General features: G+C 69.4%; 53 protein-coding genes and 1 tRNA gene (1 of these 54 cut by a window edge). 26 read left to right on the top strand and 28 right to left on the bottom strand.

Annotation, left to right across the window (positions count from 1 at the left end; translation table 11 throughout):
- The 4 genes from IE331_RS00270 to IE331_RS00255 all read right to left on the bottom strand — a co-directional run.
- Positions 1-719: the 5' portion of a LolA-like protein gene (locus IE331_RS00270; protein ID WP_192139383.1), read on the bottom strand. Its footprint begins 376 nt before the window's first position; the window shows 719 of its 1,095 coding nt (coding positions 1-719); the start codon lies at positions 717-719; its stop codon lies off the left edge, out of view.
- A gap of 172 nt (positions 720-891) precedes the next feature.
- Positions 892-2,040 (bottom strand): App1 family protein, encoded by a 1,149-nt coding sequence (locus IE331_RS16860; protein ID WP_192139381.1) that lies wholly within the window; start codon positions 2,038-2,040, stop codon positions 892-894.
- Positions 2,041-2,073: 33 nt separating this feature from the next.
- On the bottom strand, positions 2,074-2,523 hold the full coding sequence (locus IE331_RS00260; RefSeq protein ID WP_192139379.1) for a hypothetical protein: 450 nt from the start codon (positions 2,521-2,523) through the stop codon (positions 2,074-2,076).
- Positions 2,524-2,719: 196 nt separating this feature from the next.
- Positions 2,720-3,202 (bottom strand): MarR family transcriptional regulator, encoded by a 483-nt coding sequence (locus IE331_RS00255; protein WP_192139377.1) that lies wholly within the window; start codon positions 3,200-3,202, stop codon positions 2,720-2,722.
- 87 nt (positions 3,203-3,289) lie between these two features.
- On the opposite strand from IE331_RS00255, the gene IE331_RS00250 reads away from it, so the two are divergent.
- Positions 3,290-3,667, top strand: a complete 378-nt coding sequence (locus IE331_RS00250) for a DoxX family protein (protein ID WP_192139375.1) — start codon at positions 3,290-3,292, stop codon at positions 3,665-3,667.
- Between the two features lie 57 nt (positions 3,668-3,724).
- Here IE331_RS00250 and IE331_RS00245 read toward each other — a convergent pair whose 3' ends face one another.
- From IE331_RS00245 to IE331_RS00235, 3 genes are all read right to left on the bottom strand, one after another.
- Positions 3,725-4,117, bottom strand: coding sequence for a hypothetical protein (locus IE331_RS00245; RefSeq protein WP_192139373.1), 393 nt, complete (start codon positions 4,115-4,117; stop codon positions 3,725-3,727).
- 291 nt (positions 4,118-4,408) lie between these two features.
- A complete protein-coding gene (locus IE331_RS17075) occupies positions 4,409-4,615 on the bottom strand; it encodes a ribbon-helix-helix protein, CopG family (protein ID WP_201930806.1) in 207 nt (68 codons plus the stop codon).
- Between the two features lie 2 nt (positions 4,616-4,617).
- A complete protein-coding gene (locus IE331_RS00235) occupies positions 4,618-5,265 on the bottom strand; it encodes a TetR/AcrR family transcriptional regulator (protein ID WP_192139371.1) in 648 nt (215 codons plus the stop codon).
- A gap of 99 nt (positions 5,266-5,364) precedes the next feature.
- Here IE331_RS00235 and IE331_RS00230 point away from each other — a divergent pair, with 99 nt between their 5' ends.
- Both IE331_RS00230 and IE331_RS00225 read left to right on the top strand, forming a co-directional pair.
- The gene (locus tag IE331_RS00230) at positions 5,365-6,849 is read left to right on the top strand and encodes an aldehyde dehydrogenase (protein ID WP_318646746.1); all 1,485 of its coding nucleotides are present in this window, start codon (positions 5,365-5,367) and stop codon (positions 6,847-6,849) included.
- Positions 6,850-6,907: 58 nt separating this feature from the next.
- Positions 6,908-8,980 carry an oxidoreductase gene (locus tag IE331_RS00225; RefSeq protein WP_192139367.1) on the top strand — a complete coding sequence of 691 codons (2,073 nt, stop codon included), beginning with the start codon at positions 6,908-6,910 and terminating at the stop codon, positions 8,978-8,980.
- A 265-nt stretch (positions 8,981-9,245) separates the two neighbouring features.
- On the opposite strand, the gene IE331_RS00220 is transcribed toward IE331_RS00225, so the two are convergent.
- The gene (locus tag IE331_RS00220; RefSeq protein ID WP_192139365.1) at positions 9,246-12,158 is read right to left on the bottom strand and encodes a hypothetical protein; all 2,913 of its coding nucleotides are present in this window, start codon (positions 12,156-12,158) and stop codon (positions 9,246-9,248) included.
- Between the two features lie 32 nt (positions 12,159-12,190).
- On the opposite strand from IE331_RS00220, the gene IE331_RS00215 reads away from it, so the two are divergent.
- Entirely contained in the window at positions 12,191-13,078 is an 888-nt protein-coding gene (locus tag IE331_RS00215; RefSeq protein ID WP_192139363.1) for a hypothetical protein, read from the top strand.
- 410 nt (positions 13,079-13,488) lie between these two features.
- Here the strand turns inward: IE331_RS00215 and IE331_RS17070 are convergent, their stop codons facing one another.
- From IE331_RS17070 to IE331_RS00200, 3 genes are all read right to left on the bottom strand, one after another.
- Complete coding sequence (locus tag IE331_RS17070; protein ID WP_192139361.1) at positions 13,489-14,097, bottom strand: RES family NAD+ phosphorylase; 609 nt, start codon at positions 14,095-14,097, stop codon at positions 13,489-13,491.
- A gap of 3 nt (positions 14,098-14,100) precedes the next feature.
- Positions 14,101-14,781, bottom strand: coding sequence for a hypothetical protein (locus tag IE331_RS00205; RefSeq protein WP_192139359.1), 681 nt, complete (start codon positions 14,779-14,781; stop codon positions 14,101-14,103).
- Positions 14,782-14,910: 129 nt separating this feature from the next.
- Positions 14,911-16,170, bottom strand: a complete 1,260-nt coding sequence (locus IE331_RS00200) for a flavin-containing monooxygenase (protein ID WP_192139357.1) — start codon at positions 16,168-16,170, stop codon at positions 14,911-14,913.
- 168 nt (positions 16,171-16,338) lie between these two features.
- On the opposite strand from IE331_RS00200, the gene IE331_RS00195 reads away from it, so the two are divergent.
- The 5 genes from IE331_RS00195 to IE331_RS00175 are packed head-to-tail and all read left to right on the top strand — an operon-like array spanning position 16,339 to position 20,918.
- A complete protein-coding gene (locus IE331_RS00195; RefSeq protein ID WP_192139355.1) occupies positions 16,339-16,776 on the top strand; it encodes a RidA family protein in 438 nt (145 codons plus the stop codon).
- Positions 16,773-17,441, top strand: a complete 669-nt coding sequence (locus IE331_RS00190) for a DUF1028 domain-containing protein (RefSeq protein WP_192139353.1) — start codon at positions 16,773-16,775, stop codon at positions 17,439-17,441. Before IE331_RS00195 ends, IE331_RS00190 begins: the two co-directional genes overlap by 4 nt.
- Positions 17,442-17,446: 5 nt before the next feature.
- Positions 17,447-18,580: a M20 family metallopeptidase gene (locus tag IE331_RS00185; protein WP_192139351.1), complete on the top strand. Its 1,134-nt coding sequence runs from the start codon at positions 17,447-17,449 to the stop codon at positions 18,578-18,580.
- Positions 18,577-19,983 carry an aspartate ammonia-lyase gene (locus IE331_RS00180; protein WP_192139349.1) on the top strand — a complete coding sequence of 469 codons (1,407 nt, stop codon included), beginning with the start codon at positions 18,577-18,579 and terminating at the stop codon, positions 19,981-19,983. Before IE331_RS00185 ends, IE331_RS00180 begins: the two co-directional genes overlap by 4 nt.
- A 17-nt stretch (positions 19,984-20,000) precedes the next feature.
- On the top strand, positions 20,001-20,918 hold the full coding sequence (locus IE331_RS00175; RefSeq protein ID WP_192139347.1) for a LysR family transcriptional regulator: 918 nt from the start codon (positions 20,001-20,003) through the stop codon (positions 20,916-20,918).
- A gap of 19 nt (positions 20,919-20,937) precedes the next feature.
- Here IE331_RS00175 and IE331_RS00170 read toward each other — a convergent pair whose 3' ends face one another.
- The 6 genes from IE331_RS00170 to IE331_RS00145 all read right to left on the bottom strand — a co-directional run bounded on the left by IE331_RS00170 (position 20,938) and on the right by IE331_RS00145 (position 26,525).
- Positions 20,938-22,356, bottom strand: a complete 1,419-nt coding sequence (locus IE331_RS00170; protein ID WP_192139345.1) for a purine-cytosine permease family protein — start codon at positions 22,354-22,356, stop codon at positions 20,938-20,940.
- A 196-nt stretch (positions 22,357-22,552) separates the two neighbouring features.
- Complete coding sequence (locus IE331_RS00165; protein WP_201930804.1) at positions 22,553-23,050, bottom strand: nuclear transport factor 2 family protein; 498 nt, start codon at positions 23,048-23,050, stop codon at positions 22,553-22,555.
- The gene (locus tag IE331_RS00160) at positions 23,050-23,700 is read right to left on the bottom strand and encodes a CoA transferase subunit B (protein ID WP_192139343.1); all 651 of its coding nucleotides are present in this window, start codon (positions 23,698-23,700) and stop codon (positions 23,050-23,052) included. The genes IE331_RS00165 and IE331_RS00160 overlap by 1 nt, the downstream gene beginning before the upstream one ends.
- Before the next feature lies 1 nt (position 23,701).
- Positions 23,702-24,508, bottom strand: coding sequence for a CoA transferase subunit A (locus tag IE331_RS00155; protein ID WP_192139341.1), 807 nt, complete (start codon positions 24,506-24,508; stop codon positions 23,702-23,704).
- Positions 24,505-25,311 (bottom strand): 3-oxoadipate enol-lactonase, encoded by an 807-nt coding sequence (gene pcaD, locus IE331_RS00150; RefSeq protein WP_192139339.1) that lies wholly within the window; start codon positions 25,309-25,311, stop codon positions 24,505-24,507. The genes IE331_RS00155 and pcaD overlap by 4 nt, the downstream gene beginning before the upstream one ends.
- Positions 25,308-26,525 carry an acetyl-CoA C-acetyltransferase gene (locus IE331_RS00145; RefSeq protein ID WP_192139337.1) on the bottom strand — a complete coding sequence of 406 codons (1,218 nt, stop codon included), beginning with the start codon at positions 26,523-26,525 and terminating at the stop codon, positions 25,308-25,310. The genes pcaD and IE331_RS00145 overlap by 4 nt, the downstream gene beginning before the upstream one ends.
- A 191-nt stretch (positions 26,526-26,716) precedes the next feature.
- Here IE331_RS00145 and IE331_RS00140 point away from each other — a divergent pair, with 191 nt between their 5' ends.
- Positions 26,717-27,601 carry a LysR substrate-binding domain-containing protein gene (locus IE331_RS00140; protein WP_192139335.1) on the top strand — a complete coding sequence of 295 codons (885 nt, stop codon included), beginning with the start codon at positions 26,717-26,719 and terminating at the stop codon, positions 27,599-27,601.
- Between the two features lie 31 nt (positions 27,602-27,632).
- Here the strand turns inward: IE331_RS00140 and IE331_RS00135 are convergent, their stop codons facing one another.
- A complete protein-coding gene (locus IE331_RS00135; protein WP_192139333.1) occupies positions 27,633-28,475 on the bottom strand; it encodes an IclR family transcriptional regulator domain-containing protein in 843 nt (280 codons plus the stop codon).
- A 142-nt stretch (positions 28,476-28,617) separates the two neighbouring features.
- On the opposite strand from IE331_RS00135, the gene IE331_RS00130 reads away from it, so the two are divergent.
- The 6 genes from IE331_RS00130 to catC all read left to right on the top strand — a co-directional run bounded on the left by IE331_RS00130 (position 28,618) and on the right by catC (position 33,877).
- Positions 28,618-29,184, top strand: a complete 567-nt coding sequence (locus tag IE331_RS00130; RefSeq protein ID WP_192139331.1) for a flavin reductase family protein — start codon at positions 28,618-28,620, stop codon at positions 29,182-29,184.
- A 49-nt stretch (positions 29,185-29,233) separates the two neighbouring features.
- Positions 29,234-30,814 carry a 4-hydroxyphenylacetate 3-hydroxylase family protein gene (locus tag IE331_RS00125; RefSeq protein WP_192139329.1) on the top strand — a complete coding sequence of 527 codons (1,581 nt, stop codon included), beginning with the start codon at positions 29,234-29,236 and terminating at the stop codon, positions 30,812-30,814.
- An 11-nt stretch (positions 30,815-30,825) separates the two neighbouring features.
- Positions 30,826-31,680 carry a catechol 1,2-dioxygenase gene (catA, locus tag IE331_RS00120; RefSeq protein WP_192139325.1) on the top strand — a complete coding sequence of 285 codons (855 nt, stop codon included), beginning with the start codon at positions 30,826-30,828 and terminating at the stop codon, positions 31,678-31,680.
- 98 nt (positions 31,681-31,778) lie between these two features.
- The gene (locus IE331_RS00115; protein ID WP_192139323.1) at positions 31,779-32,405 is read left to right on the top strand and encodes an adenylyltransferase/cytidyltransferase family protein; all 627 of its coding nucleotides are present in this window, start codon (positions 31,779-31,781) and stop codon (positions 32,403-32,405) included.
- Positions 32,402-33,556 carry a muconate/chloromuconate family cycloisomerase gene (locus IE331_RS00110; protein WP_192139320.1) on the top strand — a complete coding sequence of 385 codons (1,155 nt, stop codon included), beginning with the start codon at positions 32,402-32,404 and terminating at the stop codon, positions 33,554-33,556. Before IE331_RS00115 ends, IE331_RS00110 begins: the two co-directional genes overlap by 4 nt.
- A gap of 42 nt (positions 33,557-33,598) precedes the next feature.
- On the top strand, positions 33,599-33,877 hold the full coding sequence (catC, locus tag IE331_RS00105) for a muconolactone Delta-isomerase (protein WP_192139317.1): 279 nt from the start codon (positions 33,599-33,601) through the stop codon (positions 33,875-33,877).
- Between the two features lie 332 nt (positions 33,878-34,209).
- Here catC and IE331_RS00100 read toward each other — a convergent pair.
- Positions 34,210-34,296, bottom strand: a tRNA-Leu gene (locus IE331_RS00100).
- Positions 34,297-34,472: 176 nt separating this feature from the next.
- Between IE331_RS00100 and IE331_RS00095 the strand changes: the two genes are divergently transcribed.
- Genes IE331_RS00095 through pknB form a run of 6 tightly spaced genes read left to right on the top strand, consistent with a single transcriptional unit; the run spans position 34,473 to position 41,660 of the window.
- A complete protein-coding gene (locus IE331_RS00095) occupies positions 34,473-35,189 on the top strand; it encodes an FhaA domain-containing protein (protein WP_192139315.1) in 717 nt (238 codons plus the stop codon).
- Positions 35,186-35,668 (top strand): FHA domain-containing protein FhaB/FipA, encoded by a 483-nt coding sequence (locus tag IE331_RS00090; protein ID WP_192139313.1) that lies wholly within the window; start codon positions 35,186-35,188, stop codon positions 35,666-35,668. The genes IE331_RS00095 and IE331_RS00090 overlap by 4 nt, the downstream gene beginning before the upstream one ends.
- A 5-nt stretch (positions 35,669-35,673) precedes the next feature.
- Positions 35,674-37,014 carry a PP2C family protein-serine/threonine phosphatase gene (locus IE331_RS00085; RefSeq protein WP_192139310.1) on the top strand — a complete coding sequence of 447 codons (1,341 nt, stop codon included), beginning with the start codon at positions 35,674-35,676 and terminating at the stop codon, positions 37,012-37,014.
- Positions 37,011-38,393 (top strand): FtsW/RodA/SpoVE family cell cycle protein, encoded by a 1,383-nt coding sequence (locus IE331_RS00080; RefSeq protein ID WP_192139308.1) that lies wholly within the window; start codon positions 37,011-37,013, stop codon positions 38,391-38,393. Before IE331_RS00085 ends, IE331_RS00080 begins: the two co-directional genes overlap by 4 nt.
- Positions 38,390-39,850: a peptidoglycan D,D-transpeptidase FtsI family protein gene (locus IE331_RS00075; protein ID WP_192139306.1), complete on the top strand. Its 1,461-nt coding sequence runs from the start codon at positions 38,390-38,392 to the stop codon at positions 39,848-39,850. The genes IE331_RS00080 and IE331_RS00075 overlap by 4 nt, the downstream gene beginning before the upstream one ends.
- 52 nt (positions 39,851-39,902) lie before the next feature.
- Positions 39,903-41,660: a Stk1 family PASTA domain-containing Ser/Thr kinase gene (pknB, locus tag IE331_RS00070; protein ID WP_192139304.1), complete on the top strand. Its 1,758-nt coding sequence runs from the start codon at positions 39,903-39,905 to the stop codon at positions 41,658-41,660.
- Between the two features lie 4 nt (positions 41,661-41,664).
- On the opposite strand, the gene IE331_RS00065 is transcribed toward pknB, so the two are convergent.
- On the bottom strand, positions 41,665-42,414 hold the full coding sequence (locus IE331_RS00065; protein ID WP_192139302.1) for a DUF881 domain-containing protein: 750 nt from the start codon (positions 42,412-42,414) through the stop codon (positions 41,665-41,667).
- 67 nt (positions 42,415-42,481) lie between these two features.
- Between IE331_RS00065 and IE331_RS00060 the strand changes: the two genes are divergently transcribed.
- Entirely contained in the window at positions 42,482-42,946 is a 465-nt protein-coding gene (locus IE331_RS00060) for a cell division protein CrgA (RefSeq protein WP_201930801.1), read from the top strand.
- A gap of 165 nt (positions 42,947-43,111) precedes the next feature.
- On the opposite strand, the gene IE331_RS00055 is transcribed toward IE331_RS00060, so the two are convergent.
- A complete protein-coding gene (locus IE331_RS00055; protein ID WP_192139300.1) occupies positions 43,112-43,945 on the bottom strand; it encodes a rhomboid family protein in 834 nt (277 codons plus the stop codon).
- Positions 43,946-44,055: 110 nt separating this feature from the next.
- The gene (locus IE331_RS00050; RefSeq protein WP_192139298.1) at positions 44,056-44,571 is read right to left on the bottom strand and encodes a peptidylprolyl isomerase; all 516 of its coding nucleotides are present in this window, start codon (positions 44,569-44,571) and stop codon (positions 44,056-44,058) included.
- A 130-nt stretch (positions 44,572-44,701) separates the two neighbouring features.
- On the opposite strand from IE331_RS00050, the gene IE331_RS00045 reads away from it, so the two are divergent.
- Positions 44,702-45,412 carry a hypothetical protein gene (locus IE331_RS00045; protein ID WP_192139296.1) on the top strand — a complete coding sequence of 237 codons (711 nt, stop codon included), beginning with the start codon at positions 44,702-44,704 and terminating at the stop codon, positions 45,410-45,412.
- 38 nt (positions 45,413-45,450) lie between these two features.
- On the opposite strand, the gene IE331_RS00040 is transcribed toward IE331_RS00045, so the two are convergent.
- From IE331_RS00040 to IE331_RS00020, 5 genes are all read right to left on the bottom strand, one after another.
- Positions 45,451-45,849, bottom strand: a complete 399-nt coding sequence (locus tag IE331_RS00040; RefSeq protein WP_201930799.1) for a DUF3817 domain-containing protein — start codon at positions 45,847-45,849, stop codon at positions 45,451-45,453.
- On the bottom strand, positions 45,846-46,619 hold the full coding sequence (locus tag IE331_RS00035) for an SURF1 family protein (protein ID WP_192139294.1): 774 nt from the start codon (positions 46,617-46,619) through the stop codon (positions 45,846-45,848). Before IE331_RS00035 ends, IE331_RS00040 begins: the two co-directional genes overlap by 4 nt.
- 31 nt (positions 46,620-46,650) lie before the next feature.
- On the bottom strand, positions 46,651-47,667 hold the full coding sequence (locus IE331_RS00030; protein ID WP_192139292.1) for a hypothetical protein: 1,017 nt from the start codon (positions 47,665-47,667) through the stop codon (positions 46,651-46,653).
- A gap of 106 nt (positions 47,668-47,773) precedes the next feature.
- Positions 47,774-50,671 carry a DUF3427 domain-containing protein gene (locus IE331_RS00025; RefSeq protein ID WP_192139290.1) on the bottom strand — a complete coding sequence of 966 codons (2,898 nt, stop codon included), beginning with the start codon at positions 50,669-50,671 and terminating at the stop codon, positions 47,774-47,776.
- Positions 50,668-51,060, bottom strand: a complete 393-nt coding sequence (locus IE331_RS00020; protein WP_192139288.1) for a (deoxy)nucleoside triphosphate pyrophosphohydrolase — start codon at positions 51,058-51,060, stop codon at positions 50,668-50,670. The genes IE331_RS00025 and IE331_RS00020 overlap by 4 nt, the downstream gene beginning before the upstream one ends.
- A 367-nt stretch (positions 51,061-51,427) precedes the next feature.
- On the opposite strand from IE331_RS00020, the gene IE331_RS00015 reads away from it, so the two are divergent.
- The gene (locus IE331_RS00015; RefSeq protein WP_192139286.1) at positions 51,428-54,289 is read left to right on the top strand and encodes an McrB family protein; all 2,862 of its coding nucleotides are present in this window, start codon (positions 51,428-51,430) and stop codon (positions 54,287-54,289) included.
- On the top strand, positions 54,273-55,457 hold the full coding sequence (locus IE331_RS00010; RefSeq protein ID WP_192139284.1) for an McrC family protein: 1,185 nt from the start codon (positions 54,273-54,275) through the stop codon (positions 55,455-55,457). Before IE331_RS00015 ends, IE331_RS00010 begins: the two co-directional genes overlap by 17 nt.
- Here the strand turns inward: IE331_RS00010 and IE331_RS00005 are convergent.
- On the bottom strand, positions 55,442-55,735 hold the full coding sequence (locus IE331_RS00005; RefSeq protein WP_192139281.1) for a hypothetical protein: 294 nt from the start codon (positions 55,733-55,735) through the stop codon (positions 55,442-55,444). The genes IE331_RS00010 and IE331_RS00005 overlap by 16 nt on opposite strands.
- Positions 55,736-56,404: the final 669 nt, after the last annotated feature.

Genomic DNA, 56,404 nt, shown 5'->3' with positions numbered 1-56,404 from the left:
GAGCGCTCCACGTCGGCGGTGAGCCGGGGCTCGACGTCGGCCGCGGCCGGGGTGGCCACGGTGATCTCGACGAAGCCGGTGCTGAAGTCCGGGGCGCTCGACCCCCGGGCGGAGACCTCGACCCGCAGGGGCAGGCCGGATTCGGGGTCCGCCCACAGGTCCACCCGCCCGATGCTGGAGCGCTCCCGGGCCCCCTCCAGCCGCAGCCCGGGAGCCGCGATCCCGGCGACGCGCCGGGCCGGGAGCCGGGTCACGTCCGCGCCGGTCACCCCGGTGAGCAGGCGCCGGGCCACCTCCGGGGGGAGCAGGTCGGCGCTGCGCGGTAGGCGGATGTCGGGGTCCCGGGTGGTGGTGGCCTCGGCGTCCTCGTAGTCGTACTCCGTGGTCAGCCCGGCGGTGTGGACCAGGTCGACCTCGCCGGCGGTGCGCATCACCGCCACCCGCCAGGCCTCCCGGTCGCGCCACCACACCCGCAGCCGGTTCCGCTCGCCGAGCAGCGCGCCGACGCCGTCGAACCGGTCGGCCGAGGGGATCTGCAGGGCGCCGGCGGTCTCGACGTACCCGCTGAAGGACCGGTCGCCGGACTCCGAGACCAGGGCGAGCAGCTCCGGGGCGGTCAGGTCGCTGTCACCGGCCGGCAGGGCACGCAGCAGGACCGGCGAGCCGACGACCACAACCGTCACGAGTGCCACGACGCACCAGCGACGGACAGAGGTCATACGGGTCGACGGTAGCGCTCGGTGCCCAGCCGGCCCGGCTTCCGCGATCCAGGGTCCGCGACCCAGGCTCTACGTTCTGCAGGTCGACACGCGGTGCGGACCAGAACGTAGAGCCTGACGTCCGACCAGGTGGCGACGGGCCCTCGGCTCGGCCGGCGGTGGCGCCGGCGGGTCAGCCGCGGAGCGCGGTCGCCCGCTCGACCGTGTGGACGTCGCCGTCGGTGACCAGCCCCAGCTCGGCGGCGTGCCGGGCCACCGCGAGCGAGTCCGCGGCCACCACGAACGGCACCGCACCGTCCCAGTCGTCGAGGACCGCCTCGACCCGGCCGTCGCCCGGGTCGAGGCGCACCTCCCGGATGTAGACCGCCCGGACCCGGCCCGGGTGGGTCCGCACCACCTCGGCGTAGATCTCGGGGTCGTGCTGGCCGGAGTCACCGATCAGCACGAACGGCAGGTCGGGGTGCGTCTCGAGGACCTCCCGGATCCGGCCCAGCTTGTGCGCGGTGTGCGAGCGCTGGGCGCTGCGGCCGAGCAGGTCCCGCAGCAGGAGCGGTCCGAGCGGGAAGTCGCGGTGGGCGAGGAACGCGGTGAGGAAGCCGTGCAGGTTCCACGGGCTGGAGGAGACGTAGAAGAACGGGTTGGCGTCGGGGTGGCCGGGCTGGGCGGCCAGCGAGCGGTAGAGCTCCGGGGACCCGAGGAACGGGGTCCGGGTCAGGTAGGAGCCGGTGAACGTCTGCAGCACCATCTGCGCCGCGCGCTGGGCTCCGGTGTGCAGGATCGTGTCGTCGACGTCCGAGATGACCCCGAAGGCGGCCACGGGGCCGGGCACCCGCACCTGCAGCGGGGCGGCGTGCTCGCCGGTCAGCCCGCGGTACGGCGCCGCCAGCGCGACCTCGCCGGTGAGCCACGAGCCGCCGTCGGCCGGTGTGGAGGCGTCCAGGTCGAAGGCCAGGTCGAAGTAGCCGTCGCCGTCGGACTCGGTCTCGACCTCGTGGCCGGCCAGCCGGACCCGCAGCCGGACCCCGGGGAGCGGCCTGGCGAGGAACCGGCTGAGCGTCCGCCGGACGGCCGCGCCGGTGCCCTCCCCGACCACCGCCTCGGGAGGCTCGTCGTTGTCGAGCACCCGGCCGCGGACCACGACCCGCCCCGCGCCGCCGTGCCCGAGGTAGGTCTCGATCCGGAAGTGCTCGGGTGGCTCGTCGGCGACCCGGGCGTCCCGGGCGGCGGCGATCCTTCGCTCCACCTGCTCGGTCACCGACTTCGCCCGCCGCTGCAGCCACTCGAGCGGGCTCTCGTCCCCGCCGATAACCGGGATCCTCACCCGCCCGACTCTATGTCGCCCACCCCGCCCCGGTCAGTGGGCGATCCAGTCGGCGATCACGGCGGTCCGGCGCTGCACGGCCAGGGGCGCCCGTCCGTCCGCGGCGCTGGGCGAGTAGCCGGCCAGCATCCGCAGCACCTGCTGTCCCTCCTCCAGCTCGAGCACCGGCGCCCAGACCGCGCCGTACCCCCTCCGGTCGACGACCGCGGCGCTCACCCCGGTGACCGCGGCTCGGGGGATGGTGAGGGTCCGCACCTGCGTCCTCACCCGCACAGAGGCCGGCCCCAGGACGACGACACTGCGCAGCGCGCGTACGGCGATCGCCAGCATCGGCGCCGCGACCAGCACCCCGAGCGTCGTCCGCACGGGGGCCCCGGACTCGAAGAGGAACACGAACCAGACGACGGCGAAGAGCGTCAGCACGACCGCCAGCGGCAGGTTGTTGGACCGGGCCCGAAGCCGGATCTCCTCGCCCTCGTCCACGGCCGACAGTCTCCCCCACCCGGGTCTCGGGTCGAGGTGGCGACTGCCGGTTGAGCCGCGCGCCCTGGCGAGCGTGTCGAGACCCACCCCCGCCGGTTGAGCCGCGAGCCCTGGCGAGCGTGTCGAAACCCCTTGTGCAGAACCGGTTCTCGGCTCGACTCGTCGGTCGGCTCCCCGCATCGGCCCCGCGGTCCGGTCAGCCGCAGCCCCGCTCCGGATCCACCCGCTGCATGAACACCTCGCCGACCTCGCGCAGGGTGCCCAGCTGGTCGGGCGTGAGTGCGTCGATCACCAGCTCGCGGACGCGTCCTGAGTGACCGGGTGCCGCCGCGACGAGCTTCGCGTAGCCGGCGTCGGTGAGCTCGGCGCGGGTCCGGCGTCCGGGGCCGCCGAGACGCTCGCGACGCAGGAGGCCTTGCGCCTCCAGGCGCTTGGCGGCGTGGGAGAGGCGGGACAGGGAGGCCGAGGCAGCCGCCGCGAGCTCGCTCATCTGCAGGCTCCGGTCCTCCTGCTCCGACAGCATCGCCAGGACCATGTACTCGAAGAAGCTCAGTCCCTCGTCGCGCTGGAGCTGGGCGTCGAGCGCCGCCGGGAGCTTGACCGCGAGCGCCGCCACCGCCAGCCAGGCGGCGCGCTCCTCCGGTGTCAGCCACCGGGGGTCGTCGGAGTCCCTGAGCATGGACGGAGCCTACCGCCGGTGAACTTGACACATCAAGTTCACTGATGACACGCTTGTTGAACAGTCAAGTTCGACACAGGAGATCTCATGAACCTCACCCTCTGGATCGTCGCCTCCGTCCTCGCGGTCGTCTTCGCGATGGCCGGCCTGACGAAGCTCACCCTGCCGAGGGAGAAGCTCCCCGAGAGCATGGCCGCGGTCAAGGAGCTCTCGCCCGGGACGATCAAGTTCATCGGAGCCGTGGAGCTCCTCGGCGCGCTCGGCCTGATCCTCCCGGCCGTCTTCGACGTCGCCGTGTTCCTGACCCCGCTGGCGGCGGCGGGCCTCGCGGTCACCATGCTGCTCGCCGCCCTCACGCACGCGCGCCGAGGGGAGTCGCAGCTGATCGTGGTCAACGTGGTGCTGCTCGCCCTGGCCGCCTCCGTCGCGGTGATGCGCTTCGGACCGCAGCCCTTGTCAGCCTGACCTGGTGTCGCCAGGAGACGGCGGTGTCGGATCGGTGTGGTCTTGTCCCATTGGCGTTCACTCGGCGAGCTGCACATGAAGCCCCGCGCCGTCGGGCAAGTCCGGAAGGTCGTGGACGATGGCGAGCTCCCACCGGAACTCGCCATCGGAGAACGTGAAGCGGCACTGACTCATGTCGATGCAGCCGGGCGCCGTCTCGTCGACCGTGGGCGAGCCGAGGTCGGCGAAGACCTTCTCGACCGTCGCCACGGTGACCTGACCCGCAATGTCCCACTCCCGCTCGAGGTGCGGGCATGGTGCCGGACCGCCGCAGAAGAGCGACTCCTCGACCACAAGCTCGCGACGCTCGACCCAGTCGGCGGGCGGGGTCAGCCGGTCGCCGGCCTCCACGACTCCGCCGTCACCACGCGTGCACGAGGCCAGACCGAGCATCACGATGGCGGTCGCCACGGCACGTGTCGCTGCTTGCCTCATGCACGAGCCCCCCGTCGCGAGACAGCCGAGCGCCGCCTCGGAAGATCACGATGGCCGACCTGAGCGCTGCACGCGGGCGGAATTCGGGAACGGTCGTGCCATGTCTAGCGTGGTGAAAACCCCAACGACGAACGTGTGCGGATCCGAGCCTTAGTTCGCGGTGTGGCCGGTCCCCTTCATCGAGTGGCTCTACCCAGAGCGGCCAGCCGGCCGCCTGGACCGCGTCCTCTGGCAGTACACCGTGCTTGAGCGCGCTGTCGTGGACCCTCACGCCGCCAAACCAGCCAGCGCCCTTCTGATCGCCTCGGATCGTGAGATGTTCTCGCGCTCTGCGAGGGCGTCGACCGCAGCGAGTTCTTCGAAGGTCGGAGGCAGTAGCGGACGAGATCGACCTGGCGGGACGTTGACCGCCGTTCGTCGATTCCGCGGTCGTGCAGGGCATCTCCGAAAAGGATTCCTTGCCTCGCAGAGCAACGTCAGGTCCGGTTGACGCTGTCACCTTCGGGGCGCGCGAACTCCTCGAGGGTGATGAGGACGCCCGTGGCGGAGTGCGCGTAGCTGGACAGCTGATGCTCGGCGCGCGCCACGCTCATCGATGCGTTGTGGGCGAGCAGGTGCAGCCCGAGGGCGTCCTCGAGCGCCACGAAGTTGCGCGCGATGACGTCGGGCTCGTCGGTCAACTGGAACTCGCCGACCGCACGGCCGACCTCCAGGACGGAGGTGTAGAGCGACACCTCGCGGTCGAAGAGCAGGGTCATCAAGGTGGCGTGCATCGGGCTGCGGCTCGCGCTGACCGAGATCTCGTCCAGCACCTGGCTGAGCACGAGGTCCTTGCCCCGCGGGAGGCCTGAGTACATCAGGCGGGCGAGCTTCGTGGTGGGGCCGTGGTCGCCCGCGACGTCCTGCTGCCGCGACCAGTAGTAGCGGTCGGTCGCAGCCTGGTGCGCGGCCTCGATCAGTGTCTCCAGGTCGGGGTAGTAGTAGGCGACCAGCCGGTGCGAGACGCCGGCCTCCTCCGCGATGTTCTTCATGGTCGCGCCAGGGAGCCCGTGCCGGGCGATGGTGACGAGGGCCGCCTCGATCAGGTGCTCCCGGCGAGCGGCCTGGTCCTTGCGTCGCGCCATGGCCACACCGTAGCGCCCCGCGTCGGCTCCGGCGGGAGCATTGACACGGGGATGTGCGGCGGGTCATATTTGCGGTGTAGCGCAAAGAAAGGACCCTCCGTGCGCACTCATCAGGACTGGACCGAGCTGGCCGCCAAAGCCACGCTCCACACCCGACCCTTCATCGGCGGCCTCTTCGTGGAGTCGGGCGACGCGGCGTTCGAGAACCGCAACCCCGCCACGGGAGGGCTCCTCAGCGAGGTGGCCGACGCCGGGCAGGAGGGGGTCGACGCCGCCGTCCGCGCAGCCAGGTCGACGTACGACGCCGGCGTGTGGAGCCAGGCCGGGGTCGCCTTCCGACGCGAGCGCCTGCTGCGCTTCGCCGACCTGCTGGACGAGCACTCGGCCGAGCTGGCGGTCCTCGACTCGCTCGACATGGGCAAGCGGGTGGTCGACGCCTACGACCTCGACCTGCCCTTCTCCGTGAGCCTGTTCCGCTACTACGCCGAGGCGATCGACAAGATCAATGACGAGGTCGCCCCAACGCCGCCGGGGACCCTGGGCCTGATCCGGCGGGTGCCGCTCGGGGTGGTCGGGGCGGTCATCCCGTGGAACTACCCGGTCGACATGCTCGCCTGGAAGGTCGCGCCGGCCATGGCGGCAGGCAACTGCGTGGTGCTGAAGCCGGCCGAGCAGTCACCGTCGTCGGCGCTGCGGATGGCCGAGCTGGCCGTCGAGGCCGGCATCCCCGAGGGGGTCCTCAACGTCGTCCCCGGCCTCGGCGAGACCACCGGCCGAGCCCTGGGACTCCACCCGGACGTCGACGTCCTCGCCTTCACCGGCTCCACGGAGGTGGGCCGGCTCTTCCTGCAGTACGCCGGCCAGTCGAACCTCAAGCAGGTGTGGCTCGAATGCGGAGGCAAGAGCCCGCACCTGGTCTTCGCCGATGCCGAGGACCTGGCCGCCACCGCCAGGCAGACGGCGTTCGGGATCTGGTTCAACCAGGGGGCCGTGTGCTCGGCCCACTCCCGGGTGCTCGTGGAGCGCTCCGTGCACGAGGAGTTCGTCTCCCTGGTCGCGGCCGAGGCGGCGGCGTACCAGCCCGGCGATCCGCTCGACCCGGCGGCCGGCATGGGCGCGATCGTCTCGCGGGAGCAGACCGACCAGGTGATGCAGTTCGTCGACGGCGCCCGCGCCGCCGGCGCCCGCCTGCTGACCGGCGGCGAGCGGCTCACCCGCGGCGACAGCGACTGCTACGTGCAGCCGACCGTCTTCGACGACGTCGACCCGACCTCGGCACTGGCGCGCGAGGAGGTGTTCGGGCCGGTGCTCGCGGTGACGCCCTTCGACAGCGAGGAGGAGGCGGTCCGGCTGGCCAACGACTCGGCGTACGGGCTGGCGGCCTCGATCGCCACGGGGAGCCTCTCCCGCGCGCACCGGCTGACCGAGCAGGTCCACGCCGGCACGGTCACCGTCAACGGTGTCGACGCCTTCAGTGCGTGGACCCCGTTCGGCGGCTTCAAGGGTTCGGGCTTCGGGCGCGACCTGTCGCTGCACGCCCTCGACAAGTACGTCGGCCTCAAGACCGTCTGGATCAACCACTGACCTTCGGCCGCGCCACAGCCGGCCGGCAACCGACCCGCACGACCCCAGGAGAACTCCCATGACCGAGCAGCCCACGGTGGCCGCGCCGTACGACATCCTCTTCGAGCCCGTCCAGATCGGGCCGTTCACCACCAAGAACCGCTTCTACCAGGTGCCGCACTGCAACGGCATGGGTTACCGCGACCCCAGCGCGCAGGCTGCGATGCGCAAGATCAAGGCCGAGGGCGGCTGGTCGGTGGTGTGCACCGAGCAGGTGGAGATCCACGCGACCTCCGACATCGCGCCGTTCATCGAGCTGCGGATCTGGGACGACCAGGACCTCCCGGCGCTGAGGCGGATCGCCGACGCCATCCACGAGGGCGGCGGCCTGGCCGGCATCGAGCTGGCGCACAACGGGATGAACGCCCCCAACCAGCTCAGCCGGGAGACCCCACTCGGCCCCGGCCACCTGCCGGTGGCCCCGGACACGATCGCGCCGATCCAGGCCCGGGCGATGACCACGCAGGACATCGCCGACCTGCGGCGCTGGCACCGCAACGCCGTACGCCGCTCGATCGAGGCGGGCTACGACATCGTCTACGTCTACGGCGCGCACGGCTACAGCGGCGTGCACCACTTCCTCTCCCGGCGCTACAACCAGCGGACGGACGAGTACGGCGGCTCGCTGGAGAACCGCATGCGGCTGCTCAAGGAGCTGCTCGAGGACACCATCGAGGAGTGCGCCGGCCGGGCGGCCGTCGCCTGCCGGATCACCGTCGAGGAGGAGGTCGACGGCGGCATCACGCGCGAGGACATCGAGGGCGTGCTGCGCGAGCTCGGCGAGCTCCCGGACCTGTGGGACTTCGCGATGGGCAGCTGGGAGGGCGACTCGGTCACCTCCCGATTCGGCCTGGAGGGGAGCCAGGAGGAGTTCGTTGCCGGGCTGAAGAAGCTCACCACCAAGCCCGTGGTCGGTGTCGGCCGGTTCACCTCGCCGGACGCCATGGTGCGGCAGATCAAGGCAGGCATCCTCGACCTGATCGGCGCCGCCAGGCCGTCGATCGCCGACCCGTTCCTGCCGAACAAGATCCGCGACGGTCGCCTGAACCTGATCCGCGAGTGCATCGGCTGCAACATCTGCGTCTCCGGGGACCTCACCATGTCGCCGATCCGCTGCACCCAGAACCCGAGCATGGGTGAGGAGTGGCGGCGCGGCTGGCACCCGGAGCGGATCCGGGCCAAGGGCAGCGACTCCCAGGTCCTCGTCGTCGGCGCCGGCCCGTCGGGCATGGAGGCCGCCCGCGCGCTCGGGGTGCGTGGGTACGACGTCGCGCTGATCGAGGCGCGTCGCGAGCTCGGCGGCCGGGTGCACCAGGAGTCACGCCTGCCGGGGCTCTCGGCCTGGGGACGCGTCCAGGAGTACCGCGAGGCCGCGATCGCCGAGCTGCCCACCGTCGAGGTCTTCCGCGAGAGCCCGATGTCGGCCGAGGACATCGTCGAGTTCGGCTTCCAGCACGTGCTGGTGGCCACCGGTGCGACGTGGCGCACGGACGGGGTCGCCCGCTTCCACACCACGCCGCTCCCCATCGCGGAGGGCGCGCAGGTGCTCGGCCCGGACGACCTGTTCGCGGGCCGCCTCCCCGAGGGGAAGCGCGTCGTGGTCTACGACGACGACCACTACTACCTCGGTGGCGTGGTCGCGGAGCTCCTCGCGCAGAAGGGGTACGACGTCTCGATCGTCACCACGGAGTCACAGGTGTCCGCCTGGACGACCAACACGTTCGAGGTCAACCGCATCCAGCGCCGGCTCATCGAGTCCGGCGTCACCCGGGTCACCGACCACGCCGTCACTCGGGTGGGGGTCGGAGGGGTGGAGGTGAAGGACGTGTACGCCGGCGTCGTCCGGGAGGTCGAGTGCGACGCCGTGGTCATGGTGACCGCCCGGCTGCCGCGCGAGGAGCTCTACCTCGAGCTCGTCGGACGCCGTGAGCAGGGCGAGCTGCAGTCGGTGCGCGGCATCGGCGACGCCTGGGCGCCCGGCACGATCGCCGCGGCCGTCTGGTCCGGACGCCGCGCCGCCGAGGAGTTCGACGTCGACCTCCCGTCGAACGACGAGGTGCCGTTCCGGCGCGAGGTGACGCAGCTGGCGTGAGGGGTACGGCGGCCGGTGCTCGGTCTGCTCGCCGAGCACCGGAGGCTCCGGTGCGGCATTCCGTCGTCAGTCGGCGAGATGCCTCATCGGCACCCAAGGGCGACAGCGGGGTCGATTGGCCGAAACGTGTCCCTGAGCGTCGCGTTGGTGAAAAGGCTGTGATGCTGGGGCGAAGCACCCGGACGCAGCCCGTCCGTGTCAATAGCGGCATCGTTGCGCCAGGTCATTGGCTGTCGGGGGTCTTCTAGGCAACCCCTTCGATCCTCTACCTCCTCGGCGATCGCGGGCGTGTCGGAGGTGTGCGGTCGCCAGCGGGCCGAAGGCCCTTCGACGCGAGGTCGGCTTCCCTCAAGAGCTGCTGAGCGAGTGCAGCGTGCTCGCCGGAAGCATCAGCCATCCTCGATGCACACGCAGCGAGGAGAGATCGCACCGGTGTCGGACCAACGTGCTTGACGAGGTTTCCTGCTCCGTAGGACCGAACCGCCTGAAGCGCGCGCTCGGCCGCACGAGGGGGCTGTTCATCAGTCCCGACCAAGTCCTCGATTATTGCCAGCGTCCGTTTGAGCACGCTACTCCTCAGTCCGCGGTGCAGTCGCAACGACAGGAACGGATAGCCGCTGTCCACGAGCGCTGGAGCAAGCGCCTCCCGCGCGTCCTTCGGCAAGTTTCGGACCGCGCTGAATCGCAGCGAGCTCGTAATCACATGGGGAAGTACGTAGTTGCTAGTTACCGCGCGGACAAGCGTCTTGCAGTGAGGCATCAGACGCCCTTCCGCCAAGCCTGCAAGCGCCAGTCGGTACCAGGTGCTGGTGCAGAAGGTCAGGTAGCGATGCTCCTCTGGAACTCCATGCCGCAGGGCGCAGTTGAGAAGGGCCGCGGCATCCGACGTCAACCACTCCCATGTTTCATTCGATAAGGGACCCTCGTCTCGATGAATCCCACGAGCCTTGATTCCGAGAAGCAGCGCTGGGCCGGGATGCGTTTCTCGTGCCCAGTCGAAGAATGCGGACTCGAGGACGGCAAGGTCGCTCTGTCCTTCTGTTACCCAGGAGTCGCAAGCTTGGTACACCTCCTCGGGACGCGAGATCTTGAGCCAATCTGTGAGCCATTCGTAGAGGTTGAACTCACCACCTACATCGATAGGGCTCGAGGTGGTTGAGTACCCGAGGGCTTCGGGGTCTGAGGTTTCGATCTGGTGGGAAGCTAGCAACAGCAACCCGACCTCTTCATTGCTCAGTGAGGCCACTTGGCGGGTTGAGTAGAGGGCTGTGACTAGGGAGGGCAAGCGCCCGGACGGTGCTGCTCTCAACACGGCCGGGCGAAGCCGGAGCTCCACTTCGGAGGGCATGTCTGTGCTCTCCTGCAGCAGCAGGGCGACGGCGTCGAGCGCTTGGGTTCGCACCTTCGTAGGCGACAGGTGGATCTTGCCGGAGGCGCTGCACCACGTGGTGAGTGCCGAGTCGGCCAGCGCCGGTTGCTGGCGTTGCACGCCAACACGAATTGCCCGCCAGCACCACTCGTTGAAGATGTCTGTAGCGATGGCGGTGGCTTCTGGGAGCGGGCCCGGCGGTGCCGTCGCGGTCTGCCGATTGATCTCGTCACGGACAGACCTGAGTGCCACCAGGGTGGCTGGTGCCAATCTCGCAAGCCTGACGCCTTCCAGCTGGGCAATCCAGTTATCCAGCTCCTGCAACGCCAACTGGTCTTGGGCTCGGACAGCCGCGAGCAAGTACTCACCGAGCATGGCTCCCCGTGGATCCGCTGCACCGTCCGCTAGGTCGATTTCGACGTCAATCATTGCTTCGGCGAGGGCGAAGTAGAGAGACCGGGTCCCCCTCTTGAACGATCGCCGGATCTCGGTGCGCGCCAGGGGTGCGGTCGGGTGGATCCCGTCTGCCCCCGCTAATAGGTCTGGCGCAAGTAGCTTTGCCTGGCCTCTGATGGTTTGAAGCTTCTTCGGGCCAGCCGTTTCACCATAGAAGAGGTCAAGAAGCTCTAGTCGATAGTCGACTCGATGGGGGGTCGAGTCGAGACGCTCGACCAGCTTGAGAGCTGATCGCACTGGTCGCTCACGCGCGTCCTGCATTGCTCGCCTGCCACTCTGCAGCAGCAGGTCGAGGTGGGACGGGAGACACTTTATGGGAGCCGCTTCTGCGATCTCGACCAGTTTATCCAGGAGGTGTTCATCGGGCTGGTCCGCGATTCCGCCGAAAAGTTCGTGGCCTAGCTTGAGCACCCGACCCGAGACCTCCTCGCGAGTAATGGTGGCACCTAGGATGTCGATAAGATGCTCCGCGACCCTGTGGCGAAGTTCAGCGCGGCGAACTGCGATGTCCCCGAGGTAAGCCAGGCCCACCATCGCAAGGTCGCGGTCTTGAAGGACTTCGAACTCGACCACATAGGCGAGTTCATTCGTCGCGTTCTCTCGATCACTAGGGTCGTCAGCAAGGGCAGCGATGCTCGCCAAGCCCCACAACCGTTCCTCGCACCCGGGACGATCGCCGGCGTCGAACTCGCGGATCGCCACGTCCCGTAGATTCTTCGCGAGCATCCTCCTATGCCGGGCGGAAGTCGATGTAGCGTCAGAAGTCTTGTCGTGAGCGATGGCTACCGCAACCACGGCCTCGGTACTGGCGCGATGGCCAAGGCGCCGAAGTACGGCGGCAAAAGCCAGGGGTGTAAACAATGTCGTCATCAACGAACTGCCCATGGCAATGCGGACTATGTCGGGCGATGGGGCGTCGGTGGTCGCGCACGCCAAGGACAAAACGAGTGCGGCAAGCCAGATCGTGCCGTAGCCGATCAGCATCGGAGTGACCCAGCCACGAACGGCGACTCGACCCCGATCAAGAAGCAGCACTGGCCGGTCTACGAATAGCAAGCTGGCAAAGCCCGGCACCACCCCGATCATGGTCAATAAGCTCGCTGCAAGCAGGTCGAAGACTTCCGAGCGTATTCGAGTTCCATACCAGCCGCTCAGGCCGACACTGACTAGTAACAGGCCAGCAAGTCCTGCCAGAATCCACCACGGCGGACGCACCAACTCCGTGCGGACAAGGGCGCCCGAGTCCGGAAGTGGACGAGCCTCGGGGCTTGAGTAGACCGTCTTTCGGACTGTGGGGGGTTCGCTGGCCGGGATCGCGGCGGTGGGCGTCAGCGCCGGCAGTACTGTCGTCATTGGGCTACTACGGTCGCTCTCTAGTCGCTCACGTGCGGACTGGTCAGCAGCAATTCGGCAAGTACGTCAGGGAGATTTCGGTAGGTGAGCACAGAGCGATCCACCACCCGGATACCGAGACGACCGGCCAACGCTCGGATGCCATCGTCCGTGATCCAGTTGGGCCGGAGAAGTATGTACTGGCCCGCTCCATCCGCAAGGTGGTGCCCGGTAGCGTCTCCATCGCGCAACTGCACACCGGGGGGCACATGTTCTCCCGATGCAGTCAATTTGCAATCGATGACATGCAGACGTCCGCAGCTATTCACTACGACGTCGACCTCTTGGACGCGCCGCAGCCCATGGGTCAGAAGCGAACCCCCGACAACGTCATCTGCTTGCACACCAAGCGCCCGAGTCGTGGCGAGGACGAATCGCTCGAACAGAAAGCCTCGTTCAGTGTTCTGGACCGCACGGCGTTCCCGTACTCGGGTGGCGGCGGTCTCGAACTCGACTCGCCATGGCGCTCCTGCGACCGCCCGGCGTGCGGCACGATCGATCTCGGGTTCGATAGGCGTCGACCGCATCTGAACGTCGAATTGTTCGTCCCCCCACGTGACCGCGAGCAGGTCGGCTGCCGTGTAGCTCTCCATGATCCTGGAGTCGAGATTGAGCGATGTATCGACACCGTCATCATCTACGCGACGCCAACCCTCAGCCGGGTCGCGTACGACGAATGCGGCGTTGTCGCAACTGATTGCCGCCAGGTAGGCAGCCGTGGCCATGATCCGGGTTCCACCGGTGCCACTGACGAGCCAGTTATCCGCAGTCTCACGCACCCGTCGTTCGATTACCCCTCGTACCGCAGCAAGCGAGGGATCACGCAGCCAAGCTGTCTTGACGTCAGTGTTGGGTACACGATCGGTGAGGAACCGCAATAACCGATCACCCGAACGGCCAGGTAGACGCTCTTCGGCGGGGCCGACCAGCAACAAGTGCCGGAGGCCGCGACCCCAATGGGCGATGGCCTCGAGGTCCCACCAAAGATGGTCGCCCACCAACAGGACCAGGCCCCCTGGAGGCTCGTCGCTAGTCACGGTTGCACCCCCGATCCTCAGACTTCGACTTGCGCCGGCACATTGGAGCATTGATGGGCCGTGTCGCGGGCCAAAACCAGATCAATAGGTCAGTGATTGCGTTGCTACACCGCCTCGTCCCTGTGACCCACCGAGGGTGTGACCCGCGTGCGTTTCCAGACGTCTGACTCACGGGCCGAGCAGTTCGTTGGGCGCAGACCGCTGGCCGTTACTTTCCTCCGCGATTCCAAATGCACCCGCAAGTGGCCGCGACTTCACCGAAGTACTGGAGGTTCCTGCCACACAGCGATTGCACCGGAACGTCTCCACTCCTCGAGCGCCCAGTGCGACGCGCCCTTCCACCTCACCCAAGGGAGGATCTCAGTAGCAATCGTTGCCTCAGCAGCATGGGCCGTGGGGACTTGATCGTCAGGGTCCACGGGATCGAGAAGATAGGGAAATGACAGTCTCGGTCCAAATAGGACCAGGACGTCGGTGCCGGGAAGCGCTGCTGATGGCGCGATGAATCCCGGGGCGCCATTCTTGCGGAATTGATCAGCCAGTTCTTGAGTGGGTGCATAGTCCTCCCCGACAAGTTCATCGGCAGACACACCAAACCGGTCCGCGTTCTCGAAGTTGATGGTGACAAGGTCATCACGCTTGACCTTCGCCGCCCATAGTCGAAGCCGGAAAGTCCCAGCGTCCTCCGCCGAGGCTCGTCCTGACCAGCGGAGCACCTCTGCCAGCGGCCCGAGTGGATGCAGGCACCAGTACTGCGTCGACGCCTCCATGGCTCGGTTGTAGCGTCCAGCGGTCCGATTTGGATTAGCCCACCACGGCGTATCCCAGTGTGCATGCCGATAGGCAACAGAATGCGTGGTCATCCGTCATGTGGCGATGCTGGATCGCGACCGTGAAGCTAGGCGCACCAGTTGAGGAAGGCGCAGCGGATCTACAAGGAGCTCTCTTGGGGGACGGTCGCCTAGTTCAGGGTGCGGACGCTCAAACCAGCGGATGACTCCCGGGCCCGTGAACACGTGCCGTAGATGCGCCACCGTCCGGGCGACCATCCTCAAGCGCATCTCGTCCTCGCCTTCTGGGCTTGGTCCGCCGTCAGCCAGCCAACGCTGCAATGTTCGCGTTGATACAGTTAATAGGGACGCCAGTTCAGATTGCGAGACTGACAGCACGTCGACTAGCCACTGCAGGACTTCCTTGCTGGGTGCATCTTCGTCCGCGGGCGCCTCGTCCACGATGTCCCGGAGTGCTTGTCGTAAACGCTCCAAAGCAAGTCGAACCCGTCGACGTTGCATATCGACATTTGGATCCCGCAAGCCCTTCTCGCCGGCGAGAGTGGCAACCAACAGGAGTTGCCCCAAGTAAGGATCGACACCGTCGCTCCCCCAGGAGGCGTGCGAGTCGCCCAGCGTGTCCGCCATCCTGTCGATGAGCTCCGCGACTTCATCGGGGACCTTCGTCGCAGTCATCATGGTTCTTTGGGCCCGCTCAACGGCGGGGTATACCTCACGTGCAAGTTCCTGAATCGGAGCCAGACGGGTCGGTGTCATGTCGACAGCGTACGTCAGAGATGCGACACAGTACTGCGACTGCGCAGCGGCTCTGCGCAGCGTCTTTCGCGCAGACACCAAGCCAGAGGCATCCCTTACGTCCCCGGCCACAGAGCCGCAAGCCCCAGATCAGCTCCGGCCGTACGCGAGGTAGCTGCGCTGCGTGGCGATGTGGCCGGCGATGTGCTTGGCGTCGTGCCACGCCCCCCAGATGAAGCTCGACCCGCGCCGCGAGAGCCAGGGCAGTCCGACGAAGTAGACGCCCGGCTCGGTGGAGACGCCGCGGCGGTGGTCGGGCCGACCGTTCTCGTCGAAGGCGTCGACCTTGAGCCAGCCGTAGTCGGTGGCGAAGCCGGTGGCCCAGACGATCGAGGTGATGCCCGTGGCGGCGAGGTCGAGCTCCAGGACCGGGTCCGTCATCGAGGGCGGGTCGTCACCGATCACGCGGGCTTCGGGCTCCTCGGGGAGGTCGGCGCCGTTGCGCTCGACCCAGGCGTCGGCCTCGTCGAGAAGCGCGAGGTAGTTCGCGTCGCCCGCGACGACATTGTCGGCGAGGTCGGGTGAGAAGAGCAGCACGCCGTCGTCGTACGACTCGGCCCTGCCGCGCAGGGCGATGCCCTGGGCGGCCAGCGCGCGGAAGTCGACCGTGTGCCCGCCCCGAGCGCCGCTGACCGCGATGGTCACGTGCTCGGCGCCGGCGGGCGGGGTCTCCATGTCCCACAGGCCGAGGACGCCGAGCCACCAGCAGAAGTCGCGGCCGCGATAGCTCCGCGGGGGTCGGTCGTGCGGCCCGACCGAGAGGTGCACCTGACGCCCGGAGCGCTGCAGCTCGTCGGCGATCTGCACGCCGGACGAGCCGGCGCCGACGACCAGGACGCCACCTTCGGGGAGCTGGTCGGGGTTGCGGTAGGCCGACGAGTGGATCTGCACCGGCCCGGCGTCGGCGGGCACGATCGGTGGGATGACCGGGCGCTGGAACGGGCCGGTCGCGGCGACGACGTACTGCGCGTCGATCACCCCTTCCGACGTCTCCACCCGGAAGCCCCGCCGCCCGACGTGCCGCTCCACCGAGACCACCTCGACCCCGCACCTGATCGGAGCGGCGATCTTCTCGGCGTAGGCCTCGAAGTAGCCGGCCACCTGGTCCTTCGACGCGAACGCCTCGGGCCCGACGGCGTCGAACTCCAGGCCGGGGAAGCGGTCGTGCCACGCCGGTCCGTTGGCGACGAGGGAGTCCCACCGCCCGGTGCGCCACCGCTCGGCGATGCGCCCGCGCTCGAGCACCAGGTGCGGTACGCCGTGGTCGCTGAGGTGCTCGCTCATCGCGACACCGGCCTGTCCTGCGCCGACGACGAGGACCTCGACCTGCTGGGCTTCCTGATCTGCCATGCGCCGATCGTCCGGCGCCCTGACTGCTCCTGTCCAACAGATGTTATTGACGAGTTGTATCGACGGAAGCGATAGAGACAGCCCCGGCCCCGGCTATCGATCCAACAGATGCCCCTTGTCGAAAACATCTGTTGGACACATGATCGAGTATGCGATGGACTCAAGCGCATGAGCAGCATCGTCGCCGGCGGACACACCCGCATCCGCCCGTTCAACACCCGCGAGACCTATCCCGAGCAGAGCCTCGACAACGACCTGTGCCAGGCAGTGGTGGCCGGCAACACCGTCTACGTCCGCGGGCAGATCGGCCAGGACCTCGACACCAGCGACTCGGTCGGCATCGGCGACGTCGAGGCGCAGACCGAGCAGGCGATGGCCAACATCGACCTGCTCCTCACCGAGGCCGGCGCGCGGATGGAGCACCTGGTCAAGCTGACCGTCTACCTCGTCGACCCCCGCTACCGCGAGGTCGTCTACCGGACCATCGGCCGGTGGACCAAGGGCGTGCACCCGATCTCGACCGGCCTGGTCGTCTCCGCCCTCGCCCGCCCGGAGTGGCTGGTCGAGGTCGACGCCGTCGCCGTGATCCCGAGCGACGCGCCGTGACCTTCTCCGTCCTCGCCACCGACGGCCGCGGGGCCATCGGCATGGCCGTCACCTCGTCCAGCCCGGCCGTGGCCGCGCGCTGCATCCACCTGCGTGCCGACGTCGGCGGCGCCGCCTCCCAGAACGTCACCGACCCGCGCCTGGGCCCTGCCCTGCTGGACGCGCTGGAGACCGGCCTGGACGCACCCGCCGCGATGGCGGGCATCGTCGCCGACCGCGACCACATCGACCATCGCCAGCTCACCGTCCTCGCCCTCGACGGCACCGGTGCGGCGTTCTCCGGAGCCGGGTCGCTCGGCGTCCACGCCGACCGGGTCGGCGCCGGCGTCGTCGCCGCGGGCAACCTGCTCGCCAGGACCGAGGTCGTCGACGCTGTCGTCGAGGGCTTCGCCCAGGCGACCGGGGAGCTCGAGGAGCGCCTGGTCGCCGCCCTGGTCGCCGGCCAGGCAGCCGGTGGCGAGGTCGACCCCGTCCGCTCGGCCGGCCTGGCCGTCGTCCGCGACGTACCGTGGCGGGTGACCGACCTCCGCGTCGACTGGAGCGACCACCCGATCGAGGGCCTCGGCCGGCTGCTCGAGGTCTGGCTCCCCCAGCGCGACGACTACGTGACGCGCGGGCTCGACCCGGCCGCGGCGCCGTCGTACGGCGTCGGCGGGGACGAGTAGCGACGATGGACGACGACGCCGCCCGGCACAGCGCCGCGGGCACGGTGGCGGCGGACGCCGAGCGCCTGATCGCCCTCTCCGAACTGCTGCACGCCCACCCGGAGACCGCCTGGGAGGAGCACCGATCCTCCCGCTGGGTCGCCGACGCCCTCGAGGAGGCGGGCTTCGCGGTGACCCCGTCCTACCTGGGGCTGGAGACCGCCTTCCTCGCCACGTACGGCGACGGCCCGTTCCGGCTAGGCCTGTGCGCGGAGTACGACGCGCTGCCCGGCCTCGGTCACGCGTGCGGCCACAACCTGATCTCGGCCATCACCGTCGGTGCCGCCCGCGCGCTGGCACCGCTGGCGGACGCGGCGGGCCTCGCCATCGAGGTCTACGGGACGCCGGCCGAGGAGGGCGGTGGCGGGAAGATCGAGCTGCTTGAGCGCGGCGCCTTCGCTGGTCTGGACCTGGCGATGATGGCCCACCCCGCGCCGGTCGACGTCGCCGAGGCGGAGCCGTTCGCGGTCTCGCACTCCCACGTCGCCTACCGGGGCAGGGCGGCGCACGCCGCGGCGTACCCCGAGCAGGGCGTCAACGCCGCCGACGCGTTCACCGTCGCCCAGGTCGCGGTCGGGCTCCTCCGCCAGCAGCTGCCTCCGACCGTGCGGGTGCACGGGGTGATGACCAACGGCGGCGAGGCGCCCAACGCCATCCCCGCCCACACCGAGGGCCGGTGGTACGTCCGGGCCGAGAGCCTCGAGCAGCTCGCCGAGACCGAGGATCGCGTCTGGCGCTGCTTCGAGGCCGGGGCGCTCGCCACCGGCGCGAGCCTCGACATCACCGCCGAGAGCAAGCCCTACGCCGAGTTCCGCGCCTTCCAGCCGGCGCTCGACGCCTACGTCCGCAACGCCGAGCTCCTCGGCCGCGTCTTCGACCCGGGCACGCCGGCGCGCCGGATGAACCGCGCTTCCACCGACATGGGCAACGTCTCCCAGGTGGTGCCGGCCATCCACCCCTACGTCGGGATCGGCTCCCTGCCCGCCCTGAACCACCAGCCCGAGTTCGCCGCGAGGTGCGTCGGCGGCGACGCGGAGAAGGCGCTGCTCGACGCCGCCACCGCCCTGGCCTGGGCGGCCCTCGACGTGGCGGCGCCATGAGCGACGTCCGCACCGAGCACGACTCGCTCGGGCCCCACGAGGTGCCCGCCGACGCCTACTGGGGCGTCCACACCGCCCGCGCGTTCACGAACTTCCCGATCAGCGGCACGCCGGTGGGTGCCCACCGCGAGCTCGTCGCCGCCCTGGGCGCGGTCAAGCTCGCCGCCGCCCGCGCCAACCACGACCTCGGCCTCCTCGACGACCGGAGGTACGACGCCATCGCGGCCGCCGCGGAGGAGGTGCGCACCGGCGTCCTCGACGACCAGTTCGTCGTCGACGTGATCCAGGGCGGTGCCGGCACCTCGACGAACATGAACGCGAACGAGGTGATCGCCAACCGGGCACTCGAGCTCCTCGGCCTCCCCCGCGGCAGCTACGACGAGATCCACCCGCTCGACCACGTCAACCGCTGCCAGTCGACCAACGACGTCTACCCCACCGCGGTGCGCCTGGCCCTCGTGGCCGGGATCGTGCGGCTGGCGGCCTCCACCACCGCGCTGGCGGATGCGTTCGCAGCGAAGGCGGCGCAGTTCCGCACGATCCCGAAGATCGGCCGGACGCAACTGCAGGACGCCGTGCCGATGACCGTCGGCCAGGAGCTCGGGGCCTATGCGGTGACCCTCCGCGAGGAGCTGGCCCGGCTGGCCGACTCGCGCACCCTCCTGTGCGAGGTCAACCTCGGAGCGACCGCGATCGGCACCGGCATCACCGCCCACCCGGACTACCCCACGCGGGCGGTTGCACACCTGGCCGAGATCGTCGGCCGGCCGGTCGTCGGGGCCGACGACCTGGTCGAGGCGACCAGCGACACCGGCGCCTTCGTGCAGGTCTCCGGCGTCCTCAAGCGGGTCGTCGTGAAGGCCTCCAAGATCTGCAACGACCTGCGGCTGCTCTCCTCCGGGCCGCAGGCCGGGCTCGGCGAGCTCCAGCTGCCGGCCCGCCAGGCCGGGTCGAGCATCATGCCCGGCAAGGTCAACCCGGTGATCCCGGAGATGGTCAACCAGGTGGCCTTCTGGGTGATCGGCAACGACGTGACGGTGACGATGGCGGCCGAGGGCGGCCAGCTGCAGCTCAACGCCTTCCAGCCGGTCATCTGCCACGGGCTGCTGCAGGGATTCGCCTGGACCACCGCGGCCTTCGACTCGCTGCGCGAGCACTGTGTCGACGGCATCGGCGTCGACGCGGCCAAGCTCGCCGCGGCCGTGGCCGGCAACGCCGGTCTGGCCACCGCCCTGACACCGCTGCTGGGCTACGCCCGGTCCGCCGAGATCGCGAAGGCCGCGCTGACCGGGGTCGCCGACGTCCGCGCCCTCGCGCTGGCCACCGAGCGCGTCGACGTCGCGACCCTCGACGCACTGCTGCATCCCGAGCACCTCGCCAACCTCGCGCGGCCAGGGAGCTGACCACCGATACTGTCGTGGTGACGAACTTCGGCTTCACCCTCGTGCAGCTCCGCTACTTCGCCGCGGCCGCCGAGCTGGGCAGCATGACGGCCGCCTCGCAGGAGCTGATGGTCTCCCAGTCCGCCGTCTCCACCGCGGTGGCGCAGCTGGAGAAGGAGCTCGGCGTGCAGCTGCTGCTGCGGCGCCACGCGCGCGGCCTCACGCTGACGCCCGCCGGCGAGGAGTTCTACCGTGAGCTGCGCAACTACCTCGTGCACACCGCCGAGCTGGCCGAGGTCGCCCGCACCGCCGGTCAGGCCCTGGTCGGCGACCTCTCCATCGGCTGCTTCACGACGCTCGCCCCCTTCGAGCTGCCGAGCCTGCTGGCGGCCTGCGAGGAGGAGCACCCGGGGATCCGGGTGTCGGTCGTGGAGGACGAGCACGCCGTGCTGAAGCAGGCCCTGCGCAGCGGCCGGTGCGAGCTGGCGCTGATGTACGGCTACGACCTCGAGGACGACATCGACCACGTGCGCGTCGGCGTGGCGGCGCCGTACGTCCTGGTCGCCAAGGGGCACCGGCTCGGCCGTCGCAAGCGGGTCGCGCTGAGCGAGCTCGCCGACGAGCCGATGGTGCTGCTCGACCTGCCCCACAGCGGCCAGTACCTGGAGCGGGTGGTCGAGTCGGCCGGCTTCCACCCCCGCGTGCGACACCGGACGGCGGGCTTCGAGACCGCCCGTGCCCTGGTGGCCCACGGCCAGGGATGGTCAGTCCTCAACCAGCGCCCGGCCACCAACACGACGTACGACGGCTCCGAGGTGGTCGCGCTCGAGATCTCCGACGAGGTGGAGCCCCTCGAGGTGGTGCTCGCCTCGATGAAGGGGATCCGGCGCACGGGGCGCGCTCAGGCCTTCATCAGGTCGTCGATCCGCGCCACGCGGGGACGGGCGAGCGGGTGAGCCTCGAGGGGCCGCCGGCTCAGGGAGCGGAGCGGACCTCGGTCTCCGCCGCGGCACCGAGGTCCGCGGTGCTCGTCGATCGGACGATCAGCAGGTAGACCGCGCCGGTCACCACGAACCCGGCGAGCCAGGCGACGTCGATGTTCTGCAGCGGTCCCGCGAGCGGGCCGGTGAAGAGCGGCGTCACCATGAAGGGGATCTGGGCGGCGAGGCCGACCGCATAGCTGATCAGGCCGATCCGGTTCCACCGGCCGTACTGCCCGCCGTCGGTCGCGAAGAGCGCGTCGACGTCGTAGTGACCCCTGCGCACGATGAAGTAGTCGGCGAGGTTGATGGCCGACCACGGGATGAGCACGTAGAGCAGCAGCAGGAGGAAGCTCTCGAAGGTGACCATGAAGTTCCCCTGGCCGAGAAGCGCGACCAGGGTGGCCACGGCGCCGCACACCAGCGTCGTCACCACGCGGGTGCTGGACGTGACCGTCACCTTGAACGCCGACTGGAGGATGGTCAGCGCGTTCATGACCGCGGAGTAGAGCTCCACGCCGTTGATCAGGGCCGAGCTCACCGCGAAGATGATGAGGGCGATGATCCCGATCCAGCCGAGGTTGTCCGAGAGCGCCGCCAACGGGTTGTCGGGGTTGGCCGCCCCGAGCAGCACGCCCAGGACCATGACGAACACCGAGCTCCCGACGAGGCCGAGGTAGGTGCTCCAGAACGCCGACCGGGGCCCGGTCGTCTTGGGCAGGTAGCGCGTGTAGTCCGAGACGTACGGCGCGTAGGCGAGCTGCCAGACGATGCCGATGGCGAGCATGCCGAAGAAGCCCTCGACGCTGAAGGCGGCGTCGGCCCGCTGGGAGGTCACCTCGGGCTTCGTCCAGAGCAACGCCATCGCCACCGCGACCGTGGCCCCGATCAGGATCGACAGGTAGACCATCGTCCGGCGCAGCAGGTCGTAGCCGTAGACGCACAGCACGATGCCGATGACGGCGAAGACCAGGATCACCAGCGAGCCATGGAGCTCGGGGAAGACCACGGCGAGCGAGTCCTTGGCGACGATCAGGATGCTGGCGAAGAAGCCCAGGAACATCACCAGCGCGATGACCGCGAACAGGCTCCCTCCCTGGTAGCCGAACTGGGCGCGGGCCTGCAGCATCTGCGGGATGCCGAGGTGAGGCCCCTGCGAGGCGTGCAGCGCGGCTCCGAAGGCGCCGATCACGTTGCCGACCAGGATGGCGACGATGCTCCAGGCGATCGTGAGGCCGTAGCCACCACTGGCCACTGCACCGGTGACGACCGCCAACGGCAGCATGTTCAGGCCCACCCAGATGGCGAACAGCGACCACGGTGTCCCGGTGCGCTTCGTCTCCGGGATGGGCAGGATGTGCTCCTGCTCGAACTTCACGAACGTTGCGCTGTCGCCCTGTGCTTCCTGACTCATGATCACTCTCTCTGACCGCTGCCCGCGGCTCACGAAGTGGTGCTGGTCACAGCATCTTCGGCGAGGCGTCACCCATCTGTACAACTCATAAATGCGAACTTCGGCATCTGTGATTTCGATGGTCGCGGCTGGGTGGGGCGGTGGGCTCGGCAGCGCCCGGTGGTACGGCCCGGCTACGTTCGTCGGCTCGCGAGGCTCATCGGTAGCGCTCGACCGTGCGCGGGTCCGCGGCCGTCTCCGCGGGCGAGTACTGGAACCGACCGGGTGCCCAGCCGTCGCTGACCGGCGACCAGAAGAAGAACGTGACCTTGCGTTCCTCGAAGCGCCAACGGCCGTCGGCGCAGCGACGGATCCGGTCGGCGTACCGCCCGGCGGCGATGTGGGGCTCATCGTCGACCACGCACGGTTGGTTCAGCCACGTCTCACCCGTGGCGCAGTCATCGTCGAGGTCGATCGTCTCGTTGCTGCTGAAGTGCCACCACGCCTTGAGCCGACCCTGCTGGAGCTCGGGAAAGAAGCTCCGCAGCGCCTCGCGGCCGGTGGCGGTGGAGAGGCCGACGAAGGAGCCGTCCTCGGTGAAGAGATCGACCAGGTCATCCCAACGCCCGTCGTCGAGGTACTGGCAGTAGCGCGCCCGCAGCTGCCCGATCTCGTGCAGGTCCTCGAGCCGACGGACGCGGGACTCGAGGTCCATCAGGCGACCTCGACCGTCTCGGGGTCGAGCAGCGGCGCTCCGGTGGCGGAGGCCAGCTCCTCGCGGGTGACGTCCGGCGCGAACTCGACGAGCCGGAAGCCGTCGCCGGCGACGTCGAGGACGCCGAGGTCGGTGACGACCCGCGAGACGACGCCCCGGCCGGTCAGCGGCAGGGTGCACTCGGCGAGCAGCTTGGGCTCGCCCTTGCGGGTCAGGTGCTCCATCACCACGATCACCTTGCGCGCGCCGGACACCAGGTCCATGGCGCCTCCCATGCCCTTGACCATCGCGCCGGGCACCATCCAGTTGGCGAGGTCCCCGGTCATCGAGACCTGCATCCCGCCGAGCACGGCGACGTCGACATGGCCGCCGCGGATCATGGCGAAGCTCGTGGAGGACTGGAAGTACGACGCCCCGGGCAGCACGGTGACGGTCTGCTTGCCGGCGTTGATCAGGTCGGGGTCGACCTCGTCGTCGTAGGGGAACGGCCCGACGCCGAGGATGCCGTTCTCGGCGTGCAGCGTGACCGTCGACCCTTCGGGCAGATGGGCCGGGATCATCGTGGGCAGCCCGATGCCGAGGTTGACGTACTCACCGTCGCCGAGCTCCCGGGAGGCGCGCTCGGCCATCTGGTCCCTGGTCCACGGCATGTCAGCGACTCCTCTCGACGGCTGGCACAGGGGCCGGGTCGGGCCGGTCCCCCCGCGTCGTGCGCTTCTCGATGTCCTTCTGGGAGGCCTGGTCGGGCGTGAGCTCGACGACCCGCTGCACGAAGACGCCGGGCAGGTGGATCTCGTCGGGCCCGAGCTCGCCGACCTCGACGAGCCGCTCGGCCTCGACGAGCGTGAGCCGACCCGCCATCGCCGCGTCGGGATTGAAGTTGCGGGCCGAGGCGTGAAAGACACAGTTGCCGGCCCGGTCGGCGACGGCGGCGCGGACGAGCGCGACGTCGGTGACGATGGATTCCTCGAGCACCATCTCCCGGCCGTGGAAGGTGCGCACCTCCTTGGGTGGCGAGGCGAGCATCACGGTCCCATCGGGGTGGTAGCGCCACGGCAGGCCGCCCTCGGCGACGGGCGTCCCGACGCCGGTGGGGGTGAAGAAGGCGCCGAGCCCGGCGCCACCCGCGCGCATCCGCTCGGCCAGGGTGCCCTGCGGGGTCAGCTCCACGGTCAGCTCGCCGGCGAGGTACTGCCGCGCGAACTCCTTGTTCTCCCCGACGTACGACGCGATGACCCGGTCGATCCGCCCGCTCTCCAGCAGCAGCCCGAGCCCGGCGCCGTCGACGCCGCAGTTGTTGGACACCACGGTGAGGCCGGTCGCGCCCTGGTCCAGTAGCGCCTCGATGAGGATCCACGGAATGCCCGCGAGGCCGAAGCCGCCGACCGCGAGGCTGGCCCCGTCGGGGATGTCGGCGACCGCATCCTCGGCCGATCCGACCACCTTGTCGACGCTCATGCGGTCCGTCCCGAGGTTGCTCCGAGGTGCTCGACGATGGCCGGGGTGACGATTTCCGGCTGCTGGGCGTTGGCCAGGTGGGCGGAGTCGGGTACGACGAGCAGTCGGCCGTCCTGGACGGCTCCCGCGATGGCTTCGAGGTGGGGAGGTGGGGTCGCGGGGTCGTCGCCACCGGCGATCGCCAGCGTGGGCGCGGTGATCGACGGGAGGTCGTCGCGCAGGTCCATGGCCCCGATCACCTCGCAGCAGCCGGCGTACCCCTCAGCAGGGGTGGCGGCGACGGTGGCCTCGGAGTCGGCCTTCACCTCGGGGTGGGCCTCGAGGTAGCCGGGGGTGAACCACCGGGCGACCACGGCCTCCGCGACCGCCGTGGTCCCATCGGCGCGAACGGTGGCCGCGCGGTCGGTCCAGGCGGACGACGGCGTGAGGTGGGCTCCGGTGCAGAGAACCACCAGCCGGTCGACCCGCTCGGGGTGGCCGGCGGCGAGCCGCATGCCGGTCATCCCGCCCAGCGACAGCCCGACGAAGTGGGCCTTCTCGACGCCGAGGCGGTCGAGCAGGGCCACGACGTCGTCGGCGAGGTCGTCGATCGTGTAGGGCCCGTCCGGCACCGGCGAGCCGCCATGGCCGCGGGTGTCGTAGCGGACGACTCGGAAGTGCTCCTCGAGCGCCTCGAGGTTGGCGTCCCACATCCGGTGCGTGGCGCCGAGGGAGTTGGACAGCACGACGACGGGGCCGTCTTCGCGGCCGCTGACGACATGGTGCACGTCGACGGCGCCACCGGGCTGGGCGGGGCCGCTCATGCGACCACCCGCTCGAAGACCGCGGCGAGGCCCTGGCCGCCGCCGATGCACATCGTCTCCAGGCCGTAGCGGCTCTCCCGCCGCTGCATCTCGTGGGCCATGGTCGCGAGGATCCGTGCGCCGGTCGCGCCCACGGGGTGGCCGAGCGAGATGCCGGAGCCGTTGGGGTTGAGCCGCTCGTCGGTCGGGTCGACCTTCCACTCGTGCAGGCAGGCGAGCACCTGCGCGGCGAAGGCCTCGTTGAGCTCGATCACGTCGATCTCGTCGAGGCCCAGCCCGGCCCGCTCCAGCGCGGCCGCGGTGGCCGGGACCGGGCCGATGCCCATCACCTCGGGGCCGACGCCGGCGACCGCCCACGACCTCAGGGCCAGCAGTGGGCGCAGGCCGCGCTTCTCGGCCACGGCGCGGGTGGTCACCACGCACATCGCGGCGCCGTCGTTCTGGCCGCTGGCGTTGCCGGCGGTGACCGTGGACTCCTCGTCGATCGTGAGCCGCACCGGTCGCAGCCCGGCGAGCTCCTCCAGCGTGGTCCCGGGGCGGGGGTGCTCGTCCCGGTCCACCACGGTGTCGGGCCCGCCCCGGTGGCCGGGGACCGTCACCGGCACCAGCTCGTCGGCGAAGCGGCCCTCCTCGTGGGCGGCGACCGCGCGCTCCTGGGAGCGCAGGGCGAGCTCGTCCTGCTCGTCGCGGGCGATGCCGTACTCCCGGCGCAGGTTCTCCGCCGTCTCGAGCATCCCGCCGGGCACAGGGTGGTGCCTGCCGCCGGCGGTCTCGCGGCCGCGCACGAGCCGGTCCATCAGCTCGACGCTGCCGCCGCGCACGCCCGTGCGCAGGCCGAGCGCGTAGTGCTCGACGTTCGACATCGACTCCGCTCCGCCCGCCACGACCATCGTCGAGGCTCCGGTCGCGACCTGGCCGGCGGCGTAGAGCACCGCCTGCAGACCGGAACCGCACCGCCGGTCGACCTGCGTGCCTGGGACACCCGTGCCCAGGCCGGCGTCGAGGGCGGCCACCCGGCCGATCGCCGGCGCCTCGCCGTTGGCGTAGCACTGGCCGAGCACGACGTCGTCCACGTCACCCTCGGACAGGCCGGTACGGCGCACCAACTCGGCCAGCGTGCGGGCCGCCAGGTCGGCGGCGCTCAGCGACGCGAGCGCACCGCCGTACCTTCCGACCGGGGTCCGGATGGGTTCGCAGATGACGATGTCGTCCATGTGTCGAACCTAACGTCCATCTTCGATATGGAGAAGTATCGATTATTGACCGATTCGGATGCGTGGCATATCAGACAGCTCGACAAGTCCACGCACAGCCGGATCAACCCCTGCGATCGAAGCTAGGCCAGCCGGCCGATATCCGGAAGTATCTGTTTCACTCGGACTGAAACTCTGCAAGTATGAACAGCATGGAGCTGCGCCACCTCCGCTACTACGTCGCCGTCGCTGAGCAGCGCCACTTCGGCCGTGCCGCGGAGCGGCTGCACATGGCGCAGCCGCCGCTCTCGCAGCAGATCCGGCAGCTGGAGGCCGAGCTCGGGGTCACCCTCCTCTCCCGCACGACGCGGAAGGTCGACCTCACTCCTGCCGGGTCGGCGTACCTCGAGCGCGCCCGGGAGATCCTCGCCGCCGTCGACGCAGCCGGCGACGAGGCCAACCGCATCGCGGCGGGGCGCACCGGGCGACTCATGGTCGGCTGCGTCGGGTCGGCGACCTACTCGCTGCTGCCGGCCCTGGCGAAGGCGCTGCGCACCGAGCTGCCCGACGTCGACTTCGGATTCCGCGGCGAGATGCTCTCCCCCGATCAGGCCGCGGCACTGAGGGACGGCACGCTCGACCTGGCGCTGCTGCGCCGCCTGCCGGACAGCTCGGACCTCGCCATGTCCGAGGTACGGCGCGAGCGCCTGCTCGTCGCGATACCGCAGGAGCACCGCTACGCCCACCGGCGACGGCTGCGGGTCCCGGAGCTGGCGGGCGAGGGCCTGATCATCCACGCGGGCGGCGGCCGTTCCGCGATGAACTCCCTGGTGCACGAGCTCTTCGAGGCGGCCGACCTCGAGGTGGAGGTCGTGCACGAGGTGGCCGAGACGTCAACGCTGGTCACGTTCGTCGCGGCAGGCTTGGGTCTCGCCGTGGTCCCCGAGCCCACCTCGGCCCTCAACGTGCCGGGCATCGTCTACGTGCCCCTCGTCGCCACCCCCGGCGTCGACCTGGTCGCTGCGACTCGGGAAGGCGACGAGAACCCGGTGCTGGCTCGGGCCCTGGCGATGCTGGCCGAGCTGGCCGACCGGTAGCACCGGGGCGGCGCAGGCCTGCGGGGCTCCCTCAGAACCCTCCGGTCCGCGGCCCCGGCGCGAGCATGGGGGAGCGAAGACCCACCGACTCGAGGTCGCGTCCGATGGCCTCCGCGACCTCGAGCAGCACCGGCACCACCTCGTCCTCGACCTGCTCGGGCGTGCTCCGCCCACGCGAGGTGGAGTAGGCCAGTGCGGCCACCACGACGCCCTTGCCGTCCCTGACCGGAACCGCCGCCGAGAGGAACCCCTCCTCCAGCTCACCGTCGACGACCGCATAGCCCCTGGTCCGTACGTCGTGGAGGACGTCGCGGAAGGTGATGGGGTCGGTGATGGTCCGCGGCGTCAGGGCGGGTAGGCCGGCCTCGTCGATGACCCGATCCACCACGGCCGCGCCGGCGTGGGCCACGAGGACCCGGCCCATCGAGGTGGCGTGGACCGGCAGCCGGGTGCCGACGTCGACGGTGAGGCTCAGCACGCGCCGCGCGTTGACCCGGGCGACGTAGACGACCTCGGTCCCGTCGAGCTGGGCCAGTGATGCCGACTCGCCCGTCCGCTCCACCACCCGCAACAGGTGCGGCTGGGCGATCTCGACGACGCCGTGGCTGGCGGAGTAGTGCTGCCCGATGGTGAGCACCCGCGGGGTCAACGTCCAGCGCCCCCGCTCGCCGACGACGTACCCCAGCCGTTGCAGCGTCAGCAGGATGCGCCGCACGGCGGGCCGGGAGTAGCCGGTCCGCTCGGCCACCTCGGCCAGCGTGGGGTGGGGCAGGTCGGCGTCGAAGGCCAGGAGCACCGCGAGGCCGCGCTCGATGCTCTGGATGAAGTCCCGGTCACTGCCCGCTTCGGGCCCCGGGTCAGCCGGCTCACTCATTGTTCGATCCTCCTAATCCCCGTGATCTCGGTATCGATCCGGGTGGCCCTACCCGTTGACCACGACCTGTGACGTGAGCCACTCTCGTATGAACGCATAGCGGACAGTTAGTACGCAAAGCGTACACAGGAGGTATCGACTCATGGAAGCCCGCGAACTCCGCAACGCATTCGGCCGCTTCGCCACCGGCGTCACCGTCGTCACCTGCATCACCGAGGAGGGCGACCCACACGGCGCGACGGTCAACGCGTTCACCGCCGTCTCCCTGGAGCCGGCGCTCGCCCAGGTGACCCTGGGCCGGAGCTCCAGGGCGTGCCAGTTCCTGGCCGGCAAGCCCTTCGCCATCAACGTGCTGGCCTCCGACCAGCTGGACGTGGCGTGGCACTTCGCCGGACGTCCCGCCGACCGGACCCCGACCTGGGTCGACGGGCCCACCGCTCCGCTGCTGGAGGGCTCGGCCACGTCGATCTCCTGCCGGCCCTGGCGGACCTACGACGGCGGGGATCACGTGATCGTCCTCGGGGAGGTCGAGCAGGTCGAGGTCACCGACCGTGAACCACTGCTCTTCCACGGCGGCCAGTTCCGCTACCTCAACCCGGACCACGACGCCGCTCCCGGCATCCACTGGGGCGGGTCCGTGGACTGCCCGACCTCCGGCTGGTTCGACCCCGACAGCTTCCGACCGATGGCCGCGTCCGCACACCACTGACCGCAGCTCGCAGGGCCCACCGCCCCCACCACCCCAAGGAGAAATTCGCATGACACAGATCGAGGACCGCACCGAGGAGCTCGTGGCGCCGGAGAGCTCCACCGCGACCCAGCCCATGACCGGCGACGACTACATCGAGTCACTCAAGGACGACCGTGAGATCTGGATCTACGGCGAGCGGGTCAAGGACGTCACCGAGCACCCGGCGTTCCGCAACCCGATCCGGATGACCGCTCGCCTCTACAACTCTCTTCACGACGAGCAGCTGAAGAAGGACGTCTGGGTGCCGACCGACACCGGCAACGGCGGCTGGACGCACCCGTTCTTCAAGACCCCGAAGTCCACCGAGGACCTCCAGGCCGACCGCAAGGCGATCGAGCACTGGGCGCGCCAGACCTGGGGCTGGATGGGTCGCTCCCCCGACTACAAGGGCAGCTTCCTGGGCACGCTCGGCGGCTACCCCGAGTTCTACGCGCCCTACGAGGAGAACGCCAAGCGCTGGTACAAGGAGAGCCAGGAGAAGGTCCTCTACTGGAATCACGCGATCATCAACCCGCCGGTCGACCGCAACCTCCCGCCGGACGAGGTCGGCGACGTCTTCATGAAGGTCGAGAAGGAGACCGACGCCGGCGTCATCGTCTCCGGCGCCAAGGTCGTCGCGACCGGGTCGGCGATCACCAACTACAACTTCATCGCGCACTACGGGCTCCCGATCAAGAAGAAGGAGTACGCCCTGGTGTGCACGGTCCCGATGGACGCACCCGGCGTGAAGCTGATCTGCCGCCCGTCGTACGGCATGCAGGCCGACACCCTCGGCAGCCCCTTCGACTACCCGTTGTCGAGCCGGATGGACGAGAACGACACCATCTTCGTCTTCGACAAGGTGCTCGTCCCGTGGGAGAACATCTTCGTCTACGGCGACACCGACAAGATCAACGGCTTCGCCATGCAGACCGGCTTCTTCCACCGCTTCACCTTCCACGGCTGCATCCGCCTGGCCACCAAGCTGGAGTTCATCGCCGGCCTGCTGCTCAAGGCACTCGACGCGACGGGGACCAAGGACTTCCGCGGCGTGCAGACCCGCGTGGGTGAGGTCATCGGCTACCGGAACACCTTCCGGGCACTGGCCGACGCGATGGCCGCCAACCCCGACCAGGGCCCCGGCGGCATGATGCTGCCGAAGCTCGACTACGGGATGGTCTACCGCCAGCTGATGATCGAGATGTATCCGCGGGTGAAGGAGATCATCCAGCAGGACGTCGCGTCCGGCCTGATCTACCTCAACTCCAACGCGATCGACTTCAAGACCCCCGAGGTGCGCCCGTACCTCGACAAGTACGTCCGCGGCTCCAACGGCTACGACGCCGTCGACCGCACCAAGCTCATGAAGGCCCTGTGGGACGCCGTGGGCACCGAGTTCGGCGGCCGCCACGAGCTGTACGAGCGCAACTACTCGGGCAACCACGAGAACGTGAAGGCCGAGATCCTCTTCGCCTCCGAGGCGCAGGGCGAGGTCGAGAAGATGACCGGCTTCGCCGAGTCCTTCCTGGGCGAGTACGACCTCGACGGGTGGACCGTCCCCGACCTCATCAACCCCACCGACGTCAGCCTCATCCTCAACCGGAAGTGAAGGAGTCAGTCATGACCGCCACACAGGAATCACCCACGGCCGCCGACTCCGGCGCCAACGCAAGCCAGAGCTTCAAGGCCATGGCCAGCACGCAGGACGTCGCTGACACCCCGCCCGAGCGCGTGGCCGCGATCGTGACGTCCGTGCTGAAGGGCGTGCACGACGCGATCGCCGAGCACGACGTGACCTACGCCGAGTTCAACGCCGCGAAGGCGTGGCTGATGTCCGTCGGTGAGGGAGGCGAGTGGCCGCTCTTCATGGACGTGTTCGTGGAGCACGCGGTCGAGGAGCAGGTCGCGAAGTCCCAGCACGGCACCAAGGGCTCGATCCTCGGGCCCTACTACCTGCCGGGCCAGACGAGGCTGGACGCCACGTGCCGGCTGCCCCGGCGCGACGACGAGCAGGGAACACCGCTCGTCCTGGAAGGCCAGGTTCGCGACGTCGACGGGACGCCCATGCCCGGTGCCGAGGTCGACATCTGGCACGCCGACGCCGACGGCTACTACTCGGGCTTCGCCCCGCACGTGCCCGACGGCAACCTCCGCGGTGTCGTGGTGACCGACGACGAGGGACGCTTCGCGATCGAGACGATCCAGCCCGCGCCGTACCAGATCCCGCACGACGGACCCACTGGCCAGCTGATCGAGGCGTCGGGGTGGCACCCCTGGCGGCCGGCGCACCTGCACATCCAGGTGCGCGCCGAGGGGCACCGCCCGATCACGACCCAGCTCTACTTCGCCGGCGGGGAGTACCTCGACTCGGACGTCGCCGAGGCGACGAAGCCCGAGCTGGTCATCGACCCGCAGGACGACGGCACCGGCACCCGCCGCTCGACGTACGACTTCGAGCTCGAGCCCGAAGCCTGACCCACCCCATGGCCAACTCCGGTGGCCGGAGCGCCCCTCCGGCCACCGGGGTCACCCACCACCACTCACACTTCCCGGACGTGAGATCGATGCTCTCCATGACCCGCACCACCTCCCTCGCCCCCCACCTGACCACCTGGCCGCAGCTGGGCCAGCTCGTCAACGGATCGGTCGTGACGATGGGGGTCTTCGACGGCTTCCACCGCGGCCACCAGATCCTCGCGCGGCGCGCCTGCGATCGCGCGCACGAGCTGCTGATCCCGTCGGTGCTGCTCACCTTCGATCCGCACCCGCTCCTGCTCACCCGTCCGGAGCGCGCCCCGAGGCAGCTGATGACGGTCACCGAGCGGGTGGAGACGGCGCTCGCGCTGGGCATCGACCACGTCATCGTCCTCCCCTTCGACCGTCAGATGGCCTCGACCTCCGCGGAGAGCTTCGTCAGCGACGGCCTCGTCCAGCGGCTGGGCGCCCGCCACGTGGTGGTCGGCGTCAACTTCCGCTTCGGCCGTGGTGGGACGGGCGACACCGACTACCTGCAGGAGGCCGGACACTGGCACGGCTTCGACGTCGATCCGGTCCCGTTGGTGGAGCACCGCGGCCGGGTCTGCTCCTCCACCAACGTCCGCGGCCTGCTGGCCGGTGGCGACCTGACCGCCGCCCGGGGGCTGCTGGGTCGCTCGGCCGACCGCGTGCTCGGCCCCCGCTCGATCGCCGCGACCGCATGACCGCCTCGCTGCGCGACGACGACCTGCTGATCGAGCGGGTCGAGACCGTCATCATCGACGTGCCGCTGCGGCGGCCCCACCGCTTCGCCCGGGTCACCATGAACGCCCAGCCGGTGCTGCTCGTGTACGTGCACACCCGTGGTGGTGTCACCGGCGTCGGCGAGGGCGTCGTCCCCGGCGGCCCGTGGTGGGGCGGCGAGTCTGTGGAGTCGATGAAGGTCACGATCGACACCTACCTCGCACCCCTGATCGCCGGGCGTCGCGTCGACGCCATCGAGGCGCTGATGTGCGACATGGGCGACGTGGTTGCGGTCAACCTCTTCGCCAAGACCGCCGTCGAGGTGGCCCTCCACGACGCGTGGGCCCGCGCCCTCGACGTCCCGCTCCACACGCTGCTCGGCGGGCTCACACGCACGTCGATCGACGTGACCTGGGCGCTCGGCGCGGAGCCGGTCGAGATCGTGGTCGAAGAGATCCAGCGGTTCCTCGCCGCGGGCAGCCACCGCAGCTTCAAGCTCAAAATGGGGGCCGTCGACCCCGCCGACGACGTGGACCGGATCGCCGCCATCGCGGACAAGGTCGGCGAGGCGGCGAGCCTGCGCGTGGACCTCAACGCCCGATGGGACCTGCTCACCTCCCGACGGCTGCTACCGCGTCTCGCGCATGCCGGCATCGACCTGATCGAGCAACCGGTGCCCGGAGAGCAGATCGAGGCGCTGGCCGAGCTGAACGCGCTGCTGCCCATCCCGATCATGGCCGACGAGAGCCTGCGCACCCCCCACGACGCCCTGCGCCTGGTCGAGCTGCGCGCCGCGGACGTGTGGTCGATGAAGGTCACCAAGGTCGGCGGGCTCCGCCGTGCGCGCGACATCGTGGCCATCGGCGCCGCCGCCGGCGTCCCGGTCCACGGCGGCACCTCGCTGGAGACCGGGGTCGGCACCGCCGCCTCCCTGCACCTGGCCTGCGCGGCGCCCGGCGTCACCTGGGGCAGCGAGCTCTTCGGCCCGCTCCTCTTCGCCGAGGAGGTCCTGACCACGCCGCTGGAGTACGTCGACGGGGCGCTGCAGCTGCCCGACGGTCCGGGCCTGGGCGTGGTTCCGGACCCGGACGCGGTGCGGGCCCTGCGCCGTACCGGACTCACCCGCGACTGACCACGCTCCCGACCTACGAGCCCTGCACTGAAAGGACCCCAGATGCTCTTCCACGTTCGGATGGACGTCTCCGTCCCCCACGACATGGACCCCGACGCCCGCGCCGACCTGCTCGCGCGGGAGAAGGCACGGGCCGAGGAGATCCAGCGCTCCGGCAAGTGGCCGCAGCTGTGGCGTGTGGTCGGTGAGTACGCCAACATCAGCATCTTCGACGTCGACTCGACCGACGAACTCCACGACCTGCTCTCCAGCCTGCCGCTCTTCGGCTTCATGCGGATCAAGGTCACGCCGCTGGCGCACCACCCGTCCAAGGTGGACTGATCAGCCGGCGGCCATCGGCTCATCGACTGCGCTGGGCGCAGTCCTGACCGTGGGCGGCTCCGCCTACGACCAGGTTCGCCCACCGAGCGGCAGATCGGCTGCCCGTGCGACACGACGTCCCTTCCGAGGGGCACGGCGGGGCCGATCCTCGCCGGGAAGCCGTCGCCGATCGATCACCCGCGCATACCGCAGCAGCGAGGGTGACGACCGAAGCACCGCCAGTCACCAAGCGACCGCGCCACGGAGCCGGCACGAAAGCGGCGAAGCCCCGGATCCGAAGGACCCGGGGCTTCGTTTCGAGACGGTCGCTGCGCGACCTCCTCAACCACCTGTGGTGCGCGAGGGGGGAGTTGAACCCCCACGTCCTTTCGGACACACGGACCTGAACCGTGCGCGTCTGCCTATTCCGCCACTCGCGCGTGAAGCGGGCTCAGGCTATCCCAGCACCGGAGATTCCCCCAAACCGCCGCCCACGGGGGGCGGGGCGCGCGGGCGGCACCGATACGATCGACCGAGCCGGGGGGACCGGCGGCGCGCCCGAGGGTCCCCTGCGGTCGGCCCGACCCGGCACGGACGAGAGTGGAAGGAGGCGCACATGGGTGGTCTTCAGGACTTCGAGAACCGTCTCGAGCAGATGATCTCGGGGGTGTTCGCCCGCGCCTTCCGCAGCGCCGTGCAGCCGGTGGAGATCTCCGCGGCCCTGCAGCGCGAGCTGGACAACAACGCCCAGATCCTCAGCCGGGACCGGCGGCTGGTGCCCAACAGCTTCCACGTGGAGCTCAGCGCGGCCGACCTGGAGCGGCTGGCGCCCTTCGACAACACCCTGGCCAAGGAGATGACCGAGGCGCTGCGCGACCACGCGGACCAGCAGAGCTACGTCTTCCCGGGTCCGGTGCGGATCCGCTTCGAGCAGGCCGACGACCTGACCACCGGGCGGTTCCGGGTGCGCAGCCAGGCCCAGGCCAAGGTCACCACCAACGCCACCGACACCCAGGCCGGGCGCGCCACGGTCTTCGTCGAGATCAACGGTGCCCGCAACCCGCTCACCCCGCCCGGGCTGGTCGTGGGCCGCGGCACCGAGGCGGACCTGCGGATCAACGACCCCGGCGTCAGCCGTCGGCACGTGGAGTTCCGCATGGAGATGCGGGGCGACGGCCCCCCGGCCCTGAGCGTCGTCGACCTCGGCAGCACCAACGGGATGGTCGTCGACGGCGACCGGCTGCGCACCGCCCCCCTGCGGGACGGGTCGACGGTGAAGATCGGCAACACGACGATGACCATCGCGGTCGTCAACCAGGAGCGCGACCGATGAGCGAGCTGACCCTGTTCCTGATCCGGTTCGCCTACCTGGCGATCCTGTGGATCTTCGTGCTCTCCGCGCTGAGCGTGATCCGCACCGACATGTTCGGCGCCCGGATGCCGGCCGGCTCCGCGCCCCGCGCGGAGCGCCGCGCCCCGAAGGCCCCCCGGGCCAGCAAGGCACCGCCGAAGCGGCGCGGCTCCCCGACCCACGTCGCCGTCGTCGAGGGCGCCAACACCGGGGAGCGGGCCGACCTCGACGACGCCCCGATCCTGATCGGCCGCGGCCCGGACGCCGCCATCCGCCTCGACGACGACTACGTCTCCACGCGGCACGCCCGGATCGCCGCGTCGGGTGACCAGTGGTTCGTGGAGGACCTCGGCTCGACCAACGGCACCTACGTCGGCAGCGCCCGCATCACCCAGCCCACGACCCTGTCGTTGGGCACGCAGGTCCGGATCGGCAAGACCATCCTCGAGCTGAGGAAGTAGCCCCCATGACGTCACCGCCCCTGCGGCTGGACTTCGCCGCCCTGTCCGACGTGGGCCGGGTGCGCAAGGACAACCAGGACTCCGGGTACGCCGGCCCCTGGCTGCTCACGGTCTGCGACGGCGTCGGCGGGGCGGCCCGCGGGGACATCGCCTCGAGCACCGCCGTCCAGCAGCTCCGCAAGCTCGACGAGCAGCCCCAGGACGACCTGCTGGCCTCGGTCGCCGGCGCCATCCACCGCGCCCACGACCGGATCGGCGAGCTGGTCGAGCAGGACCCCAGCATCAGCGGCACGAGTACGACGCTCACGGTGGCGCTCTTCGACGGCGAGCGGATGGGGCTCGGCCACGTCGGCGACAGCCGGGCGTACCTCTTCCGGGACGGGCAGCTGACCCGGCTCACCAAGGACCACACCTTCGTCCAGTCGCTGGTCGACGAGGGCCGGATCACCGAGGAGGAGTCGCGGACGCACCCGCACCGCAACCTCATCCTCAAGGCCGTGGACGGCGTCCACGACGCCGACCCGGACCTCTTCCACGTCGACCTCGCCCCGGGCGACCGGGTCTTCCTCTGCAGTGACGGCGCCTGCGGTGTCCTCGACGACGACCGGATGGCCGACATCCTCGGCTCCGGCACCCCCGACTACGCGGTGGTCGAGCTGGTGCGCGCCAGCCTGGAGGCCGGCAGCACCGACAACGTGACCTGCCTGGTGGCCGACGTACTCGCGACCGAGGGCGAGTCGGGCGCCGGCACGGGTGCCGACGACCTGACTCCGCTGCTGGTGGGGGCCGCCGCCGACCTGCCGCGCCGCAACCGCGGCGGCATGGCCGGCTCCATGGCCGGCATGTTCCGCGGCCACCGCTCCGGCGACACCGGGGAGCTCGAGCCGGTGCCCGCGGAGGCGGCGGACGCCATCGTCAGCGACCCGGTCGACCCCGAGGTGGTCCGCTACGCCCCCCGGGCGCCCCGCCGGTTCGTGCTCGTCAAGCGCCTGGCGGTGCTGGCGATCCTGGTCGGCGTGGTGTGGGCGGTCGGCGGCGCGGCGTACACCTGGACCCAGCGGCAGTACTACGTCGCCGAGCACGAGGGCCAGGTCACGATCTTCCGCGGTGTCGACGCCTCGCTCCCCGGGGTCACCCTCACCCGGCCCTACGAACAGTCCTCGGTCGAGCTCGACGCGCTCAGCGAGTACGACGCCGGCCAGGTCCGCAGCGGCATCGAGGCCTCCAGCCTCTCCGACGCCCGCCGCACCGTCGCCAACCTCGACGACGCCCAGATCGACCCGGCCGACCAGCCAGTCAGCAGCTCCACCGACAGCACCGCCGGCGCCGACGGGGGTGGCTCGTGAGCCAGCAGCACGGCTTCCTCGGCTTCGTCCACCGCCAGCGGCGCGGGGCCGAGCTGTTCCTGCTGATCCTCGCGCTCCTCGTCGGCATCGGCGCCTACGTCGCGGTCGGGCTCGGCGTCGAGGGCACGGTGCCGGCGAACATCATCGGCTACGGCGGCTGGCTGGCGGTGCTCGTGGTCGGCTGCCACGTGACGGTGCGCATCGTCGCGCCGTACGCCGACCCGGTGCTGCTGCCGGTCGTCGCGGCGCTCAACGGCCTCGGCCTCGCCGTGATCCACCGGCTCGACCTCGCGGGCGACTCGACGTTCGCCCAGCAGCAGCTGGTCTGGATGACGATCGGGGTGCTGCTCTTCGTCGCCACCCTGGTGTTCCTGCGCGACCACCGGGTGCTGCAGCGGTTCACCTACACCAGCGGGCTGACCGCGATCGTGCTGCTGGTGATGCCGATGATGCCGTTCATCGGCGTCGAGAAGAACGGCGCCCGGATCTGGGTGAACCTCGGCCCGATCGGGCTCCAGCCCGGTGAGATCGCCAAGGTGCTCCTGGTGATCGCCTTCGCCGGCTACCTCGTCCTGCACCGCGACGCGCTGGCGCTGGCGGGCCGGCGGCTGCTCTTCGTCGACCTGCCCCGCGGCCGGGACCTCGGCCCGATCCTCGCGATGTGGCTGGTCTCGCTCGGCATCCTGGTCTTCCAGCGCGACCTGGGCTCCTCGCTGCTGTTCTTCGGCCTCTTCCTCGTGATGCTCTACGTCGCCACCGAGCGGCCGGGCTGGCTGGTCGTCGGCGGCACCCTGTTCCTGGCCGGCGCCTTCCTCGGCTACCAGGCCTTCAGCCACGTCCAGACCCGCGTCAACATCTGGATCGACCCGTTCGACGACTTCTTCGGCCAGGGCAACCAGATCGCCGAGTCGCTCTTCGGCATGGCCTGGGGCGGGCTGCTCGGCCGCGGCTTCGGGCAGGGCAGCCCGGACCGGATCCCGTTCGCGGAGACCGACTTCATCATGGGTGCCATCGGCGAGGAGCTCGGGCTGACCGGGGTCATGGCCGTGGTGCTCCTCTACGGGATCATCGTCGAGCGCGGCCTCCGGGTGGCCCTGGTCTGCCGCGACGGGTTCGGCAAGCTGGTCGCCACCGGGCTCGCGGTGGTCCTCGCCATCCAGGTGTTCGTCGTGATCGGCGGCGTCACCAAGCTGATCCCGCTCACCGGTCTCACCACCCCCTTCCTCTCCTACGGCGGGTCCTCGCTCGTCGCGAACTGGGTGATCATCGCCTTGCTGCTGCGCATCTCCGACCAGGCCCGCCGCCCGGTGCCGGACCTCTCCAGCGCCTCCGACGCCGACGCCGACAGCGAGTCCACCCAGGTGGTGAACCTGCGATGAACAAGCCGATCCGCACGATGGCCATCTTCTGCATGCTGCTCTTCCTCGGGCTGATGGCGAACGCCACCTACCTGCAGTACATCCAGGCCGACGAGCTCAGCGAGAGCCAGTACAACCGCCGGGTCATCGTGGAGTCGTTCTCCCGCGAGCGCGGCGCCATCCTCGTCGGCCGGGACCCGGTCGCCGAGTCCCGGCCCTCCGACGACGAGTACAAGTTCCAGCGCACCTACCCGCAGCCGCTGCGCTACGCCCACGTCACCGGCTGGTTCTCCTACTTCTCCCAGGCCGGCGTCGAGCGCACCCAGAACGACGTGCTCTCCGGGGAGGACGACCGGCTCTTCGTGACCCGGCTCCTCGACATGGTCAGCAACTCCTCCCCCCAGGGCGGCTCGGTCGAGCTCACCCTCAGCCAGGCCGCGCAGGTGGCGGCGTACGACGGACTGGCAGCGTTGGGCGAGAACGTCCAGGGCGCCGTCGTCGCGCTGGAGCCGTCGACCGGGAAGGTGCTGGCGATGGTCTCCTCGCCGAGCTTCGACCCGAACCGGCTGGCCAGCCACGACCTCGGGGCCGTCCAGGACGTCGACCAGGAGCTCAACACCCGTGAGGACGAGCCGAAGCTGAACCGGGCCATCTCCACGACGCTGCCGCCCGGCTCGACCTTCAAGCTGGTCACCGCGGCGGCCGCGATCGAGACCGGCAACTACGACGCGGACGCGCTGGTCCCCGGCGGGCCGACGTACCAGCTGCCGCAGTCGACGGTGAAGATCGGCAACGGCGGACGCTCCTGCGGGACCGACCGGATCCCGATGATCCAGGCGCTCGAGCAGTCCTGCAACACCACCTTCCTCGCGCTCGCCGAGGAGCTCGGCAACGAGAAGATGACCGAGCAGGCGGAGAAGTTCGGCTTCAACGCCACCTCGCTGGAGGACCTGGCCGGTCAGGCGCCGAGCAAGTACCCCGAGGGCGCCAACGAGCCCAACACCGCGCTGACCGGGATCGGCCAGTTCGACGTCACGGCCACGCCGCTGCAGATGGCGATGGTGGTCTCGGCGATCGCCAACGACGGCGACCTCATGCGCCCCTACCTGGTCGACGAGGTCCGCTCGCCGGACCTGGACACCCTCGACAAGACCGAGCCGGAGCGGATCCGGGAGGCGATGTCGTCCTCCACGGCGTTCGAGCTGAAGAAGATGCTGGTCTCGGTGGTCGCCAACGGCACCGGCACCCCCGCCGCCATCCCGGGCGTCGACGTCGGCGGCAAGACCGGCACCGCCGAGTCCGGCAGCGACCAGCGCACCAACTACGCCTGGTTCGTCTCGCTCGCCCCGGCCGACGATCCGCAGGTGGCGGTCGCGGTGATGATCCAGAACGCCGGCGTGCCCAACGACGACATCGCCGGCGGCCGGCTCGCCGGTCCGATCGCGAAGTCCGTCATGGAAGCGGTGATCGACCAGTGACCGGGTACGACGCACAGGGCAGGACCGCGAGAGGCAAGGGGAAGCACACGCGATGACGGACCAGCAGCCGATCACGGTCGGTGGCCGCTACGAGCTCGGCGAGCTCCTCGGCCGGGGCGGCATGGCCGAGGTGCGCAAGGGCACGGACACCCGGCTCGGACGGGTGGTGGCGGTCAAGCGGCTGCGCACCGACCTGGCCAGCGACGCCACCTTCCAGGCCCGGTTCCGTCGCGAGGCGCAGTCGTCGGCCTCGCTGAACCACCCCGCCATCGTGTCGGTCTACGACACCGGCGAGGAGCTGAACGAGGACGGCGTCGCCCAGCCCTACATCGTCATGGAGCACGTCGCGGGGCGGACGCTGCGCGACATCATCCGCGAGGGCCGCAAGATCCTGCCCGAGCGGGCCCTGGAGATCACCTCGGGCGTGCTCGCCGCCCTCGACTACAGCCACCGGGCCGGCATCATCCACCGCGACATCAAGCCCGCGAACGTGATGCTCACCCCGAGCGGCGACGTGAAGGTCATGGACTTCGGCATCGCCCGGGCCGTCTCCGACGCCTCGTCGTCGATGACCCAGACCGCGGCCGTGGTCGGCACCGCGCAGTACCTCTCCCCGGAGCAGGCCCGCGGCGAGACCGTCGACTCCCGCTCCGACGTCTACTCCACCGGCTGCCTGCTCTACGAGCTGCTCACCGGCCGGCCGCCGTTCGTGGGCGAGTCCCCGGTCGCCGTGGCCTACCAGCACGTCCGGGAGCCCGCCGTACCCCCGTCGGCGCACGACACCGAGCTCACCCCCGAGGTGGACGCCATCGTGATGAAGGCGCTCGCCAAGCGGGTGGAGGAGCGCTACCAGAGCGCGGCGGCGATGCGGACCGACATCGAGCGGTATCTCGCCGGTCGCCCGGTCCAGGCGCCCGCCGTGGTGCCGGTGCCGGACGAGGGCACCTCGTTCCTGCCGGCGGACACGCCCCCGACCGCCGCGACCGGGACCCATGCCGCGGCGCCGGTCGCCGACGACCGGCGACGACGGGTCGGGTTGTGGGTGCTGCTCGGGCTGCTGCTGCTCGCGCTGATCGCGGCGGCGGCGATCCTGATCCCGCAGCTCGGCGAGGACCCACCGGAGACGGTCGAGGTCCCGCGCGTGGTCGGGATGGAGCGGCAGGAGGCGGTGGCCGCGCTCGAGGACGCCGGCCTAGAGTCGGAGTTCGAGGAGCAGGCGAGCGAGGACGTGCCCGCGGGCGAGGTGATGGCGGCCGATCCCGACCAGGACACCCCGGTCGAGCTCGGCACCGTGGTCACCCTCCAGGTCTCGACCGGGAAGCCGGACGTGATCGTGCCCAGTGTGCTGACGCTGACCCGGGAGCAGGCCCGGGCCCTGCTGCTCGACGCCGGCTTCAAGGTGCAGGTGCGCACCCGGGAGTCCGACGAGCCCCAGAACCAGGTCATCGACCAGGACCCCGGCGCCAACACGAAGGTGTCCTCAGGGTCCACGGTGCGGATCTTCGTCAGTGACGGGCCGGAGCAGGTGCCCGACGTCGTGGGCCTGAAGCAGGGCCAGGCGGAGGCGCAGATCCGGGAGGCCGGCTTCGAGGTGAACGTGGTGCGCTCCTCGGACACCACCGAGCCCGAGGGCACGGTCATCGGCCAGAGCCCCAACGCGGGTCAGCCGGCCGACCAGGGCGACACGATCACGATCGTGGTCTCCAGCTTCGTGGAGCCGACCGAGGAGCCCACGGAGGAGGAGCCGACCGAGGAGCCCACGGAGGAGCCGACCGAGGAGCCGACACCGGACGTGGATCCGACGCCGTGACCGGTCAGGCGACCGGCTCGGCGTGCTCCAGCGCCCGGATCCCCTCGTAGGCCGGGGCGGTGAGCTGCGGCTCCTGGGCCATGTCCCAGCCGACCGCGATGTCGGGGTTGGCGGCCTGGGAGCGGTAGCTGATCAGGTAGGGGTCGGTGTCGATGCCGGCCTGCAGCCGGTCCGCGTCGCCGACCGCCTTGATGACGTACGGCTGGGGGTAGGGGATGCCCTGGAGCTCCACCGAGTTGCCGGAGCACTTGATGCCGGTGGTGGAGATGATCCGCTGCCCCTGGATGGTGATCGCCTCGGCCCCGGACTGCCACATGGAGTTCACCACGGCCTGGATGTCCTGCTGGTGCACGATCAGGAGGTTGATGTTCTCCTCCGAGCTCTCCCGGACCTCGCGGGGGGCGTCGGCGAGCACCACGGTGAGACCCTCCCCGGTGACCTCCTCGAAGCCGGCGGCTCCGCGGTAGGTGCCGGCCTCCCGCTGGGCCTCCTTGACCGCGGTGTCCTGCACGGTGCGCGAGAGCTGGTCGACCTGCTCGCTCAGGTCGGCGGCGCGGGCCTCGAGCTCGGCGACGTTCTCCGACTCGCTCTGCACCAGCCCGGCCAGGTCCGTGGTGCGACCGGGCCGCAGGTCGGTGCCCTCGCTGCTGGCGGCACTCGCCACGAACAGGGCGCCGGAGAGCGCGAAGACCAGCGGCGTGCCGAAGCGCCAGCGGCGCCTCGGGGCACGGTGGTCGTCCGGCTCGGGGGGCATGACGACTACGCTAACCCGGTGCGCCTGAGATCCACACGCGCGCCCGTCATCGTTTGAGGAGAAGTTGGTGTCCAAGACCAAGGCCACGCACGAGATCGACGACCCGAACCAGGGAGGTCCGATCTTCTCGGTGCGCTTCCTGATCTCCCTGCTGCTGATCGCCGCGGGGATCGTCTACGTCGTCCTGTGGACGCTCTACGTCCGGGAGGAGCGCTCCGGCGCGGACCCGAGCTCCCTGATCCCGGGGATGGGCACGCTCGGCGACTGGAACTGGCTGATCGGCTTCGGCCTGGTCTTCGTGGGCCTCGGTGCGGCCGCGCACCCGTCGACCCCGCTGGGCCGCGGCCGGGGCGTGATCGTCGGGATGCTGGGCTGCTTCCTGATCGGCCTGATCTGGATCTGCACCTTCTACGTGTTCGCCGACCAGCCCCAGGGCAAGATCTGGCTGCTCGGCGACCTCGGCGACCTGAACCTCATCGTCGGGATCGGCTTCATGGCCGTCGGATTCACCTACGCCACCCGCTGGGAATGAGCCGACTTACACCGCTGTAGTTCTCCACAGCCTTTATCCACAATGTGCATAACCTCGACCCGTCGTTTGTGTCGGCTCAGAAGCGCTCGACCCGTCGTTACTGTCGAGTAGCGGCCGACACAAGCGACGGGTCGGCGAGAAGCCGGGTCGGCGAGGGCGAGGGCCTCAGGGGAGGGTGAGGGAGCGGGCCACGATCGCCGCGACCAGCAGCAGCCCGAGCAGGACGGTGCCGGCGACCTGCCATGTCGTACGCCGCTCGCGCGGGGCCAGCACGAACAGGCCCATGAGCGCCAGCCCTCCGAGGAAGCCGCCGAGGTGGCCCTGCCAGGAGATGAACTCGCGCCCGGTGACGGTGATGACGACGTTGAGCCCGACCCAGAGCAGGATCGGCTGCACGTTCCCGCGGACCCGCCAGGCCAGCACCAGCAGCGCGGCGAGCAGGCCGAAGATGCTGCCCGAGGCGCCGGCGGTCAGCGTGCCGGTGCCGGAGAGCCAGAAGACCATCGCCGAGCCGGCCAGCCCGGAGCCGAGGTAGAGGGTGAGGAACCGGGCCCGGCCGATCGCCATCTCCAGCTGCGGCCCGAGGATCCACAGCGCCAGCATGTTGAACCCGATGTGCCAGACCTCGGCGTGGACGAAGGTGCTGGTCAGCAGCTGCCACAGGGCACCGTCGGCGACGCCCGGCACCCACTCGCCGAACTCGAACCGGCTGGTCCCGCAGGTCGACTCGACCGCGGACGGCCAGTACTGGTCGGTGCCGCCCCGCACGAAGCAGATCCCGGTCGGACGCAGGCCCAGGATCGAGATCAGCCGGCTCGCGGCGCCGCCGGTCGCCAGCACCGCGATCCACACCGCGACGTTGATCCCGATCAGCACCGACGAGGTCAGGCTGGCGTTGGTCGGCCGCAACCCGCCGTACGCCGTCCGGCCGCTGCGGGTCGCCTTCGCGCCCTCGGCCACGCAGGTCGGGCACTGGAAGCCGACCGCCGCCTGGCGCATGCAGTCCGGGCAGATCGACCGGTCGCAGCGCTGGCAGCGGACATACGTCTCCCGCCCCGCGTGCCGGTAGCACACGGGGACGGAGGACGCGTCCTGCGGAGGTGTCGTGCTCAGGAGCGCACGACCTCCACCGTCTCGATCACGATCGGCTCGGCCGGGCGGTCCATCGCGCCGGTGCGGGTCGCGCCGATGGCGTCGACCACGTCGCGCGAGGCCTGGTCGGCGACCTCGCCGAAGATCGTGTGCTTGCCGGTCAGCCAGGTGGTGGGCGCCAGCGTGATGAAGAACTGCGACCCGTTGGTGCCGGGGCCGGCGTTGGCCATCGCGAGCAGGTACGGCTTGTCGAAGGACAGCTCGGGGTGGAACTCGTCCTTGAACGTGTAGCCGGGGCCGCCGGTGCCGGTGCCGAGCGGGCACCCGCCCTGGATCATGAAGCCCTCGATGACCCGGTGGAAGCCGAGGCCGTCGTAGTAGGGGCCGCTGCTCTTGCCGCCGTCGGCGTTGTAGTCCTTGGAGCCCTCGGCCAGGCCGACGAAGTTCTCGACGGTGGTGGGGGCGTGGTTCGGGAGGAGGTTGATCGTGATGTCACCCTGGGTGGTCTTCAGGGTGGCCTGCAGGTCAGCCATGACTGCCTTTCGTCGTCTCGGTGTGCGCGTCGATCTTCCCACGCGGGCGAAGCACGCCCGACTCCGGTTGGTCTGACGGGGTTCATGGGGCAGGATCTGACCAACGACCCCCAACGTGAAGGGTGACCCCATGAGGATGCGGCGCAAGAAGACCTTCAAGAGCTCGGCGGCCGACGCGGCCGACGGGTTCCTGCCGGCACTCGAGTCGGCTGTGGACACTGCCCGGGAAGCGGCCGCGCCCCTGCTTGCCGAGGCCAAGGACCGGCTCGCCGACGCCTACGAGAAGGCCGGCCCGGCGATCGCGGACGCCCGGGAGAAGGCCGGCCCGGCCCTCGCCGACGCCCGCGACCGGGCGGTGCCCGTGGTCCTGGACGCGCGCGACCGCGCCGCCGAGGTGGCCGGCCCGATGATCGCCGACGCCCGCGAGAAGGCCGCCCCGGTCATCGCCGAGGGTCGGGCCCGGGCCGCGGAGAAGGCCGCGCTCGCCCAGGCCGCGGCGTCCACGAAGGTCGCCCAGCTCAAGGGGGAGGAGCCCGAGAAGAAGAAGGGCAGCAAGCTCAAGAAGCTGCTCCTGCTCGGCATCCTCGCCGGGGTGGCCGGTGCGATCGCCAAGAAGATGCAGGGCGACGACGGCTCCTCGAACTGGCAGTCCTCCTACGTGCCGACCCCGCCGCCGGCCCCAGCCGCCCCGGCACCGACCTCTCCGGCCGAGGAGACCGACGACAGCGCCGCCTCCTCACCCGACGAGGCCATGTCCGACGCCGCCACCGAGCCGCACGAGGACACCACGCCGGACGAGCCGGCCGAGGTGGTCGAGCTCGACGACGACAAGCGCGACTGAGGACCCAGGCAACAAGCAGTACGGCGTCCGCGCGGGGCTCAGCCCCGGGCGGGCGCCGTACTGCTGTCCGGGGTCGCGGCCCGGGCCCGTGCGGTGGCCTTCCGCTCGGCCCAGAAGCTGAGCAGCGGGATCGTGCCGCAGGCCAGGATGACCAGCGTGAACGGCAGCTCCCACCGCTGCTGCCGGGCGAGCAGGAACGCGGTCACCAGGAAGATCATGTAGAGCCACCCGTGCGCCACCCCGAGGTAGGTGGTGATCGCCTCGCCGAAGCGCTGCGGGTCGCTGCCCTCGGTGACCAGCTCCGGGGTGGCGGGGACGAAGCCCCACATCGACGAGCCGTCGAAGTTGGCCAGCGGCACGCCGATCAGGATCAGCACGACGAGCAGGACGCCGACGACCGTGGCCATGACGCGGTAGCGGGTGAGGGTGGGGTTCACGCGGCCGAATCTACCGAGGCGTCCAGCTCGTCGCGCAGCCACCGCCACCAGATGAAGGCGGCGAAGGCGCCGAAGACCCACCACTCGACGGCGTAGAGCAGGTTGCGCAGGGCGGTGAACCTGCCGACGGGCGGCAGCTGGTCGAGGGTCGCCGGCCCCAGCCCCGCCGTACCGTCGTTGACCGCGTCGTCGCCGGACGGCCAGTCGCCGGGCGCGACCTCGTCGGCCACCACGGCATAGGCGCCGTAGAGGTCGCGGTCCAGGCGCTGCAGCGCGTCCGCGACCCGCAGCTGGGGCAGGACGTCGTCGTCGGGGTCGTCGTCGACGGCGCCGGTGCCCTCGCCGGGCTGCAGCCAGGCCACCAGCTCGGCCGCACCGGTGGGCGGGGGCGGCGCCTGCGCGAGCTCGGCGGTCCAGCCGCGGACGACCAGGACCGCGGCCCCGTCGGGGACCTCGAGCGGGGTCACCACCCAGTAGCCGTCCTGCCCGTCGAGCTCGCGGCCGCTGACGAAGAGGGTGCCCTCGGGCAGCCAGGTCCCCTCGAGCACCACCGGCTGGCCGACCCGGTCCCCGGGGAAGGGGTCGTCGGGGCCGAGGACGTCCGCGAGCGGCACCGGCTCGACCCGGGTGAGGTCGGCGGCCTCGGCCTCGCGTCGCTGGCTCCAGGCGTCCGCCTGCCACCAGCCCAGGCCGGCGGCGATCCCGACCAGCACCAGCGCCAGGAGGTGGAACCCCCAGTAGCGCGGGGCGAGGACGCGGGAGGGGGCCACCCGGCAACTGTACGAGCGACCACCACCGGGCTCAGAGGCCGGTCGGCTCGGCCAACGGGGTCAGCTCGTCGCAGACGGCGAAGGGCAGCCGCCCGGTCAGCGTGAGCGCGGCCGCGGCCCGTGGCTCCTCCACGAAGAGGCCGAGTCGGCCGGATTTCGGGTCGGCGACCTGGAGGTCGTCGAAGCCGTCCGCGACCGCCGGCTGCCCCGCGGTCGGCCAGGCGGCCGAGAGGTCCGCACGCCGGTGGAGATCGATCCGGTCGGCCTCGAACCGGGCCGTGGCCAGGTCGTCGGCGAAGCCGACCGCGAAGCCGTCCAGGGGCTCGAGGCTCGCCACCAGGTCGGCCACCTGCTGCTGGTCCTCGACGTCCGCGTCCGGCCCCAGCGCGGCGTTGACGTCCAGGCAGCCGTCGTGGAGGTACGTCGACTCTGCGGTGTCGTCGACCAGCGGCGCCCACCCGGCGTCGTACCCCCAGACGGGCTCGCCGTCCTCGGCGGTCCCGGACACGACGAGCCTCCGGGCGGGAAGGACCTCGGCGTCCGCCAGGGGCCCGGCGCCGTCGTCGACCGCACGGCGCACCTCGGCCATGTCCTGCCCGGGGCGGAAGGCGAGCACCCAGCCCGGTCCGTCGTCGCCGGTGAAGCGGGCCTCCCAGGCGACGTCGTCCTGGGTGAAGCCGTAGTCCAGCCGGAGCAGGGAGTCCTCGGACCGCAGCAGGCCCTCGGTGAGCAGGACCGCCTCGCGGCCGGCCTTCTCCCAGAAGGCCAGCCGATCGGTCACGAGGCTGTCGGAGGTGAGGTCCTCGACGCCGAACCGGGCGCGGAGCCGGTCGTAGTCGGTGAGGACCACGGCCTCCGCGGACTCGGGGACGAGGGAGAGCGCCTGCCTCGGACGCGTCGGCCCCTCGGCGGGCAACCGGAGCCTCGCGGCCACCGTCGGGTCGGCGCTCGGTGGCGCGGTGGCCTCGTCGGCGGGTTGGGTCTGGGTGCAGCCGACCGGGATCAGGAGTGCGAGCAGGGCGAGCACCGGCAGTCGTGCCAGTCGCACCCGGCCTCCTCGATCTCGGCGGTTCGTTCCGGCGACAGGGTATCGCCGTCGGGGGGAGCGTCGTCGCTACTTCGCGAGGTCTTCGGTCACGACGACCAGGGGGCGATCACGCCGTAATCTCTGGATGGAAGTAGTCGAAGAGCGCCGACTCGATCGGCTCCTCGAACCGCAGCATCATTCGAACCACGTCGAGCGGCTGACCCTTTCCGTCGGGCATCTTGCTCTGCTCAGCATCTGACGCTGCGGCCTGGCCGAGGTAGTAGAAGTCCGACCCTTCGGCGTCATCCTTCTTCACAAAGACGTGCAGCTCGAACTCGCCGGCGATGATGCTGGCCTCCACGGGGCTGTCCAAACGACGGTTCGACTTCGTGTACCAAAGCATCGTGTGGCGGTCGAGCAGCGTGTCCTCATAGGCGGTACTCGCGGTGACGTGATCGGCCTTATGCAGGGTTACGAAGATCGGGCAGGTCATCGACTCGCGGTCGGCCTTGTAGCCGTAGAGGGTGGAGGTCCACTTGCGCGGCATGGTCAGCAGCCGAGTTGTCTCCTTCCGCGAGTACTGGCGCCCCGGCGTGAAGGGACGGCCCGGAAGGTAGCGGCCCTCAACGAGCTCCTGCGCCGTGTCAAGCAGATCGTCGACGGCTCCGGCAAATGCGCCCTCCGCGCGATAAGCCGAGCGAACATCCGCCCGTAGCTCGACCCGGTCGCCGCGCATCGTAGCGAGGCCGGAGCCATATCGCTTGATGTCGACCTCGGCATGCTGCGCCAGCGTCAGGGTGTCGATGGCGCTGCGGACCTGAAGCTTCGTGCACGCGATGCCGCCGCGGGCAAAGGTCGCTTCGATCTCAGCAGTACCCACGGACCCGCGCTGCAACAAGAGCCTGACGAGAGCCTGCTCGTGGAGACGACGAGCTGTGAGCACCTCGTGAGAAAGCAGCTCGAGGGCTTTCCCCTCGGTCTGGTTCAACCCGGTGTCGTGCGACTTATAGAGGCGTTCCAGCAGCTCCGGATAGTGCCTGCCTTTGGTCGCGATCAATACCGGGTCAACCGACTCGAAGCGCAAGAAGTCGCTCAGTGCTGGCACCCGGCCGAGTCGATTGCGCAGCACATCAATCGACTTCTTGATGTTCTGCATCGAGTCGAGTCGAGTCTCGGTGATCGAGCGGAGTACTCGTTCTTGTGCGATGCGGTCGAAGCGCACGCTCGACAACCCCGGAAGAACTCCAGACTCCTCGGCCGCGATCAGGCTGCGGCGCAGCGACTCCTTATTGAGGGACTCGTCGCCGAAGAGCGCGATCGGGATGAGGAAGTTGTTGGTGTAGTTACCGATGAAGTCGATGACGACCAGATGGCTCTTGTCGGCCGCCTTGCGTAGGCCGCGGCCCAACTGCTGTACAAACACGATCGCCGACTGGGTCTGGCGCAACATCACGACCTGGTTGACGCACGGAATGTCGACACCTTCGTTGAAGACGTCGACCGTGAGGATGTAGTCGAGCTCGCCCCGTTCGAGTTCGACCACCCGCCGTTCCCGGTCAGTGATCGAGTCGTCGCCGGTCAGCGCGACTGTTCGCAGCTGCCTGCCGCGCACAGATCTCTCGTTGAGTGCAGTCGCGAGCGCACGAGCCTCGTCCTTGCGACTGCAGAAGATGAGCCCTTGGGGCGCGACCCCGGCGTGACCATAGATCTCCAGGGCGCAGAGAAGGTGATCGACTCGCTCGGGCGAGATCAACACCCGTAGGTCGGAATCGTCGTTGGTGGTGCGCCCGTCGGCGAAGGTCAGATCGGCAACCCCGTAGTAGTGGAACGGGGTGAGCATCTCCTCCTCGAGCGCATGATTGAGGCGGATCTCGTACGGCACGTTGTACTCGAAGAGCTCGAAGACGTTGAACCCGTCGGTGCGCTCAGGTGTTGCCGTCATGCCCAGCATGAACTCGGGTTGAAAGTGCTCCATCACCCGGCGGTGCGTAAGAGATGCGGCGCGATGTGCCTCATCGATGATCACGTAGTCGAACGCGTCCGGCTTGAATGTGCCTAGAACGTCCGGCTGCGACAGCGTCTGGACCGTGGCGAAGACATAGCGGCGATCGCCCTGCTTCTGAGATCCGGTCAGTTTCCCGTAGTCGCGTTCGCTCCCACCCAGCACGCGACGGTACTCGCTGATCGTGTGATCGAGAATCTGCTCACGGTGGACAACGAACAGCAGCCGCACCGGATCCACCGCGCACACATCGAGCGCAGACAGGATGGTTTTACCGGTTCCCGTCGCTGAGATGATGATCGCCCTATCGTGGCCGGCCAGGCGCACGCCCTCAATGGCCGCGAGCGCGATCTCTTGCATCTGGTTCGGGACGATCTCGGCGGTCTCCGCTTCCTCGGCGGGTGCGGCGTCGTGGGTGGGCCGCGGGCCGGGTGGGGCGTAGTTGGCGGCGTAGTTGGAGACCCACTCGTCGGTCAGCGGCGCGGATTCCTCAACCTGTCCTGCGATCAACTCTGCGAGCTGATCTCCGAGGTCGCTCTGCAGAGCAGCGGTCACCTTGAGATTCCACTCATGATTCCTGACGAGAGCGTTCTCTGTCAGGTTCGAGCTTCCCATCATCGCTGTCACCGAGTCCGGGCGCTCGAAGATGTAGCCCTTGGGGTGGAAGGCCTTCGCTGGATGTATACGGACGTCGATGTCGAGGCGCCGGAGATTGAGCAGTTCTTGGAACGCCTCAGGTGAGTTGAAGGCCAGGTAGTCGGAGGTGACGATTCGACCAGCACCTTGGAAGTCCACCAACTCCTGCTTGATCAGCGCGATCGCACGCGGCGTCACGAAGGCGACAGAGAACAGGAAGGACCTGCATTGAGAGAGTTCCTCACGCAGTGTCCTGAGCACGGATGTGCCATCGGTGTTGAGCACAATTCGAGGATTGTGTCGCTTGGGGGCAACGACATTGGGGTTGAGATAGCCGAACTCGATGTCGAGATCGAAACCGCTCGGCCAGATGAACTCCGCGCTCATGCGCTGCCGATGATCGCGACGGCAGGCACATCTGCAGGTGCCCACTCGAGCTGATCGAGTTCGGTCGGAGCCAGCCAGCGAACTTCGGCGTGCTCAGTCAGGGTTGGCGTACCCGCGACGAGCTCACACCAGAACGTGGTCAGCGTGACGACTCCGAAGTCGTACTCATGCGAGGTCGTGGTGACCTCTTCGCCCACGACGACCTCACAACGCAACTCTTCATCGATCTCTCGGATCAACGCCTCGCGTGGCGACTCGCCGTTCTCGATCTTGCCGCCGGGGAACTCCCACATGCCGCCCAAACTGCCGTTCGGACCACGCTGTGCGCAGAGGATTCGTCCACCACGATCGATCACGGCGCCAACAACATTGATCTGCTTCGGGCTCACTCGCACAGCTTGGCGGAAACCACCGACGAATCTGAGTGATTGCCGCGGGTCTGTTGGGAGGAATCCAGATCGCGTCGGTGCACGACATGGATTGCATCACCTGCGTCTGGCCTCAAGGACCGGGCCGGTTCCCCACCAGATCCAATTCTGGCGAGTGGGTAGATCGCAGTGAGCAGAACCGCAGGCTAACCCGCGCTTCCACGTGGTGCAGCCTAAAGACTCGAACCCTAACCCCCTGCTTGCACACGGACCTGGAGTAGGTGCGAAGGCTGTTGGCTTGCAACGACAGGCCAGACTGGCGCCGGATCCGATAGGCGCTCCCGGCGACTTCGGTGCCGAAACAAGCAATGTCCGCTTGGATAAGAGGATGACGACTGGATCCCTCGGCACCGTCGATTTCGAGCGCTGGCGACGCAAGTACGAACTCATCAAGCAAGCCGCCCGTGCGCACAGCCGCACAATGGAGGAGTGGGCCGCAATCGATGAAACGCGCGCAACCCGTTGCGCGGAGGTGCGAGCCCTTGTCGACCGATTCCAGGCCGATGGCAGCCTCGCCGACTTTCGGACGGGGGTCGACGCTTGGTCACGTACCGAAGGTGCATTTCACGCCTTCCGTGGCTATGGGCTGATGTGGCTGAACCAACTCGCGAAGCACGACGGTGACCACGCGCCCGCGATCGCCGAGGCTCTACGGGCCGGAGTGCAGACGCCGGAGTCGGTACCGGAGGCGATCGACAAACTCGAACGGGTGGAGTCTGCGATGGCTCCGATCCGCGCGTCGGGTCAGCCGGCGGCGGGGCGGAAAGCCTTCGTGCTTTCTCTGTTCTGGAGCACCGACCCGTCAGACGACACCTGGCCTTGCCTTTGGCCCAGCGCCGCGGATGGGCTGCGCCGTCTCGGCTGGACGAGGTCGTGGGACAACGATGAAATCTACCCGATCTTCCGAGAAGTCAGCCTTGCGCTTGAGCCTGCAGATCCGCATTTCGTTGAGCGATGCTTGTGGTTTCTCGAGAAGCGGCAGGGTTTCGTCGGCCTGGCGCCGGGGCTGCGCGAGACCTGTGTCGAGGCTTCGGACCTGCTGGTAGCGCACTCCCGCAACGGCGCCTACCTCGACGAGGACCAGGAGAGCCGCGCCAAGGATCTGGCGAGCCAGCTCACAGGTGAGATGAAGCTGACCGTGAGCGCGATGGAGACTGGGATGAGGGACGCCACCGGGCTCGAGCTGACGACCGCGCTGCCGCAGCTTAAGACTTCCTTCGACGCCAGCAAGCCCTACCGCGCCGACACCTACGGGAACTGGTCGACCCCTGGCGGCATGGACGCTCCCAGCCTCCGACTCTGGGCCACTCGTTCCGGGGTCGCTTTCGGGGTGCATGCCGGATTCATGACGCAGGAGACCGCGACGAACCTCGCCCGAGAGATCGAGAACCACCTCGCCCCACAGCAGTCCTTCTTCCACCTTCAGCGGCACGACAGCGGCGATCGGCTGGCGAGGCGTAGCTCGACATACGAGAGTGGCGAGATCTTCGTTGGCTGGTGGTGGGACGACGACGCGGCCCTCGGCGACCCGACACTCGGGACCGACCTGGTCGAGAAGGCCGCCCAGCTTGGACCCGTGATCGAGCTGTGCAGCGCTGCGCAGCGGCGGGCGACATCGACCGAAGGGACATCGGCAGGAATCGTGACGTCGACGGTCGACACCGGCTGGCTCGCCGGCCGCGCGCAGACCTTCCGTAAGCAGCGGCCGTATCCCACGGACAAGGACGCCATCCACCAGGAGCGTCGCAGTGAATTTGCGCAGGCGATGACCGCCGAGGCGCTCGGCGATCTCGACTTCGCGTTGTTCCGCAAGATGTACAACGGCAACGGGTACGGCGCGCCGGGGCCGCAGGCACGCCTTAACCGGAGCTTCAACGAGATTGCCGCGGCCGAGCTCGACAAGTTCTGTGAGGAGCTCCGCGAGTTCCTGTGGGGCGACGAGCCGGTGGAGCAACGGCTGACGAGGGCCCTGGACCGGGAGATTCTGAACGTCAAGGGCCTCGGCGAGAGCGTCCTGATGAAGATGCTGGCCGTCGTCCACCCCGACCGGTTCCTTCCGATCTTCCCGCTGAATGGCGACATGGGAAAGGAGGCCGTACTAGAGAGGCTCGAGCTCGCGATTCCGCCAGCCGGGCACGCCGCAGCCCGGCAAATTCAGGCGAACGATCGAATCCGTGAGTTGCTCGAGCCGCTCTTCCCCGGCGACGCCTGGGCACAGGGCCAGTTCGCCTACTGGTTGATGCGCGAGGCCGAGAGTCCTGCCGTCGAGGAGGACCTCGTCGCCGGTTTGGCCGACCGGCTGCTCGTGCCGGGAGTCTTCCTCGACGAGGTCCGCGACCTTCTCGAGGAACGCAAGCAGATCATTTTCTACGGACCGCCCGGGACCGGTAAGACATACATCGCGCGCGAGCTCGCGGCGGCTTTGCAGCCCGACCCGCTGCGCCGGCGGACCGTCCAGTTCCACCCATCAACTTCGTACGAAGACTTCTTCGAGGGCTTCCGTCCGCGTCTCGACGAAGCCGGCGCAATGACCTACGAGCTCCGCAAGGGCCCGCTGGCGCTCCTGGTGGACAAGGCCGAGAGCGACCCAACCACGCCCCATGTCCTGCTGATCGACGAGATCAACCGCGCGAACCTCCCGCGGGTCCTGGGCGAGTTGCTGTTCCTGCTCGAGTATCGCAAGGAGTTCGTCTACACGACGTACCGCCCGGAGGAGCCCTTCCAACTCCCCGACAACCTGCTCATCATCGGCACGATGAACACCGCGGACCGCTCGATCGCCATGGTCGACTCCGCGCTGCGCCGCCGCTTCCACTTCATCCCGTTCATGCCGCACGACGGACCACTGTCCGGTGTCCTACACAAGTACCTGGACAAGCACGACGGGCCGACCTGGGTCGCCGGCCTGGTAAACGCAGTCAACGAGCGCCTTCGGGTCGAGCTCAAGGGACCGCACCTCCAGATCGGGCACAGCCACTTCATGCGAACAGACCTCGATGCAGCCGTCCTGCAGCGCATCTGGACCTACGGCGTCTATCCGATGATCGAGGATCAGCTCTACGGGCGGGAAGGTCTGCTCGAGACGTTCACGTGGTCCAGCGTCCTGAAGGACTATGGCCCGGGTAGCGCGGCGGCGGCCGAGACGTCCGCGGAGGCCGAGGCGCTGGCGATCGATGATCAAGCACACTGAGCTGAGCGAGTACGAGACCAGCGCGCCGATCAAGCTGAGCCTCGAGCAACGAGCTGCGCTTATGGCGGTGGGTGGCCAGAAGGTGTCCTTGCTCGCCGAGGCGGATCCATCGCTCGTCCGGGTGCGAGCGACGTCCTACGTCGGAGCCCTGGTACTGCCCGGCCACACGATCTGGGTGCGACCAAAGTCCGCCCCCGACAACCTCTTTCGGATGCTGACAGTCGGTGTCCCAGCCGGGACGTGGGGTTCCGAGCAGGCGGGATTCGAGCGCACCGACGACGTGGTCACCGGGATCTCCGAGGCGGTCCTGCGCTGCGTGCACCTCGCGACGGCCCGGGGGCTCCTGCGCGGCTACCGCGAGACCGAGGAGCGGTCTCCAGTCCTCCGTGGCCGACTCATGATCGACTCGCTTGCCCGCCAGCCTTGGGCACTGGCGCCGGCCCCCTGCCGCTTCGACGACTTCACTGCCGACGTCTGGGAGAACCGGATGCTGCGGGCTGCGGTGCGTGTCATCGGTGGCTGGAGCGGCCATGCCGGCATCCGACGAGAATGCGCCCGGCTCCTCGACCGTCTGAGCGAAGCTGACGAGGAGCTGCCGTCAGCCCTTCTTGCCCACGACCCGATTTACACCCGCGTCAACGAGCATTACCGCCCGGCGCTGGAGCTCGCGAGGGTGGTGCTACGGGGTCACTCGTTCTCCGAAACCCGCGGCGGGCTCGTTGCGCAGAGCTTCATGATCGACATGAACGACCTGTTCGAGCGCTGGGTGACCGACGAGCTTGGGCATCGGCTGGAGCCAGCCGTTCGGGTCGTTGCCCAGGATCAGACCCATCTCGCCGAAGGACGACGGGTGGCTATCCGACCTGACCTGGTTTTCCGACGAGGGACCCGAACCCTGTCGGTCGGTGACGTGAAGTACAAACTCACCGGGGACGGGATGGCTCGTAGCGCGGACTACTTTCAGCTCCTCGCCTACTGCACGACCTATGACGTGCCGTCGGGTGTCCTCATCTACTGCACTGCGGATGCGCCGCCGGACAGCGAGGTGGTGATCCGGCACTCGGGCCAGCGTCTGCACTGCGTCTCGCTCCCACTCCATGGCGGGCCCGAGCTGGTGGCGCAACGGTTGGAGCGGGTCGCGGAGCTCGTCTCTCAGAGCTCACGGTGAAGCACGTACCGCGGGCTCCGCCCGGGGTCCTTCGTCGCCCATCCCAACTCATGCAGCCGGTCGCGCACCTGCGACCGGACGGCATGGTTCACCGGATGCGCTTTGGTCGCCACTGGGACGTCGAACAGGTCAGCGATGAGCCGCTTCATCGCCGGCACACCCTTCTTCCCACCGTTGAACACCCGCTCTTTCCCCTCCATCTCGGAGTGGTCCCACATTGCGTGGTAGATCGCATCAAGGTCGATCGTGTAGCCGCGCGTCGTGAACTCGGTGAACACCACACATGCTTAGCATGCCCGGCTGGTCGGCCGCTGCTCCGCCGCGAGGCCCCAGGGCTCTCGGTCGATGACATGGTTAGGTCAAGCGCTCCGCCGCCGACGCGCTTTCGAGACAGTTCACAGTCCCGGATCTCAATCGTTGAGCCCGGTTGCACTGCCACAGGTGCCCCCGTGCATCACCGCCACAGCGATCACGGGTCGTGCAGGGCTGGGTGTCGCCGATCGATTGTCTCTTCGCCCGTCACTAGTCCATCGGCGTGACCTTTCCTCTGAGAAGGCGATCTCGTTGGGGTCACGCTCTACTCCATCGGCATCGGCCGAACCCACGCCCGAACCCGCGTCCTGCTTCTCATCGACGACCTCGAGATCCGCATCATCGACGCCGCCACTGGCGAACAGCTGCGCGACCTCGTCCTCGACATCTCCAAGCGCTACCAAGCAACTGGAAAACCACCTGGACCACCACCCCCAAAAGCACTAAGCCCGAACCCACAAACGTGGGTCCGGGCTATGCCGATGTCCTGAGACATCACAAGTGTGGAGCCTAGGGTGCCTGGGTTCACGACATAGGTCCCTACTGACACGTCCCACATGAGTCGCGACATCGGTCACAGTGCCTGGGCATGTCGAAAGCCCGGGTCGCAGTCCTGAAGGTCGTCACCAAGGAAC

This window comes from Nocardioides donggukensis, from assembly GCF_014842875.1.
Lineage (GTDB): Bacteria > Actinomycetota > Actinomycetes > Propionibacteriales > Nocardioidaceae > Nocardioides > Nocardioides donggukensis.
Note: the sequence above shows the minus strand (reverse complement) of the source record. Positions and strands in the feature narration are given on the sequence as shown.

Excerpts from the sequence above, each read along its gene's own strand:
- IE331_RS00255 (WP_192139377.1), bottom strand. The coding sequence starts at position 3,202 with ATGCTCAGGGACTCCGACGACCCCCGGTGGCTGACACCGGAGGAGCGC.
- IE331_RS00250 (WP_192139375.1), top strand. The coding sequence starts at position 3,290 with ATGAACCTCACCCTCTGGATCGTCGCCTCCGTCCTCGCGGTCGTCTTC.
- IE331_RS00235 (WP_192139371.1), bottom strand. The coding sequence starts at position 5,265 with ATGGCGCGACGCAAGGACCAGGCCGCTCGCCGGGAGCACCTGATCGAG.
- IE331_RS00225 (WP_192139367.1), top strand. The coding sequence starts at position 6,908 with ATGACCGAGCAGCCCACGGTGGCCGCGCCGTACGACATCCTCTTCGAG.
- IE331_RS00220 (WP_192139365.1), bottom strand. The coding sequence starts at position 12,158 with ATGACGACAGTACTGCCGGCGCTGACGCCCACCGCCGCGATCCCGGCC.
- IE331_RS17070 (WP_192139361.1), bottom strand. The coding sequence starts at position 14,097 with ATGACCACGCATTCTGTTGCCTATCGGCATGCACACTGGGATACGCCG.
- IE331_RS00205 (WP_192139359.1), bottom strand. The coding sequence starts at position 14,781 with ATGACACCGACCCGTCTGGCTCCGATTCAGGAACTTGCACGTGAGGTA.
- IE331_RS00200 (WP_192139357.1), bottom strand. The coding sequence starts at position 16,170 with ATGGCAGATCAGGAAGCCCAGCAGGTCGAGGTCCTCGTCGTCGGCGCA.
- IE331_RS00195 (WP_192139355.1), top strand. The coding sequence starts at position 16,339 with ATGAGCAGCATCGTCGCCGGCGGACACACCCGCATCCGCCCGTTCAAC.
- IE331_RS00185 (WP_192139351.1), top strand. The coding sequence starts at position 17,447 with ATGGACGACGACGCCGCCCGGCACAGCGCCGCGGGCACGGTGGCGGCG.
- IE331_RS00180 (WP_192139349.1), top strand. The coding sequence starts at position 18,577 with ATGAGCGACGTCCGCACCGAGCACGACTCGCTCGGGCCCCACGAGGTG.
- IE331_RS00170 (WP_192139345.1), bottom strand. The coding sequence starts at position 22,356 with ATGAGTCAGGAAGCACAGGGCGACAGCGCAACGTTCGTGAAGTTCGAG.
- IE331_RS00165 (WP_201930804.1), bottom strand. The coding sequence starts at position 23,050 with ATGGACCTCGAGTCCCGCGTCCGTCGGCTCGAGGACCTGCACGAGATC.
- IE331_RS00160 (WP_192139343.1), bottom strand. The coding sequence starts at position 23,700 with ATGCCGTGGACCAGGGACCAGATGGCCGAGCGCGCCTCCCGGGAGCTC.
- IE331_RS00155 (WP_192139341.1), bottom strand. The coding sequence starts at position 24,508 with ATGAGCGTCGACAAGGTGGTCGGATCGGCCGAGGATGCGGTCGCCGAC.
- pcaD (WP_192139339.1), bottom strand. The coding sequence starts at position 25,311 with ATGAGCGGCCCCGCCCAGCCCGGTGGCGCCGTCGACGTGCACCATGTC.
- IE331_RS00145 (WP_192139337.1), bottom strand. The coding sequence starts at position 26,525 with ATGGACGACATCGTCATCTGCGAACCCATCCGGACCCCGGTCGGAAGG.
- IE331_RS00140 (WP_192139335.1), top strand. The coding sequence starts at position 26,717 with ATGGAGCTGCGCCACCTCCGCTACTACGTCGCCGTCGCTGAGCAGCGC.
- IE331_RS00135 (WP_192139333.1), bottom strand. The coding sequence starts at position 28,475 with ATGAGTGAGCCGGCTGACCCGGGGCCCGAAGCGGGCAGTGACCGGGAC.
- IE331_RS00130 (WP_192139331.1), top strand. The coding sequence starts at position 28,618 with ATGGAAGCCCGCGAACTCCGCAACGCATTCGGCCGCTTCGCCACCGGC.
- IE331_RS00125 (WP_192139329.1), top strand. The coding sequence starts at position 29,234 with ATGACACAGATCGAGGACCGCACCGAGGAGCTCGTGGCGCCGGAGAGC.
- catA (WP_192139325.1), top strand. The coding sequence starts at position 30,826 with ATGACCGCCACACAGGAATCACCCACGGCCGCCGACTCCGGCGCCAAC.
- IE331_RS00115 (WP_192139323.1), top strand. The coding sequence starts at position 31,779 with ATGACCCGCACCACCTCCCTCGCCCCCCACCTGACCACCTGGCCGCAG.
- IE331_RS00110 (WP_192139320.1), top strand. The coding sequence starts at position 32,402 with ATGACCGCCTCGCTGCGCGACGACGACCTGCTGATCGAGCGGGTCGAG.
- catC (WP_192139317.1), top strand. The coding sequence starts at position 33,599 with ATGCTCTTCCACGTTCGGATGGACGTCTCCGTCCCCCACGACATGGAC.
- IE331_RS00095 (WP_192139315.1), top strand. The coding sequence starts at position 34,473 with ATGGGTGGTCTTCAGGACTTCGAGAACCGTCTCGAGCAGATGATCTCG.
- IE331_RS00090 (WP_192139313.1), top strand. The coding sequence starts at position 35,186 with ATGAGCGAGCTGACCCTGTTCCTGATCCGGTTCGCCTACCTGGCGATC.
- IE331_RS00085 (WP_192139310.1), top strand. The coding sequence starts at position 35,674 with ATGACGTCACCGCCCCTGCGGCTGGACTTCGCCGCCCTGTCCGACGTG.
- IE331_RS00075 (WP_192139306.1), top strand. The coding sequence starts at position 38,390 with ATGAACAAGCCGATCCGCACGATGGCCATCTTCTGCATGCTGCTCTTC.
- pknB (WP_192139304.1), top strand. The coding sequence starts at position 39,903 with ATGACGGACCAGCAGCCGATCACGGTCGGTGGCCGCTACGAGCTCGGC.
- IE331_RS00065 (WP_192139302.1), bottom strand. The coding sequence starts at position 42,414 with ATGCCCCCCGAGCCGGACGACCACCGTGCCCCGAGGCGCCGCTGGCGC.
- IE331_RS00055 (WP_192139300.1), bottom strand. The coding sequence starts at position 43,945 with ATGCGCCAGGCGGCGGTCGGCTTCCAGTGCCCGACCTGCGTGGCCGAG.
- IE331_RS00050 (WP_192139298.1), bottom strand. The coding sequence starts at position 44,571 with ATGGCTGACCTGCAGGCCACCCTGAAGACCACCCAGGGTGACATCACG.
- IE331_RS00045 (WP_192139296.1), top strand. The coding sequence starts at position 44,702 with ATGAGGATGCGGCGCAAGAAGACCTTCAAGAGCTCGGCGGCCGACGCG.
- IE331_RS00025 (WP_192139290.1), bottom strand. The coding sequence starts at position 50,671 with ATGAGCGCGGAGTTCATCTGGCCGAGCGGTTTCGATCTCGACATCGAG.
- IE331_RS00015 (WP_192139286.1), top strand. The coding sequence starts at position 51,428 with ATGACGACTGGATCCCTCGGCACCGTCGATTTCGAGCGCTGGCGACGC.
- IE331_RS00010 (WP_192139284.1), top strand. The coding sequence starts at position 54,273 with ATGATCAAGCACACTGAGCTGAGCGAGTACGAGACCAGCGCGCCGATC.